Source organism: Ilumatobacter sp. (genome assembly GCF_030065885.1).
Taxonomy (GTDB): domain Bacteria; phylum Actinomycetota; class Acidimicrobiia; order Acidimicrobiales; family Ilumatobacteraceae; genus Ilumatobacter.
The window spans coordinates 1-53,074 of the sequence record NZ_JASJCS010000015.1 but is presented as its reverse complement, the minus strand read 5'-3'; the positions used below and the strand labels follow the sequence as shown (position 1 = coordinate 53,074).

General features: G+C 70.8%; 47 protein-coding genes and 1 pseudogene. 30 read left to right on the top strand and 18 right to left on the bottom strand.

Translation table 11 applies throughout. From position 1 onward, the window contains the following. The 3 genes and pseudogenes from QNJ12_RS05750 to QNJ12_RS05740 form a co-directional block, all read left to right on the top strand. Positions 1–825, top strand: a pseudogene (locus QNJ12_RS05750) (hypothetical protein); the annotation flags it as partial. Positions 826–850: 25 nt separating this feature from the next. Next, on the top strand, positions 851–1,360 hold the full coding sequence (locus QNJ12_RS05745; RefSeq protein ID WP_300620077.1) for a DUF2231 domain-containing protein: 510 nt from the start codon (positions 851–853) through the stop codon (positions 1,358–1,360). A gap of 297 nt (positions 1,361–1,657) precedes the next feature. Continuing rightward, a complete protein-coding gene (locus QNJ12_RS05740; protein WP_300620074.1) occupies positions 1,658–3,655 on the top strand; it encodes a hypothetical protein in 1,998 nt (665 codons plus the stop codon). Between the two features lie 81 nt (positions 3,656–3,736). Here QNJ12_RS05740 and QNJ12_RS05735 read toward each other — a convergent pair whose 3' ends face one another. Beyond that, a complete protein-coding gene (locus tag QNJ12_RS05735; protein WP_300620071.1) occupies positions 3,737–4,150 on the bottom strand; it encodes an HPP family protein in 414 nt (137 codons plus the stop codon). A gap of 62 nt (positions 4,151–4,212) precedes the next feature. Here QNJ12_RS05735 and QNJ12_RS05730 point away from each other — a divergent pair, with 62 nt between their 5' ends. From QNJ12_RS05730 to mutM, 3 genes are read left to right on the top strand one after another with little or no spacing between them, the layout of a single operon-like run. Continuing rightward, complete coding sequence (locus QNJ12_RS05730; protein ID WP_300620067.1) at positions 4,213–4,506, top strand: phosphopantetheine-binding protein; 294 nt, start codon at positions 4,213–4,215, stop codon at positions 4,504–4,506. Positions 4,507–4,509: 3 nt separating this feature from the next. Then, positions 4,510–5,184 carry a ribonuclease III gene (rnc, locus tag QNJ12_RS05725; protein WP_300620064.1) on the top strand — a complete coding sequence of 225 codons (675 nt, stop codon included), beginning with the start codon at positions 4,510–4,512 and terminating at the stop codon, positions 5,182–5,184. A gap of 3 nt (positions 5,185–5,187) precedes the next feature. Next, the gene (gene mutM / locus QNJ12_RS05720; RefSeq protein ID WP_300620061.1) at positions 5,188–6,039 is read left to right on the top strand and encodes a bifunctional DNA-formamidopyrimidine glycosylase/DNA-(apurinic or apyrimidinic site) lyase; all 852 of its coding nucleotides are present in this window, start codon (positions 5,188–5,190) and stop codon (positions 6,037–6,039) included. A gap of 69 nt (positions 6,040–6,108) precedes the next feature. Here mutM and QNJ12_RS05715 read toward each other — a convergent pair whose 3' ends face one another. Then, the gene (locus QNJ12_RS05715; RefSeq protein WP_300620058.1) at positions 6,109–7,788 is read right to left on the bottom strand and encodes a hypothetical protein; all 1,680 of its coding nucleotides are present in this window, start codon (positions 7,786–7,788) and stop codon (positions 6,109–6,111) included. Between the two features lie 245 nt (positions 7,789–8,033). Here QNJ12_RS05715 and smc point away from each other — a divergent pair, with 245 nt between their 5' ends. From smc to QNJ12_RS05655, 12 genes are all read left to right on the top strand, one after another. Continuing rightward, entirely contained in the window at positions 8,034–11,513 is a 3,480-nt protein-coding gene (gene smc / locus QNJ12_RS05710; RefSeq protein ID WP_300620055.1) for a chromosome segregation protein SMC, read from the top strand. An 81-nt stretch (positions 11,514–11,594) separates the two neighbouring features. Further along, a complete protein-coding gene (gene ftsY / locus QNJ12_RS05705) occupies positions 11,595–12,764 on the top strand; it encodes a signal recognition particle-docking protein FtsY (RefSeq protein WP_300620053.1) in 1,170 nt (389 codons plus the stop codon). Between the two features lie 51 nt (positions 12,765–12,815). After that, entirely contained in the window at positions 12,816–14,543 is a 1,728-nt protein-coding gene (locus QNJ12_RS05700) for a hypothetical protein (RefSeq protein WP_300620051.1), read from the top strand. Continuing rightward, positions 14,543–14,956: a hypothetical protein gene (locus QNJ12_RS05695; RefSeq protein WP_300620048.1), complete on the top strand. Its 414-nt coding sequence runs from the start codon at positions 14,543–14,545 to the stop codon at positions 14,954–14,956. The genes QNJ12_RS05700 and QNJ12_RS05695 overlap by 1 nt, the downstream gene beginning before the upstream one ends. Positions 14,957–15,016: 60 nt before the next feature. After that, positions 15,017–16,441 carry a signal recognition particle protein gene (gene ffh, locus QNJ12_RS05690; protein WP_300620045.1) on the top strand — a complete coding sequence of 475 codons (1,425 nt, stop codon included), beginning with the start codon at positions 15,017–15,019 and terminating at the stop codon, positions 16,439–16,441. A 55-nt stretch (positions 16,442–16,496) separates the two neighbouring features. Next, positions 16,497–16,760 (top strand): 30S ribosomal protein S16, encoded by a 264-nt coding sequence (gene rpsP, locus QNJ12_RS05685; RefSeq protein WP_300620042.1) that lies wholly within the window; start codon positions 16,497–16,499, stop codon positions 16,758–16,760. Continuing rightward, entirely contained in the window at positions 16,757–17,011 is a 255-nt protein-coding gene (locus QNJ12_RS05680) for a KH domain-containing protein (protein WP_300620040.1), read from the top strand. Before rpsP ends, QNJ12_RS05680 begins: the two co-directional genes overlap by 4 nt. Before the next feature lie 158 nt (positions 17,012–17,169). Next, positions 17,170–17,679 carry a ribosome maturation factor RimM gene (gene rimM, locus QNJ12_RS05675; RefSeq protein ID WP_300620038.1) on the top strand — a complete coding sequence of 170 codons (510 nt, stop codon included), beginning with the start codon at positions 17,170–17,172 and terminating at the stop codon, positions 17,677–17,679. An 11-nt stretch (positions 17,680–17,690) separates the two neighbouring features. After that, a complete protein-coding gene (gene trmD, locus QNJ12_RS05670) occupies positions 17,691–18,425 on the top strand; it encodes a tRNA (guanosine(37)-N1)-methyltransferase TrmD (protein WP_367281756.1) in 735 nt (244 codons plus the stop codon). A 46-nt stretch (positions 18,426–18,471) separates the two neighbouring features. Then, positions 18,472–18,819, top strand: a complete 348-nt coding sequence (gene rplS / locus QNJ12_RS05665; protein ID WP_300620034.1) for a 50S ribosomal protein L19 — start codon at positions 18,472–18,474, stop codon at positions 18,817–18,819. 67 nt (positions 18,820–18,886) lie between these two features. Further along, complete coding sequence (locus tag QNJ12_RS05660) at positions 18,887–19,246, top strand: YraN family protein (RefSeq protein WP_300620032.1); 360 nt, start codon at positions 18,887–18,889, stop codon at positions 19,244–19,246. 188 nt (positions 19,247–19,434) lie between these two features. Further along, on the top strand, positions 19,435–20,085 hold the full coding sequence (locus QNJ12_RS05655; RefSeq protein ID WP_300620030.1) for a hypothetical protein: 651 nt from the start codon (positions 19,435–19,437) through the stop codon (positions 20,083–20,085). A gap of 4 nt (positions 20,086–20,089) precedes the next feature. Here the strand turns inward: QNJ12_RS05655 and QNJ12_RS05650 are convergent, their stop codons facing one another. Genes QNJ12_RS05650 through QNJ12_RS05635 form a run of 4 tightly spaced genes read right to left on the bottom strand, consistent with a single transcriptional unit; the run spans position 20,090 to position 27,468 of the window. Continuing rightward, positions 20,090–23,452, bottom strand: coding sequence for an exodeoxyribonuclease V subunit beta (locus QNJ12_RS05650; protein ID WP_300620028.1), 3,363 nt, complete (start codon positions 23,450–23,452; stop codon positions 20,090–20,092). After that, the gene (locus QNJ12_RS05645; RefSeq protein ID WP_300620026.1) at positions 23,449–26,517 is read right to left on the bottom strand and encodes a PD-(D/E)XK nuclease family protein; all 3,069 of its coding nucleotides are present in this window, start codon (positions 26,515–26,517) and stop codon (positions 23,449–23,451) included. Before QNJ12_RS05645 ends, QNJ12_RS05650 begins: the two co-directional genes overlap by 4 nt. Positions 26,518–26,548: 31 nt before the next feature. Further along, positions 26,549–27,232: a ribulose-phosphate 3-epimerase gene (gene rpe, locus QNJ12_RS05640; RefSeq protein ID WP_300620024.1), complete on the bottom strand. Its 684-nt coding sequence runs from the start codon at positions 27,230–27,232 to the stop codon at positions 26,549–26,551. Positions 27,233–27,243: 11 nt separating this feature from the next. Continuing rightward, positions 27,244–27,468, bottom strand: a complete 225-nt coding sequence (locus QNJ12_RS05635) for a hypothetical protein (protein WP_300620022.1) — start codon at positions 27,466–27,468, stop codon at positions 27,244–27,246. A 35-nt stretch (positions 27,469–27,503) separates the two neighbouring features. Between QNJ12_RS05635 and QNJ12_RS05630 the strand changes: the two genes are divergently transcribed. Together QNJ12_RS05630 and QNJ12_RS05625 are read left to right on the top strand one after the other, a co-directional pair. Further along, entirely contained in the window at positions 27,504–28,679 is a 1,176-nt protein-coding gene (locus tag QNJ12_RS05630; RefSeq protein WP_300620020.1) for a hypothetical protein, read from the top strand. 158 nt (positions 28,680–28,837) lie between these two features. Next, a complete protein-coding gene (locus QNJ12_RS05625) occupies positions 28,838–29,734 on the top strand; it encodes a pseudouridine-5'-phosphate glycosidase (RefSeq protein WP_300620018.1) in 897 nt (298 codons plus the stop codon). A gap of 173 nt (positions 29,735–29,907) precedes the next feature. On the opposite strand, the gene QNJ12_RS05620 is transcribed toward QNJ12_RS05625, so the two are convergent. After that, positions 29,908–30,492: an NAD(P)H-dependent oxidoreductase gene (locus tag QNJ12_RS05620; protein WP_300620016.1), complete on the bottom strand. Its 585-nt coding sequence runs from the start codon at positions 30,490–30,492 to the stop codon at positions 29,908–29,910. After that, a complete protein-coding gene (locus tag QNJ12_RS05615) occupies positions 30,492–31,079 on the bottom strand; it encodes an NAD(P)H-dependent oxidoreductase (RefSeq protein ID WP_300620014.1) in 588 nt (195 codons plus the stop codon). Before QNJ12_RS05615 ends, QNJ12_RS05620 begins: the two co-directional genes overlap by 1 nt. Before the next feature lie 96 nt (positions 31,080–31,175). On the opposite strand from QNJ12_RS05615, the gene QNJ12_RS05610 reads away from it, so the two are divergent. Then, complete coding sequence (locus tag QNJ12_RS05610; RefSeq protein WP_300620012.1) at positions 31,176–32,405, top strand: choice-of-anchor A family protein; 1,230 nt, start codon at positions 31,176–31,178, stop codon at positions 32,403–32,405. On the opposite strand, the gene QNJ12_RS05605 is transcribed toward QNJ12_RS05610, so the two are convergent. Beyond that, complete coding sequence (locus tag QNJ12_RS05605) at positions 32,365–32,985, bottom strand: GNAT family protein (protein ID WP_300620010.1); 621 nt, start codon at positions 32,983–32,985, stop codon at positions 32,365–32,367. The genes QNJ12_RS05610 and QNJ12_RS05605 overlap by 41 nt on opposite strands. Positions 32,986–33,019: 34 nt before the next feature. On the opposite strand from QNJ12_RS05605, the gene QNJ12_RS05600 reads away from it, so the two are divergent. The 4 genes from QNJ12_RS05600 (at position 33,020) to QNJ12_RS05585 (ending at position 37,040) form a co-directional block, all read left to right on the top strand. Beyond that, positions 33,020–34,012: an NADPH:quinone oxidoreductase family protein gene (locus tag QNJ12_RS05600; RefSeq protein ID WP_300620008.1), complete on the top strand. Its 993-nt coding sequence runs from the start codon at positions 33,020–33,022 to the stop codon at positions 34,010–34,012. Continuing rightward, a complete protein-coding gene (locus tag QNJ12_RS05595) occupies positions 34,009–35,181 on the top strand; it encodes an aminotransferase class I/II-fold pyridoxal phosphate-dependent enzyme (protein ID WP_300620006.1) in 1,173 nt (390 codons plus the stop codon). Before QNJ12_RS05600 ends, QNJ12_RS05595 begins: the two co-directional genes overlap by 4 nt. A 21-nt stretch (positions 35,182–35,202) precedes the next feature. Continuing rightward, entirely contained in the window at positions 35,203–36,450 is a 1,248-nt protein-coding gene (locus tag QNJ12_RS05590) for an MFS transporter (protein WP_300620003.1), read from the top strand. Positions 36,451–36,512: 62 nt separating this feature from the next. After that, entirely contained in the window at positions 36,513–37,040 is a 528-nt protein-coding gene (locus QNJ12_RS05585; protein ID WP_300620000.1) for a hypothetical protein, read from the top strand. 42 nt (positions 37,041–37,082) lie between these two features. On the opposite strand, the gene QNJ12_RS05580 is transcribed toward QNJ12_RS05585, so the two are convergent. Together QNJ12_RS05580 and QNJ12_RS05575 are read right to left on the bottom strand one after the other, a co-directional pair. Further along, on the bottom strand, positions 37,083–37,277 hold the full coding sequence (locus tag QNJ12_RS05580) for a hypothetical protein (protein WP_300619998.1): 195 nt from the start codon (positions 37,275–37,277) through the stop codon (positions 37,083–37,085). A 101-nt stretch (positions 37,278–37,378) separates the two neighbouring features. Further along, positions 37,379–38,677: a DUF3179 domain-containing protein gene (locus QNJ12_RS05575; RefSeq protein ID WP_300619996.1), complete on the bottom strand. Its 1,299-nt coding sequence runs from the start codon at positions 38,675–38,677 to the stop codon at positions 37,379–37,381. A gap of 113 nt (positions 38,678–38,790) precedes the next feature. Between QNJ12_RS05575 and QNJ12_RS05570 the strand changes: the two genes are divergently transcribed. Next, entirely contained in the window at positions 38,791–39,696 is a 906-nt protein-coding gene (locus QNJ12_RS05570; RefSeq protein WP_300619994.1) for a cytochrome c biogenesis CcdA family protein, read from the top strand. A 34-nt stretch (positions 39,697–39,730) separates the two neighbouring features. Here QNJ12_RS05570 and QNJ12_RS05565 read toward each other — a convergent pair whose 3' ends face one another. From QNJ12_RS05565 to QNJ12_RS05535, 7 genes are all read right to left on the bottom strand, one after another. After that, the gene (locus QNJ12_RS05565; RefSeq protein ID WP_300619991.1) at positions 39,731–40,465 is read right to left on the bottom strand and encodes a hypothetical protein; all 735 of its coding nucleotides are present in this window, start codon (positions 40,463–40,465) and stop codon (positions 39,731–39,733) included. Next, a complete protein-coding gene (locus QNJ12_RS05560) occupies positions 40,462–41,427 on the bottom strand; it encodes an ABC transporter ATP-binding protein (RefSeq protein WP_300619988.1) in 966 nt (321 codons plus the stop codon). Before QNJ12_RS05560 ends, QNJ12_RS05565 begins: the two co-directional genes overlap by 4 nt. Further along, positions 41,427–42,290 carry an ABC transporter permease gene (locus QNJ12_RS05555; RefSeq protein WP_300619985.1) on the bottom strand — a complete coding sequence of 288 codons (864 nt, stop codon included), beginning with the start codon at positions 42,288–42,290 and terminating at the stop codon, positions 41,427–41,429. The genes QNJ12_RS05560 and QNJ12_RS05555 overlap by 1 nt, the downstream gene beginning before the upstream one ends. Beyond that, complete coding sequence (locus tag QNJ12_RS05550) at positions 42,287–43,219, bottom strand: ABC transporter ATP-binding protein (RefSeq protein WP_300619982.1); 933 nt, start codon at positions 43,217–43,219, stop codon at positions 42,287–42,289. The genes QNJ12_RS05555 and QNJ12_RS05550 overlap by 4 nt, the downstream gene beginning before the upstream one ends. A gap of 90 nt (positions 43,220–43,309) precedes the next feature. Then, positions 43,310–43,954, bottom strand: coding sequence for a sensor domain-containing protein (locus QNJ12_RS05545; protein WP_300619979.1), 645 nt, complete (start codon positions 43,952–43,954; stop codon positions 43,310–43,312). Between the two features lie 27 nt (positions 43,955–43,981). Continuing rightward, a complete protein-coding gene (locus QNJ12_RS05540) occupies positions 43,982–46,525 on the bottom strand; it encodes an ABC transporter permease (RefSeq protein ID WP_300619976.1) in 2,544 nt (847 codons plus the stop codon). A 10-nt stretch (positions 46,526–46,535) separates the two neighbouring features. Next, the gene (locus tag QNJ12_RS05535) at positions 46,536–47,309 is read right to left on the bottom strand and encodes an ABC transporter ATP-binding protein (RefSeq protein ID WP_300619973.1); all 774 of its coding nucleotides are present in this window, start codon (positions 47,307–47,309) and stop codon (positions 46,536–46,538) included. Positions 47,310–47,464: 155 nt separating this feature from the next. Between QNJ12_RS05535 and QNJ12_RS05530 the strand changes: the two genes are divergently transcribed. From QNJ12_RS05530 to QNJ12_RS05515, 4 genes are all read left to right on the top strand, one after another. Then, complete coding sequence (locus QNJ12_RS05530; protein ID WP_300619971.1) at positions 47,465–47,980, top strand: phosphatase PAP2 family protein; 516 nt, start codon at positions 47,465–47,467, stop codon at positions 47,978–47,980. A 31-nt stretch (positions 47,981–48,011) separates the two neighbouring features. Continuing rightward, positions 48,012–49,130: a DNA alkylation repair protein gene (locus QNJ12_RS05525; protein WP_300619969.1), complete on the top strand. Its 1,119-nt coding sequence runs from the start codon at positions 48,012–48,014 to the stop codon at positions 49,128–49,130. Positions 49,131–49,165: 35 nt separating this feature from the next. Then, positions 49,166–49,816: a class I SAM-dependent methyltransferase gene (locus QNJ12_RS05520; protein ID WP_300619966.1), complete on the top strand. Its 651-nt coding sequence runs from the start codon at positions 49,166–49,168 to the stop codon at positions 49,814–49,816. Positions 49,817–49,941: 125 nt separating this feature from the next. Further along, a complete protein-coding gene (locus QNJ12_RS05515) occupies positions 49,942–53,013 on the top strand; it encodes a hypothetical protein (protein WP_300619963.1) in 3,072 nt (1,023 codons plus the stop codon). Positions 53,014–53,074 lie beyond the last annotated feature (61 nt).

The following is a 53,074-nucleotide window of genomic DNA, read 5'->3' as shown; positions in this document are numbered from 1 at the left end:
GCGGAGTTCGCCGACCGGCGGCCGGCGTTCGGCAAGACCGGCACCCAGCAGAACAACTGGACGGCGTTCTTCGTGGGCGCCACCCCCGAGCTCTCGACGGCCGTGATGGTGCGCGACCCCGACCGGTACACGCCGATGCGCAACGTGCCCGAGTTCGAGGCGGCGGGGGTGTCCCGCGTGCAGGGTGGCACGTTCCCGGCCCGCATCTGGGGTGCCTACATGGAGCAGATCGGTCTCGAGCAGTTCGAGTTCACCGACTGGGACCGGCCCGGCCCACAGCCCCGCGAGGCGGCGCGGCTGTACCTCCCGGGCAACGAGTGCCTGTTCGACATCGTCGGCTACGAGCCGGCCGCGACGGTGCCGCCGGATCCGGCTGCGCCGCCTGCGGCACCGACGCCCTTCCGCTCGCCGCACGCGCCGCCGGCCACCGATCCGCCCGCCACCGACCCGCCGGCCACCGACCCGGCCGCCGGGACGGTCGTCCCGGTCTCGCTCATCGAATGGGAGATCGTCGCGCCCAACGAGTTCACCGGCGGGACCGTCACGTTCGAAGCGTCGAACGACGGCGAGTTCCCCCACGAACTGGTGCTCGTCCGCGGCGAGAGCTACGAGACGCTCCCGCTGCTCGCCAACGGCGCCGTCGACGAGGACGCGATCGCGCCCGACGACTTCATCGGACGCATCGAACGGTTCGAGCCCGGCCAGACGATGTCGGCGACGTGGGAGGTGCCGCCGGGCAACTACGTCCTGCTCTGCAACATCGCCGTCGGCCCGAACAGCCACGCCGCTGCCGGGCAGGTCCTGAGCGTGACCGTGACAGCCTGATCCCGACCCACGCGACACTGGACCGATGGAGTCGATCTTCGACCTGCCGACACACGTGCTCCTCGTGCACGCACCGATCGTGCTCGAGCCCCTCCTCGCGCTCGTCACCGTGGTCGTCGTCGCCCGATCACGTTGGCGGGCTCGCTTCGGCTGGTGGTTGGTCGGCGCGCAGGTGGTCGTCTTCGTCTCGGTGCTGCTCGCGATGCAGTCGGGTCAGGCGTTCGACGACCTGCTCGCCGGCCTCGTCGACGTCGGCAAGCATGAAGCGCTGGCCGAGACGACCCGCAACCTCATGCTGCTCTGGCTCGTCGCGCTCGTCGCCCTGCTCGTCGTCGAGCGGCGGTGGTCGCCCGGCGAACTCGCCGTCGAGCCCGTGACGGCGGACCGCGGCGCGATTGCGCTGCGTCTGATCGTGCCGGGCCTCGCCGTCGCCGTGGCGATCCTGGCCGTGCTCGCCACGATCTGGATGGTGCGGACCGGCCACGAGGGCGCCCGCGTCACATGGTCCGGCGTGATCGAACAACAGCGTGGCTGAACCCACCGGGCCCTGCTGCGCTGGCGACAGTCGGCCCTGGTAGCCGTGCTCGGAGGACGGGGAGGCAAGGGCGTCCGGTCCTGATCGCCCGAGGGGCCACGACGGGGCGGGGCCTGGCATGCCGGGCCACCGAACCAGGAAGCGTTCGCCGAGCAGCGCTTCGAGGCTCGGGCATCGAGCGTTGGCCTGGGTCGTCGGACCCTGGCGCCCCGTCGGAACCGCTCCGTACGATCGTCGCGAGGAGGTGTGATGAGCAGCCGCGGCCATCCGAGGGCTCGTCACTCCGCGTTGGTTGCCGTGACCGCGCTGCTGATGCCGCTCGCCGCGTGTGCGGCCGACGCCGACGACGTGGGCATCGAGTCGCCACCGTCGTCGCCGTCCACCGAGCGGACCGGCGGCGTCCCGACGTCATCGACCTCACCGACGACGCCAGAACGAACGACAGAACGGCCACCGCCGACCGGTCCGGTCGAGCCTCTCCCGTCGACGGAGGCAGCGGAGTCGATCATGGAGTGCGCCGATGCAGCGTCTCTGGCGCCGATCCTGGCGGTGCTCGGTTCCGGTCACACCGCCCGCGACGACCACCCTGCGGTCCGGCTCGGTGACCTGATCGCTCGGAACAGGGCGGTGATCACGGGTTCGCTGTCGTCGGTGAGCCGGCGCGTCGTGGACGGCTCGACCGTCACCGTCTACGAGCTCGACGACGTGAGCACCCTCGTCGGTGACGTCCATGGCATGACCAGCTTCAAGATCCCGTCCACGTGGCCGGACGAGCAGGGTGACCCACTCGCATCCGCCGTCGATGTTGCCGGCGTCGACGTGGTCGCGTTCCTCGACCCGGAGGACGACGAGCCATGGACGGTCGACGTCCACGGCTTCCACGTCGGGTGCGGTGGGACCGACGTGACCGCTGTGCTCGGTCCGCTACCAGACGACGCCGAGCGCGAATCGATCGAGGCCCTCGCCGAGCAGATCCGGACGCTCGATCCGATCGTGCCGGTGGGGTGGACACCGGAGTGCGTCGAGCTGTCGGCCGACCCGACGACCTCGAACGTGGACGCACCGGTGTACGGGCAGTTCGGCCCGCTCGGATCGGTGCCGGCGCTCGACATCACCGTTCCGCGCGGCCGCTCCGAGCGTGCGAGGCTGGCATCTGAGCCGGCGGTCGGTGTGCAGCGGGTCGACGGTGGCACCCTGATCTCGGTCCGGCCGAGCTCGTCCGATTGGTTCGCAGCGTGGATGCTCGCGCTGGTCGGTGACGACGGCGAGGTGCGCTGGCGGCGCTGCTTCGATGGGGCCTCACTCGGGTTCGTGGTCGTGGGGCCGACACAGACCGCGCTCGTGCTCGAGCACCCTCGGACCGACGACCACTCATTGGTCGATGCCTGGCGTGCCCTCGACGTGCGGACCGGCAACGACCTCGCCGCCCCGGACATCCCGGAGGGTCTCGGGGTCGAGGCGATCAGCGACCGTCACGTGGTGTTCGGCCGCAAGGAGGGTCGCATCTCGGTCGACGACGACCGGCTGCACGTGCTGGACGTCGCCAGCGGGTCGACGACGACGATCCCGTACCTCGAGCGTGCCAACGGTCAGCAGGCGTGGCGGCTCGAGTTCCGCCTCGACCCGGACGTCGACGATGGCTCGTTCCGGCTCTTCCACATGGCCTCCGAGTGGCGCCAGGTCGCCGGCGTGTTCGAGGGCGGCGCGTGGCGGACCGACGACGCCTCGATCCTCGCTGCGACGGACGTCTGGGCGGATGCCTCGTTCGAGGACAGGGCATGGTCGGGTCGCAACGCGATCGGCGAGGTCCTCTGGACGCGGCCGGAGCTGCTCGACCCCTCACGCGAGGGCTTCCGGAGCATCGAGGTGGGCGACCTCACGCTGCTCGATGCCTGTGCGGGTCGGACGGACGAGCAGTTCTGCGTGGACGGGTCCCTCGTCGCGCTCGAGACCGCATCGGGTGAGATCCGCTGGCAGCTCCCGGGTCAGCGTGCGGTCCCGGTGGCGGCGGACGGGTTCGCGATCGTCAGCAGCGGTGAGGTGTACGGCCCGACCGATTCCCCGCATCGGGCCGACGGCTATCTGATGGTCGACGTCGAGACGGGCCGGCTGGTCGACGACACGCAGCGGTGGCCGGGCCTCGACACGTTCCGGCAGGGGTGCTGCGGCGAGGGTGAGTTCGTGTGGGTGGCGCGCTCCGGAGGCGTCGTCTTCGCGGTTGACGGCGACCACGTCCGGGTCTGGTTCCCGCAGGGCGTCAACGACGAGACGATCAGCGTCGCACTCTGGGAGTGACGCTCACGACCGCGTGTCACTTGGTGTCAGACACCGTGTCACTTGGTGTCTGACACCAAGTGACACGGCAACTGGCACGGTTCAGAGATCGCGGAGGAAGCGAACGAGGTCGGTCGAGGTGACGATGCCGGCCATCGCGCCCGTCGCGTCGACCACGACGACGGAGTGCAGCTTGCCGTCGGCGAGCACGACGGCGGCGTCGTGCACCGTCGCCGTGTCGGGCAACGTCACCAGGTCGGTGCTCATCGCATCGTCGATGTTGAACTGGTGGTCGAGCATGTTCGTCAGCATGCGGTCGCTGGCACCTTCGATGTCGTAGACGAGCTTGAGCACGTCGGTGCCCGAGATCATGCCGACGGGTCGATCACCGTCGAGCACCGGCATGTGGTGGAAGCCGGCGCCCTGGAGTGCGTGGTAGACGTCCGACAGCGGTTGGTCGCGGTCGATCGACACCACGTCGGTGGTCATGACGGCGGTGATGGGATCGTCGCGCATACTTCGATTGTGATGGAGAGACACCCCGTCGAGCAAACAACGCACCAGGTAGAATCGCCCCGATGCCTGCAGAGACTCATGTGAACCAGGGCCCGATCGAGCGCGACGAGATCTTCGAGATCGTCCGCGATCGGCTGGCCGACATCTTGGAGATCGACCCGTCCACCATCAGCGAGGGGCAGTCGTTCGTCGACGATCTCGAGGCCGACTCGCTCGCGTTGATCGAGCTGGTCGAATCCCTCGAGGAGGAGCTGTCCGACCGAACGGTCGGCTTCCGGATCGAAGACGAGGACCTCGAGGATCTCAAGACCGTCCGCGACGCGGTCGACTACGTCCACGAGCGCACCGGCAGCTGAGCCGTGAAGGCGCTGCAGACGCGCCTCGGTCACGAGTTCAGTGACGAGAAGCTGCTCCATCGGGCGATGTGCCATCGCTCGTGGGTGGCCGAATCCGACGACGACCACAGCAACGAACGACTCGAGTTCCTCGGCGACGCGGTCCTCGGCTGGGTGATCGCCGATCTGGTGTTCCACCGCTTCGGCGATCTGGCCGAGGGTGCGCTCACCGACCTGCGGAAGAGCGTCGTGAACGCTCGCGCTCTGGCCGAGGTCGCCGCCGAACTGCACGTCGGCGAGCACATCCTGCTCGGGCGCGGCGAAGACGCAGCCGGTGGGCGCGAGAAGGTGTCGATCCTGTCCGACGCCATGGAGGCGGTGCTCGGGGCGGTGTACCTCGACGGCGGCGCAGACCCCGCGTACGCGCTCATCGACCGCCTGTTCACGCCACGGCTCGCCGACGCCGTCGACTCACTCGACCGGCTCGACTACAAGTCGGCGCTCCAGGAGGCCTTGGCACATCAGGGGCGCCCGTCACCCGACTACAAGGTGCGGTCGAGCGGCCCCGATCACGACAAGACGTTCTACGCGAGAGTGCTCGTCGCCAAAGAGCTGCTGGGCGAGGGCGAGGGGCGCTCGAAGAAGGCCGCTGAGCAGGCCGCCGCCAGCATCGCGTTCAATGCCATCACCGCGGACTGACGCGTGCCCGAGCTGCCCGAGGTCGAGACGGTCCGCCGCGGCCTCGAACGACGTGTGGTCGGCCGTCACGTCGGCGCGGTGGAAGTCGGCCGCGAACGGACCGTTCGCCGGACCAGCCCCGAGGCGGTCGTCCACGGCCTGACCGACACGACGATCCTCGCTGCGAACCGCCGTGGCAAGTACCTGCTGCTGCCGCTCGACAGCGGCGACGAGCTGATGATCCACCTCCGCATGAGCGGTCAGGTGCTGGTCGCGCCCACCGGCAACGATCGGCCGCCGCACACACACGTCGTGCTCCATCTCGATGGCGACGCCGACCGTCCGGCTGAGGAGCTCTGGTTCGTCGACCCGCGCACGTTCGGTGAGGTCGTCGTGTTCGATCCGGACAACGTCGCGGTCGAGATCCCCGACCTGGCCGCGCTCGGCCCCGACCCGATCGCCGAGGGGCTGGCGTTGCCCCAGCTCAGGGCCATCCTCCGCTCGCACCGCCGCCAGCTGAAGCCCCTGCTGCTGGACCAGCACGTCATCGCGGGCATCGGCAACATCTACGCCGACGAGATCCTGCACGAGGCCCGACTGCGCCCCGACCGGATCAGCGACGAGCTGTCGACGATGTCGGAACGGCGCCTCCACGACGCGATCCACCGCGTGCTGTCCGAGGCGATCGCGTCGGGTGGGTCGACGCTCGGCGACGCTCAGTACGTCGACCTCTTCGGCGAGGGCGGTTCGTACCAGGACGAGCACCACGTCTACGGCCGGGAGGGCGAACGGTGCCGGACGTGCGGCGTCGGTTGGATCCGTCGCACCGTCTCGGTCCAGCGTTCGACGTTCTACTGCCCACGCTGCCAGCGCTGAGCGGCGCGCCCGGGCCACGCTCGGAATGACTGAGCGGGGGTCCGTGACGTCGCGAGCCCGCCCCGCCGGTCAGGGCACGTTGAGCACCGTCTCGCAGGCGCTGGCGACGTCACCCGTCGACGAGTTGCGTGTGCCGCCGTTGCAGTAGTCGCCGAGGTCGTGCGGGCCGCCGCGAAGGGTGTCGGCGCCGTTGTTGCCGTAGATCATGTCGTCGCCGGCCTTGCCGGCGAGCACGTCGGCGTGGTTGCCGCCGAGGATCACGTCCGGTCCCCGGTCACCGGTGATCTTGTCGTGGCCGCCACCGCCGTACATCGCGTCCTCGTCGACCGAGCCGGTGTCGGTGTCGGTGTTCGCCCAGACGGTGTCGGCGCCGTTCTGCCCACGGAGCTCGTCGTCGCCGGGTCCCCCGTGGATCTCGTCGTCGCCGGTGCCGCCGAGCACGGTGTCGTTGCCCTCGCCGGCGAGGATGATGTCGCTGCCGGCGCCGCCGTAGATGAGGTCGCCGCCGCTCCCGCCGACGATGCCGTCGATCTGGCCGCCGCCGTCGATCGTGTCGGCGTCGTCGCCGCCGTCGATCAGGTCGACGCCGTCGCCGCCGTCGATCGTGTCGAAGCCACCGAGGGCGCAGATCCGGTCGTCGCCACCGAGTGCGTCGATGACGTCGTTGCCGGGCGTGCCGAGGATCACGTCGGGTCCGGGTGTCGGCGTCTGCCCGAGTGCGAGGTCGACGTCGACGACCTGCCCGAAGCAGATCGTGGGCACGGCGAGGATGCAGACCTCGCTGCCGGCGGTGATGATGAACCGGCCGACAGCGTCCTCGAAGCCGCTGCCGTTCAGTGGCTGGCTGAACCCGCACGGGTCGGGGAACACGCGCAGCTGCTGTGTCGTGATCGGGTCGTAGCGTCGGAGGTCGCCGGCGGTGTCGAAGCTCGTGTCGTAGACCCAGAACGCGCCGTCGCTCACCGAGAACTCGCCGAGGCCAGCGCCGAACGCACCGGTCTGGACGAAGTTCGTGGTGTCGAGGCGTTGGCCGGCGCCGGTGACGATGACGCTGCCGTCGGGTGCGACGACGGATCGTTGGGTACCGCTGACGGCGCCGTGGTCGTCTTCGAGGACGATCGGGATGCCGGGTTGGGTGAGGTCGAGCTTGTAGAGCGAGTTGGGGGAGAAGCCCTCGCCGACGTACACGAAGTCGCCGTGGCCCGTGAAGGTCGGGGCGGCCCGGATGATCTCGTTGCTGGCGACGCGGCTGGTGCTGTTGTCGGTGAGGTCGACGGCTGCGATGTACGCGAGCCCCGAGCTGCTGGGGCTGGCCGAGACGAGCAGGAGGTCGGGTTGCGGGTTGATCACGTCGTACGTCCGCGGGTCGTCGAGCTCGGGCACCGTGATGATCTGGGTCGTGTCGGCGACGAGGTCCCACACCGCGACGCCGGTCGAGTCGCGCAGGGCGACGAACAACGTGCTGCCGTCCGCGGACAGCTCGAGTCCCCACGGGTTGGCGAAGAAGTCGCTGTCGACCTCGAGCCCGGTTGTGAGGTCGATCGTGACGACCTCGTCCTGAGCGGGCACCGACACGTAGGCCAGCCCGGCCGTCTCGTCGATGGCGACGTCGTGGACGTCGGCGCCGAGGTCGATCACCGTCGACGTGGTGGCGGCGATCGCCTCGTCCACGCCGCCGCCGATGCTCGGCGCGATCACCGAGGTGGTCGTGACCGCGAGGGCCGCCAGGATCGCGTGTGGTCGCCGCATCTACATTCCTTCCGCCGGGTGCCGACGCCGAATGTAGTGGCCGTGTCGAGCCGTGGCCGCTTCCCACCGTCAAGGGATGTTCAGGGCTGCCGCCGGATGTCACTGAGTGCGAGGCGGCCGGCACATCGTCCGGTGCACGTCTGACCCCGGTGCAGGTGGTGAATCGGGGCCGTCTGGACGACGGCTGAACAAACTGCGCGAGTTCGCGAGTTCCGCAACACGCGACGAGTAGGTTTCGGCGAAGCGTGTTCCTGAAGAGTCTCACCCTCAAGGGCTTCAAGTCCTTCGCCGACTCGACCCTCATGGCCCTCGAACCCGGGGTGACCGTGGTGGTCGGGCCCAACGGTTCCGGCAAGTCCAACGTCGTCGATGCGATCGCCTGGGTCCTCGGCGCGCAGGCACCCAAGTCGGTGCGGTCGCAGAAGATGGACGACGTGATCTTCGCCGGTACCGAGTCGCGGCCCGCCCTCGGTCGCGCCGAGGTCAGCCTCACGCTCGACAACACGTCGGGGCTGCTCTCGGTCGAGTTCAACGAGGTGACGCTCACCCGCATCCTGTTCCGCACGGGCGAGAGCGAGTACGCCATCAACGGCGTGCCCTGCCGCCTGCTCGACATCCAGGAGCTGCTCTCCGATGCCGGCGTCGGCCGGCAACAACACGTGATCGTCAGCCAGGGTCAGATCGACGCGGTGCTGAACGCCCGGCCCGAGGATCGCCGGGGCATCATCGAGGAAGCGGCCGGAGTCCTCAAGTACCGCAAGCGCAAGGAGAAGGCCGAGCGGCGCCTCGACGCCACCGAGGCGAACCTGCTGCGGTTGCAGGACCTCCTGCGCGAAGTGCGGCGGCAGCTCCGCCCGCTCGAGCGGCAAGCCGAGGCGGCGCGGCGCCACGAGACGCTCGTCGGCGAGCTGCACACCCTGCGCGTGTTCGTCGCGGGGCGCGAGATCAGCGGCCTGCGCGCCAAGCTCGAGTCGATCGCAGCCGACCGGATCGAGGCGGTCCGCCTCGAGAACGACCTCAAGAACGAGCTCGCCGGCCTCGACACGCAGATCATGTCGATCGAGGCCCAGCTCACCGCCCGTGGCGAGAACGACGTGAGCGATCGCCTGATGCAGGTCGAGCAGCTGCGCGAGCGCTCGCGTGGTCTCACTGCGGTGCTCGCCGAACGCAAACGTTCGCTGGAGCGCGACCACGGTCAGCTGCTCGACGCCGGCGTCGTCGCCAACCTCGAAGCCGACGCGGCGCGCTTCCGGGCCGAGCTCGACGAGGTCGCTGCTGCGCTCCTCGGGGTGGCGCCCGACACCGAAGCGCTCGAGTCCGACGAGGTCGCGTTCCAGAGCGAGCGCGAGCGGGTCACCGAGGCGCTCGGCGCCGCCGACGGCGGGGCGAAGGCGGCAAGCGCAGCCGCCGAGGTGCGCGGCGAGCTGCGGTCGATCCGCGGCGGGGTCGAACGCACCGAGAGCGAACTGCGGCGTTCGACCACTCGCAGCGACGAGCTCAGGACCAAGCTGGCCGAGCTCGACGACGAGACCGACCGTCTCCGCGCCGACTGCGCCCGTGCGGAAGACGTCGAGTCACCGCTGGTGAGCCAGATCGAGCAGGCCGAGCAGACCCGCACCCAGGCCGCGGCCGACTTCGACGAGCGCACGGCCGAGCGGCACACCGCCTCCGACGAGGCCTCGCGTGCCCAGGCCCGCGTCGAGGCGCTCCAGCTCGCCCTCGACGCGGCCCACGCCCGCGCCGGTGCCGAGCGGCTCGCCGACGTCGACGGCGTCCTCGGCACCCTGCTCGACCTGGTCGAGATCGACGACGGGTGGCACAGCGCCGTCGAGGCAGCGCTCGGCGAGGCCCTGAACGCTGTCGTCGTCGATGGTCACACATCGGCGCAGCGCGCCCTCGCAGCGCTGCGCGAGTCCGACACCAGCGGGGCTGTGCTCGCGGCCGGCGTCTCGGCGGGCGACACGATGCGGCCGGCCGTCGGCGAGCCGGTGCTCCCGCACGTTCGCTCCGACCGGGCAGGGCTCGCAGGGCTGCTGGCGGCACTCGTCGGCGGCGCAGTGCGTGTCGATGGGCTCGACGCAGCCATCGACGCGGCGCTCCAGCACCCGGCCGCCGTCATCGTCACGGCGGACGGCGACCGATTCGCTCCGAACGGCTGGCGGATCGGCGCTGCGGCGGGCGGCGCCACTGCCGCCGCGCTCAACGACGCGACCGAGCGGGCGGCGCAGGCCGCCGATGCGCTCGCAGCCGCCGTCCAGGCGCAGGCCGACGCCCGACACGCCTTGGAGCAGGCGCGCGCCCACGAGCACCAACTCACGCGGCAGCTCGATCAGAACGACGCGCGCTTCACCGCGGCCTCCGAGGGTCTCAGCCGGGCACTCGGTCAGCGCCGCGAGGCCGCTTCCGAGCTCGAGACCCTCGGCGCGACCGTCGTCGATCTCGGCGGCCACATCGAGCGCGAGCGGGCCCGCATCGCCGAGCTCGAGACGGTGCTGCCGTCGTTGGATGCCGACGAGCAGGCCGAGGCCGAGGCAGCCAGGGCGCGTGGCGAGGCCCGCGCCGAGCTCGAGGCACGCGCCGCCGTCCTGGCGTCGCGCCGCCGCGAGTTGGAGGTTCGCAACGCGGGGCTGCACGAGCGGCAGCAGTTCCTCGAGGCCCGGATCGCCGAGACCGAGCGGCGTCTCGAGGCCGACAAGGAGGCACGGCTGGTCGCCGCCGACCGGCGCGAGCAGATCGAGCGAGCGATCCTGGCGATCGAGCGCCTGACCGGGCTCGTCGAGCGGCACCGGACGGTGATCGAGGCCGAGCACGACGACCTGGTCGAGCGTCGCCGCCGACAGAGCGACGAGGTGCGCGCGCTGGCGACCGAGCTCGACACGGCGCGCTCGGGTCGGACCGATGCCGAGCGGCGCCTCGAGGAGGTGCGCCACACCTCGCACCGCTCCGAGATCGAGGAGGCAGAGGCGAAGCTCAGGCTCGAGACGTCGATCGAGACGCTGCGCCGCGACCTCGACGTCGAACCAGCGACCGCCGAGGCCGCCGAGCAGCCGGAGCTGCCCGAGGGTGCCACTGCGGCCGGCCGGGTCCGCGAGCTCGACCGCGAGCTCCGCCTGCTCGGGCCGATCAACCCGCTCGCGCTCGAGGAGTTCAACGAGCTGCAGCAGCGCCACACCTTCCTCGAAGAGCAGCTCGACGACGTCCGCACGACGCGACGGGACCTGTCCCGGGTCATCAAGGCCGTCGACCAGGAGATCCAGAACGTGTTCGCCGGCGCCTTCGCCGACGTCAGCGCCAACTTCGCGCAGCTGTTCGGCACCCTGTTCCCAGGCGGTGAGGGCAAGCTCAAGCTCACGGCTCCGGACGACCTGCTCAACACCGGCATCGAGGTCGAGGCCAAGCCGAGCGGGAAGAACATCAAGAAGCTGTCCCTGCTGTCCGGCGGCGAGCGCAGCCTGACGGCGCTCGCGTTCCTGTTCGCGGTGTTCCGGAGCCGGCCGTCGCCGTTCTACGTCATGGACGAGGTCGAGGCGGCGCTCGACGACGTCAACCTGCACCGGTTCCTCGGGCTCGTGGCCGAGTTCCGCAAGGACGCCCAGCTGCTGATCGTGTCGCACCAGAAGCGCACGATGGAGGCGGGCGACTGCCTGCTCGGCGTGTCGATGCAGCCCGGCGGATCGTCGAAGGTCGTCACCGAGCGGGCCAGCACCGCGACGGCGCGGACCTGACCGGCCGGGTCAAACCGTTCCCTGGGTCGACGGGGCGTCCTAGCCGGTCGTTCCCCCGCGGGCCGATAGCGTCTCTCAGCGATGGAGTGGTACTGGATCTTCCTGATCCTCGCCGTCGCCGTGATGGTGTTCGGCTTCGGGGTCGTCATCCTCAACCGGCGTTCGGCCGCACGTCTCGAGGCGCCGCCGCGTCCGGTGGCGCCTCCCGAGGCGCCGCCGCCCAAGGCACTCGAGGCCGACGATGCCACGGCCGTCGAGGCGCCCGTCGTCGAGCCCGAGCTGGTCGTCGAGCCCGAACCGGCCGTCGAGGCGAAGCCGCCGTCGCTGCGCCAGCGACTCGCCAAGGCCCGCTCCGCCTTCAGCGGGGCGTTTGCATCGGTGCTCGGCCGGGGCGCCATCGACGACGACACGTGGGACGAGCTCGAAGAGGCGTTGCTGCGGGCCGACGTCGGCCTCGGCGTGACCGATGCGCTGCTCGACGACCTCAAGACCCGCGTGAAGGACAAGGAGATCACCGAGCCACAGCAACTGCTCGACGCGCTCAAGGGCGACATGGTCGAGCAGCTCGCCGGTGCCGATCGCACGGTGCACTTCGACGAGTCATTCGACCCCGGCAGCCCCAACGTCTGGATGTTCGTCGGCGTCAACGGCGTCGGCAAGACCACCACCATCGGCAAGGTCGCTCGCCACCAGGTCGAGGCCGGCCGGTCGGTGCTGCTCGCCGCCGGCGACACCTTCCGTGCGGCGGCCGCCGAACAGCTCGGCACGTGGGCCGAACGCTCGGGCACCGACTTCGTGCGGGGCGCAGAAGGCGGCGACCCGTCGTCGGTGATCTTCGACGGCGTCGAGCGGGCCGCATCGCAGGGGATCGACCTGGTGCTCGCCGACACCGCCGGCCGCCTGCACACGAAGACCAACCTGATGGAGGAGCTGAAGAAGGTGCGCCGCGTCGCCGAGAAGGGCGCCGGCACGGTCACCGAGACGCTCCTGGTGATCGACGCCACCACCGGCCAGAACGGCATGGCGCAAGCCCGCCAGTTCGGCGAGGCCACCGACGTGACCGGCGTCGTGCTCACGAAGCTCGACGGCTCCGCGAAGGGCGGCATCGTCTTCGCGATCGAGACCGAGCTCGGGATCCCAGTCAAGCTGGTCGGCATCGGCGAGCAGGTCGACGACCTGATCCCGTTCGACCCCGAGGAGTTCGTCGCCGCCTTGTTCGACGAGACCTCCGGCGCTCCCTCGGCAGGCTGAATTCCCGATGGCCGGGAACCACGCCGACCGGCCGGGCGTCCAATGGTCATGATGCGAATCCCCCCACGCCTCGTCCCGGCAGCCGCTGCTGCCGTCCTGATCCTCGCTGCCTGCGGGTCCGACGATCCCGCATCCACCGACGACGCCGGTTCCGTCTCGACCATCGACGGCGTCGACGGCACGGGCATGCGGGCACCGGTGCCGATCGAGATCACCGGCGGCAGCGCCGCCGGCGGAGGCGGGCTCGCCGCCGACCAGTCCACGGCTGCGTCGGCCGAGGGTGCCGCCACGAGCGACATGATGATCGCGCCCTGGATCGCCGAGTACGTCGTCGGCGACGGCATGCCGCCGCTGCCGACCGACGACGTCGGCTACGTCTTCGCCGCAGGCGCCACCGCGACCGCCGAGCAGGTCCAGGAGTTGGCGGGCACGTTGGGCGTGACCGCTGAGGCGGTTCGCATCGACGAGGGCTTCGGCGTCAGCTGGCGGGTGGGGCCCGACGATGGCTCCGCTCCCAGCGTCTGGCTGTTCGAGGACGCGCAGCTGTCGTGGAACTACAGCAGCGCATGGGACGAGGGCGGCGTCGTCACCAGCTGCGCCGTCGCCGTCGACAGTGACGGCAACGAGATCGGCGAGTGCCCCGAGCCCGAGCCGCCGTCCGGCGTCCCGTCCGGCGCCGACGCCGAGCAGCGTGCCCGTGAACTGCTCGCTGCGCTGGGTGAGGATCCCTCGACGATGCGGTTCGACACCTTCGCCGACGACTGGTTCGCCAGCGTCAGCATCACCGACACCACCGACGGCCGTGCGCCCGGTCGCACCTGGAACTTCGGCTTCGGGGCCGAGGGCGTGATGCAGTTCGCCGGCGGCACGCTCGCCGTCCCCGAGCCGGTCGGGCCGTACGGCTTGATCGACCTCGAGGCGGCGATCGCCCGCCTGACCGACCAGAGCGGCTTCTTCGGTGGATTCGGCGGAGGTCTGGGTGGTGTCGACCTCCCGCTCGGCGCGCCCGGCGTCGCCGAGACCGGCGTCGCCGTCGAGGCCGGCGTCGCCGCCGAGCCCGCGATCGCCGAGTCCGCGATCGCCGAGGACCCGGCGTCGGTCGACGTGCTGCCGGCCGACGACGAGACGGTCGAGGTGCTGCCCGACGAGTCCGGTGAGACGGTGCCCGGCGAGCCGCCGGTCGAGCCCGAGCCGATGCCGGTCGACCCCATGCCGGTCGAGCCGTTGCCACCGCTGCCCGAGCCCGAGCCGATCACCGTGACGCTCGTCGACGTCGAGGCCGACTTCTGGTGGGCCTGGGACACCGACGGCGCCGTGTGGTTGCTGCCCGCCTACCGGTTCATCGACAGCGACGGCGGCTGGCACGTCGTGCCCGCCGTCACCGACGACTTCTTGATCCGAGTCGAACCCGATGACCTCCCGATGCCCGAGCCGCTGCCGGCGCCCGAGCCGATGCCGGTCGACGATGCACCCGTGATCGGCGAGGGCGACGTCGTCGACGCCGACGAGCCGGTCGAGTCACCGATCGACGAGGCCCCGTCGCCCGAGCCCGACGTGCCGTCGCCGGCTCCCGAACCCGCGGTCGACCCGCTCGTGCTCGACGAGCTGGTCGGCATCTCGCTCGCCGAGTTCGAACGACAGGCCGAGGAGCTCGGCTTCGTGACTCGCGTCGCAGTGCTCGACGGCGAAGCGCTCGCCCTGACCGAGGACTTCGTCACCAACCGCGCCAACGTCGCCGTCGAGGCCGACGTCGTCGTGGCCGTCGAGTTCATCGGCTGATGAGCGTCGTGCGCACGCTCGCGATGGCGGCGTGCTCGATCGCCACGATCATCGCCTGCGGCTCCTCCGAATCCGATGAGCCACGGGCAGCCGTGGCGATCGTGGAGGTCGTCGAGGACGTGGAGTACTACATCGGCTGTGCCAACGAGCCCGTCGAGGTCGACGGCACGCTCTGGTACCCACTGGCGGACTTCGGCTTCGGATTCGCAGACGAGATCGCCGAGATCCTCGACACGCCTCGCGAGCCGCTGCCGACTGCTCCGGTCGGCCTCGCCCGAGTCGCCGAACCGGGACCGGGTGACGACGTCGGCACGCTGGTCGTCTACGCCGACGGCGTCGCCCACTACACCTCCGACAGCGGGCAGACGATCTGGCTCACGGTCGAGGAGCAGACCTACGAGTGGGTCTGCTGAACACACGCACGCCGGCCGGGCCCCGGCAGGCGTCGGGCTGCCGGTAGCCTGACCCACCTGATGTTCGACAACCTCTCCAACCGGCTCGACGGCATCGTCAAGCGACTCCGCGGCAAGGGCCGCCTCACCGAGGCCGACGTCGACGAGGTGATGAAGGAGATCCGCTCGGCGCTGCTCGAGGCCGACGTCAACGTGATGGTCGTGCGGTCGGTGTGCAACCGCATCCGCGAGCACGCCATCGGCGCGACGCGCTCGCAGGCGCTCGACCCGGGCCAGCAGGTGGTCAAGGCGGTCAACGACGAGCTGATCCGCATCCTGGGCGGCGAGACGCTGACCCTGCAGTACGCATCCAAGCCGCCGACCGTCGTGCTGATGGCCGGCCTCCAGGGCTCGGGCAAGACCACCGCCACCGGCAAGCTCGCCCGGTGGTTCAAGTCGCACGGCCGTCAACCGCTGCTGGTCGGCGCCGACCTGCAGCGTCCCGCCGCCGTCGAGCAGCTCCGCACGCTCGGCGCGCAGGTCGACGTGCCGGTGTTCTCCGACCCCGAGGACCCGGTCATCACCGCGTTCGAGGGGGTCGAGGAGGCCAAGCGGCTCGGCCGCGACGTCGTCATCGTCGACACCGCCGGCCGCCTGTCGATCGACGCCGAGATGATGGAGCAGGTGCGACTGATCTCGGGTGCCGTGTCGCCCGACTACACGTTCCTCGTCATCGACGCGATGACCGGTCAAGACGCGGTGCAGACCGCCGAGGCGTTCCACCACACGCTCGAGATCGACGGTGTCATCCTCTCCAAGCTCGACGGTGACGCCCGCGGCGGAGCGGCGCTGTCGGTCAAGGAGGTCATCGGACGCCCGATCGCGTTCGCCTCGACCGGCGAGAAGCTCGACGCGTTCGAGCAGTTCCACCCCGACCGCATGGCGGGCCGGATCCTCGGCATGGGCGACATGCTCACCTTGATCGAGCAGGCCGAGAAGGCGTTCGAGGCCGAACAGGCCGAGCAGGCCGCGGCGAAGATGCTCGAGGGACAGTTCACCCTCGACGACTTCCTCGAGCAGATGCAGGCGATCAAGAAGATGGGCCCGCTCAGCGGCGTGCTCGGCATGATGCCCGGCATGCCCAAAGAGCTCAAGAACGCCCAGATCGACGACGACGCCCTCAAGCCGATCGAGGCGATGATCCACTCGATGACGGCCGAAGAGCGCGCCCGCCCGCAGATCATCAACGGCAGCCGGCGCGCCCGCATCGCCCGGGGCTCCGGATCCGAGCCGGGCGAGGTGAGCCGCCTCGTCAAGCAGTTCAGCGAGATGCAGAAGATGATGAAGAAGATGGGCATGGGGGGCGGCAAGAAGGGCAAGCGCGGCGGCTTCCCGGGCTTGGGCGGCCTCACCGGCGCGGGCATGCCCGACATGTCCGAGCTCGAGGGCCTGATGGGCGGCCAGACCGGCGGTCTCCCGGGTGGTCCGGGCAGGCTTCCCCGCTAACCTTTCACGGCCGCATTCGTCGCGGCATCGCTCGCATCCAGGAGAAACGTTTCACATGGCAGTCAAGCTGCGCCTCACACGAGTCGGCAAGAAGAAGCAGCCGCAGTACCGCATCGTCGCGGCCGACGCCCGCTCGCCGCGCGACGGCCGGTTCATCGAGATCCTCGGTCACTACGACCCCCGTCAGGATCCCTCGGCGCTCACCGTCGACAACGACAAGGCCGTCAAGTGGCTGAGTCAGGGGGCGCAGCCCACGGAGCGGGTGGCCAAGCTGCTCGAGGTCTCCGGGGCCATGGAGCAGTTCAGGGGCAGCAAGTGAACGAGCAGTCCGCGCCCACCGCGGTCGCCGTGCTCACGCACATCGTCAAGTCGATCGTCGACCAGCCCGACGAGGTCACCGTCGACGAGGTGACCGACGACGGCAAGCACCGCCTCGACGTGCGCGTCGGCGACGGCGACCTGGGTCGCGTCATCGGCCGGCGCGGTCGCACGGCAGCGAGCATCCGCACGGTCACGCGAGCCGCGGCGTCCAAGGACGGCGTCGAGCTCGACATCGAATTCCTCGACTGAGGCCAGCTCTCCCCCTGCCGGCGTTGCATCTCGCTGCTCGTTGCCCGAGGGCAACTCGGGGCTCATTGCGCCTTGGCAGACCGAGACCTGATCCTCAGTCGAGTTACCTGTTCGCGACCCACGTTGAACACCTCTGAGGGGCGGGTACGTTGGCGGGCGTGAGTGCGGAGGAGGCTTCGGGGGTTCCCGAGGGGTTGCTCGAGGTGGGGCGCGTGGGGCGGGCGCATGGGGTGCGGGGGGATCTCTTCGTCGACCTCACGACCGATCGCTCCGAACGCGCCGCGGTCGGGAGCCGGCTCTGGGTGCGCGGCCGCTGGATGACCATCTCGGCGTCCAGCCGCTCCAACGAACGATGGCGGGTGCACTTCGACGGCGTCGACACGCGTGAGGTGGCGCAGGCGCTGACCGGTGGGCTGCTGTACGCACCTCCGATCGACGACGCGGACGCGCTCTGGGTGCATCAGGTGATCGGCGCCCACGTGATCGAGGTCAACGGCATCGAGCGCGGGCGCTGCACGGCCGTGATCGAGAACCCGGCCTCGGACCTGCTCGAGCTCGACACCGGGTCACTGGTCCCAGCCGTGTTCGTCACCGCCGTCGACGTCGGTGAACACGGCACGCTGGTGACGATCGATCCGCCCGACGGCCTCTTCGACCTGGGAGAGTGACCCGAGCCGCGATGCGCATCGACGTCTTCACGCTGTTCCCCGACGTGGTGGACCACTTCTGCTCGGAGAGCCTGCTCGGCAAGGCGCGGGCCGTCGGCCGCGTCGACGTTCGTCTGCACGACCCCCGGACCCACACGAGCGATGTCCACCGCACGGTCGACGACGCGCCGTTCGGAGGCGGTGCCGGCATGTTGATGATGGCGCAGCCGCTGTTCGACGCGGTCGAGGCCGCCGACCCGCCGAGGCCGTTGTACCTGCTCGGGCCGGGCGGCCGTCGCTTCGATCAGCCGATGGCGTGCGAGCTCGCCGAGGGCGCCGGCTTCAGCCTGCTGTGCGGGCGCTACGAGGGCGTCGACCACCGGGTCCGTGAACACCTCGTCGACGGCGAGCTGAGCGTCGGCGACGTCGTGTTGAGCGGTGGGGAGGTCGCAGCATGCCTGGTGATCGAGGCGGTCACCCGACTGCTGCCGGGCGTGATGGGCAACATCGACAGCCCGGTCACCGAGAGCTTCGGATCGGGTGGCCTGCTCGAGGAACCGCACTACACCCGGCCGGCGACGTTCCGTGGATGGGAGGTGCCCGACGTGCTGCGGAGCGGCGACCACGCTCGTGTCGCCCGGTGGCGCCACGCCCAGGCGCTGCACCGCACGATCGCCGCACGCCCGGACTTGATCGAGGCCCGCGGCGGGGTCACAGATGATGAGCGCGCGCTGTTGGAAGAGTTCCCGCCGGTCCCGTATCCTTGAGCGGCCCGTTGCAGTGGCCCGGGCCCGACGATCTGAGAGACACGCCATGAAGACGACCGACCTCATCGACAACGATTCGCTTCGCGACGACATCCCCGAGTTCTTCCCCGGGGACGAGCTGAAGGTGCACGTGCGCGTCGTCGAGGGCGGCAAAGAGCGTGTGCAGGTCTTCCAGGGCAACGTGATCCGTCGCCAGGGCAGCGGTCTGCAAGAGACGTACACGGTGCGCAAGCTGAGCTACGGCGTCGGCGTCGAGCGCACGTTCCCGGTGCACGCCCCGACCGTGCAGAAGATCGAGGTCGTCAAGCGCGGCGACGTCCGCCGCGCCAAGCTGTACTACCTGCGCGATCGCGTCGGCAAGGCCGCCAAGGTCCGCGAGAAGCGCGAGTTCTGATTCGCGGCGCCTGAGCGCCGCCCCTCGGGTCAGCACCCCGACACCACCCAGGTCGAGGAGCGCGCCCATGAACGATCGATCCAGGCAGGCCCGGGGACGATGGGGTGAGGACCGAGCCGTTCGCATGCTCGAGCGAGCCGGCCATCGCGTGCTCGACCGCAACTGGCGCTCGCCCGAGCGCGAGGTCGGCGGCGAGCTCGACATCGTCTCGGTCGACGGCGCTGTCGTCGTGTTCTGCGAGGTGAAGGCTCGACGGCGCGCCGGCCACGGCGGCGCACTCGCCGCCGTCGACGACGGCAAGCAGGATCGCATCCGACGCCTCGCCGAATCGTGGCTCCGCCTCCACCGCCGGCACGACGTCGACGTCCGCTTCGACGTCGTCACGGTCGTCGGGGTCACCCTCGAGCACCACCGCTCGGTGTTCTGACGCCCGTGATCGCCGTGCCGGCTCGTCGGGCTCGTCAGCCGAGCAGTGCCCAGGCGACCATCGCCAGCGCGGCCACGAAGACCACGGCGATCGTGACGTAGTCGGCCGGCTTGGCCTTGAACTTGCGATACGGGCTGTATCCCACGGTGCCCAGTATCGCCCGCAGTGCCCCGGTTAGCCTCACATCCGTGCGGCGCATGCTCGTCTCGGTCCTCGTCGCGCTCGTCGCCGGTGCAGCCGTGGCGGGCGCCGGCGACGTCGCCGCGCAGGACGGTCCGGTCGACGACGGGCCGCTGCCGCTGATCCCCGTCCCGGTCGGCTGCGAGGCGCCACGGTCGCCGCACGTCGTCTTCGTCGGCGAGGTGGTCGACCGCGACTTCCGCACGATCCGCTTCGAGATCGAACGGGTGCGCTCGGGCCGGACCGACCCGTTCGCTGCCGGCGACCGGATCGACGTCCGATATGGCCTCGACGCCCAGTACCTGGGCGACGGTGACCGGTACCTCGTGTCGGCCGTGGTCGACCCCGATCTCGGCATCCTCGTGTCGCGGGTGACCGAACCGATCGAGAACTTCGGTGGCGACGACGTGATCGGCGTCTCGGAGAGCGACGTCGACTGTCCCGACTACGAGGACCCGATGCGCACCCTCCACCTCGACGGCACCCCCGTCGACGGCGGTGTGCTCGACCCGTTCTTCGGCGCGAGGCTGCAGATCGTCGGCGCGTTCCTGATCCCGCTCGCACTGGCGCTCGGTGTGATCTTCCTGCTGGCGACGTTTCGTCTGAGCCTCGCCGGCGTGTACCACAGCATCGTCGACCGGGGTTCACGCCGCACGTGAACCGTCAGCCCGCCGCTGCGAGCCGACGGGCTGCCTCGACCGCCTCGGACCACCCGTCGATGACGATCTCCTCGGCGGGCCCGTCGGGGCGGCACCGAACGAGCATGCCGCCGGCCACGGGCGTGCCGAGCACACGCTCGAGCGCGACGCCGTAGGCAGCGAGCTGCCGCCGGTACCGGGCGATGCGGTCGGTGCGCTCGTCGTCGTCGGGCCATTGGTCGGTCTTGTAGTCGACGATGAGGCCGCCGTCGGGCGTCTCGACGAACAGGTCGATGTAGCCCTCGAGCACCCGTCCGCCGACCTCGGCGGCGACGAACAACTCGCGATGGTGCGGGAGTCCGACGGCTCGTCGGACGACGGGCGCCGCCAGGGCCGAACGGGCCAGCGCGGCGACCGTGTCGTCCATGCCGAGGACGCCCTCGGCCGCGCACTGTGCCGCAGCGTGCTCGGCGATGTCGGCACCGGTGCCGAGGTCGGCGAACTGCAGCACGGCGTGGACCGCCCGGCCGACCGCGGTGCCGTACCGACCCCGTTGCCACGGCGGGAGATCGAGATCGACGGGCTCTTTCTGGATGCCGGGGTCCTCGCTGCCGGGGTCGCCGGCGCCGAGGTCGCTGTCCCAGGTGGCGGACGCGAACTCGGTGGCGCTGATGGAGTGCGTGAGTGACGCCTGGCGGATCGCTCGGTCGCGTTCGGCGCCGTACTCGTCGGCGTCGGCCCACGGCAGCTCGTGGCGAGGTGTGGCGGGTGGCATCCACACCGCGAGCTGCTGGGTCGACAGCTCGAGATGCGGCGCAGCGAGGGCGCGACCGTCGGTCAGCAGTTCGGCGCTGGTCATCCTGCTCCGGTCGGTCACGTTGCGGGCGAGCCGGTGGACCGACACGACGAGGTGGTCGACGGCCCGGGTGCAGGCGACGTAGAGCAGCCGCCGTCGCTCGGCGTCGCTCATCTGCTCGTCGACGGGCTGGTAGTCGTCGAAGACCTCGTCGTGCTGCTGGGCGATGCCCCAGTCGTCGCCGGGCCACACGACGCCGTGTCCACCCGTGCGCCGCGGGCGGGTGGTCGTCCCCGACACGATGGTGACCGGGAACTCGAGGCCCTTGGCGGCATGGACGGTCATGATGCGCACCGCGTCGTGATCGTGCTCGGGGAGGATCGTGTCGGCGGCCCGGGCCTCGGTGGCCTGCAACTGCACCCAGGCCAGGTAGCGACGCAGACCGTGGCCACCCGCGTCGCTCCACGCGCGTGCCTGCTCGACGACGTACCGGACTCGCCGCCAGACGTCGCGAGCGTCGGCGTCGTCGAGCGCGGCGTCGAGCAGCCGGCGCTCGTCGGCGACGGCGGCGACCAGGTCGGCGGGCGGGCTGGTGACCGCCCGCTCGGCGAGCTCGCGAAGATGGCGCGTCGCCGCCGCGACGGGATGATCGTCGAGTCCGTCGGGACATGGCCGCCAGATCGACCAGCGCCCGCCGGCCTGCCTCCACTCGTAGAGCTCGACGTCGCTGCACCCGTACAGCGGGGTTCGCAACGCGGCCACGAGGGCCAGTTCGTCGGATGGGTCGTCGGCGGCCCGCAGTGCCAGCATGATGTGGCGGATCTCGGTGGTGACGTACACCACCGAGCTGTTCTCGGCCCGGTACGGCAGCTCGAGCCGGCGCAGCGCACCCTCGAGCGCCGGGAGTGACGTGCGCGCCGGGAGCAGGATCGCGATGTCGCCTGGCCGGCACGGTCGCACGGTGCGGTTGCCGTGCTCGTCGACGTCGCCCACCGGCCACCCGTCGGCGAGCGCCGCGGCAACGGTGACGGCGACCTCGTCGGCCTCGCGCTCGCGCAGTTCGTCGGCCGAGCCCCGGCCGTCGAGGTCGTCGTGCGGTTCGACCCCGAGCACGTGCACCGAACCGTGGTCGTGCGGCGTGGGTCGGCACATCGCGAGCGGCTGATAGGCGGGTTGGGCGTCGGGCACGAGCTCGATCAGGTCGCCGAACACGGTGTTGACCCACTCGATGACCGCCGCCGCCGAGCGGAAGTTGGCGCTGAGCTGGGTCTCCACGGCGCCGATCTGGCCGGGGGCGCGCATGTACTGCGCGATGTCGGCGCGCCGGAACCGGTAGATCGACTGCTTGGGATCGCCGACGATGAACAGCCGGCCCGGCAGGGGCGCCAGCTCGGTCCAGTCGCCATGCTGGGCGGGATGGTCGGGATCGGCCGTGAGCCGGACCGCGATCGCGAGCTGGATCGGGTCGGTGTCCTGGAACTCGTCGAGCAGGACGCGGGTGTAGCGCTCGTGCAACGCGCGGCGGGCGGCCTCGCTGGTGGTCAGCAGCCGGCGGGCCAGCACGAGCAGGTCGTGGAACTCGACGGCCCCGTCGGCGGCGCGGGCGCGGGCGGAGTCGAGCACCCAGCGCCCGACGACGGCGCCGAGCACCCGCTTGCGGTACGCGGCTGCTTCGGCGAGGACCCCGTCGGCCAGCTCGCTCACACGGGTGTGGCGGGCGCGGAGCGACTCGAGATCGTCGACGCTGCTGTGACGCTTCCAGTTCGTCTTGTTGCCGCTCTTCGCGGCCTTCCGGCACGTGGAGGTCAACTCGTCGAGCGCGCTCAGGGTGCCGAGCAGTGTCCGCTGGGCGGTCAGAAGGTCGACGCCGTCGCGCACGGCGGCGAGCCGGTCGGCCTGCTTGTCGCCGTCCGGCACGTCGGCGGCACACACCTCTGCTGCCGCAGCGACGACCTCGGTGACGTCGGGCTCCCAGGGAGCCGGCGGCGACAGGTCGACGCGCTCTTCGACGAGGTCCCAGTTGTCGTGGAACTCGACGGCGACGCGCCGCAGGCCCTTGTGGAGCCCGAAGCCTCGGTAGTTGCACAGCTGGACGAACGTGGCGCCCCCGGCGGTCGGGCCCTCGGGCGGTTCGGCGTCGGCCAACAGCGACTCGAGCAGGTCGTCCCACCTCTCTTCGAACGCCAGGCTGCTCTCGAGCTCGTCGAGCACCTCGAAGCCCGGCGGCAGCCCGGCGGCGATGGGGAAGTCGTTCAGGATGCGACGGGCGAAGGCGTGCAGCGTGCCGATCGGTGCGTGGTCGAGCCGGTCGAGCGCGGCCGTGAACGGTTCGTACAACAGGTCGGTGGACTCGCCGGCGCGTTCGGTGAGGCGTTCGCGAACCCGTCGCCGCAGCTCGGCAGCGGCCTTCTCGGTGAACGTGATGGCGGCGATCGACTCGATCGGGACGCCGGACTCGACGAGCCCGAGGATGCGGCCGACGAGGCTGGTCGTCTTGCCGGCGCCGGCGCCCGCCTCGACGAACAGGTTGGTCGCGAGGTCCCGCTCGATGCGTTCTCGGGCGGCCTCGTCGGGTGGCGGCACGCCGGTCATGCCGAGCCTCCCGCGCTGCCGACCCGTCCGCGGTCGCCGCCGCCGTCATCTGCACCGTCGTCGTGTTCGTCGTCGTCGGCGAACCATCGTGCACCGCGCGGATCGTGTCGCTTGCGCTCCCACTCGGGCCAGCGTTCGGACGTGCCCAGCGCATCGGGCTGGCAGTAGTGGCACGAGACGAACAGCTGGAAGCCCGGCACGTCGGGCCGGTTGGGGAACAGCCCGCTCTCGATGCCGGCCACCGCCTCGCCGAGGTCGTGGGCGACCGACGCCCACACCTCGTCGTCGAGGGCGTACCCGATCCGCTTGTACTTCTCGCGCGCGAAGAACGAGTACTCGGCGCGAACGGGGAGCTCGGCGCCGGCGATCGCGCGGGCGCCGGCGGCGTAGACGGGAAGCTGGAAACGGGTACCGCCCGCGGTGGGATCGTCGTCGGCGATGCCGGCGTAGGTGCGGGCGCTCCCGGTCTTGTGATCGACCACCACGAGCTCGCCGCGCTCGGTTCGGTCCACGCGGTCGATGTCGCCGCGCACGGCGAGCCGGCCGCCACCGGCCAGCGGCAGCGTGACCGTGCCGTCGTCGCCGAAGCGCTGCTCGGAGCTGATCACTCGTGCGGGGCGAGCGGCGAGGAGTGCCGTGTCGCGGCGGAACCACTCGACGAGCTCGGCCCACAGGCCGAGGCGTTCGACGTGCCAGGAGGCGGCCCGCCCGGTGCGGCCCGCGGCCTCGAACTCGGCTGCCACCTGCTCGAACAACAGGGCGAGGCGTTCGAGGTGGGCAGGGGTCCAACCGGGCGACGGCTGCGGCAGCGCTCCGTCGATCACGTCCCGGTGGAAGAGATCGAGCGTGCGGTGCACCAGGTTGCCGCGCTCGTTGGCGGTGATCTGCGTCTCGTCGGCGGGTTCGTCGATGGGGCGAACGCCCAGGAGGTACCGGGCGAAGTACCCGTGCGGGCACGCGACCCACTGCTCGATCTGGGTCGGCGCCACGGGATGGTCGAAATGGGCGATGTCGAGCGCGCTGAGATCGCCGTCGTAGACCGTGATCGCGTCGGAGCGACGAGCCGCACGCATGGCCAGCGCCCGGCGCAGCACGTGGTCGGAGTCGGCGCCTGGGGTGCGCTCGTCGATCGGCCCGCCGAAGGTGGCGGCCGCCAGCCGGCCGCGCAGGCGGTGCTCGTGCCGACTGGCCGGGAACCCGCACGCCAGCAGGGCGGCATGGTGGCTGCTCTGGTGGTGGAGCTCGGCATCGCCAAGGGTCGACGCAATCCACCGCGACGGGTGGCGTTCGGTGGTGGCCCGGAGATCGCCGCGCGGGTACAGGACGATGGCGTTCGGCACGCCATCGAGCACAGCTCGGAACTGCCGGTGGATGCGGGAGCCTGCGGCGGTCGCCGGTGCGAGCCCGGCCGCGGCGCGGTCGGCCTCGCCGATCAGCGGACCGGACGACGGGGCGGGCGGCATCAGGCCGTCGGCGGCGCCGAGCACGATCGCCAGGTCGACGTCGAGGCCCGCCGCACCCGACAGCGAGCCGATGGTGACCCCGGTGCCGATCCGGCCGAGGCGGCCCGGAGCGACATCGAACTCGGCGGCGAAGGCTGCACGGAACTCGCTGCGGCGCACCGGGCCGCTGATCGCGTCGAGGCTGCGCAGCCGGTCGAGGACGCGGTTCGTGTGATCCCAGGCCTGCCGTTCGGCGATGTCGCGGCGCACGTGCCGCTCGTCGGCGAACGACTTGCCGAGCCGGTACGCGATCTGGCGTTCGGCCCAGTCGACCCAGTCGGCCCACGGTCGGGTCGCGTTGCGGGGGCCGAGCGTGCGTCGGAGGTCGTCGACGAAGGCGAGCAACGCCTCGGCGTCGTCGGCACGGTCGGCCGCAGCGTCGGGCGCGCGGTCGCGCTCTCGGCCTGCGTAGCGGCGCAGGCGGGGCCCCCAGTCGTCGTCGCGGGCGACGCCGGCGCGACGACTGATGCGCTCCCATCGCGCGGTCGGCACGTGGTGCCCCGCGCGGTCGCGGACCGGGAGGTCGGCGAGCAGGTCGAACAGCTCGCGCCGCCCGAGGCCGCGGCGATCGACGTCGCACAGGTCGAGCAGGAAACGTGGGACGACTCGCTCGGCGACACCGGTACCGGGCCGCCCGTTCCACGGCACCCCGGCCGCGTCGAGGTGGTGCTCGGCCAACCGTGCGTACGGCCGATCGGCGGGCCAGAGCACGGCGATGCGGTCGAGCGGCGTGCCCCGCCGCGCGGCATCGACGATGGCGCGGACTGCGTGGCGCACCTCTTCGTCGGCGTCGGTTGCGGACACGACCTCGGCGCCGCGGGTGTCGATCGGCTCGACCCCACGGGGCCGATAGGAGGGGTCGAGCGCGAGACCGAGCGCGATGACCTCGTCGTCGGCGGCTGCGTCGCCGGTGTGTGCGAGCAGCGCCTCGACGTGGCCGGCATCGCCGAGCGCTTGCAGGAGGGCGGTCTCGAGCCCTCGCAGGGGATGGGGCAGGAACACGACGATGCGCTCGAGCTGGGGTGGCCCTGGGGCCGCCTCGGTGCGCTCGATCGAGCGCCGGAGGAGGTCTCCCTCGTCGTACCACTCGCCGGTGAGCAGATCGGTCACGCGGGTCGAGACCTCGGCGGCCTCGCGCCCGCGGCCCGACGCGATGGCGAGCCGGTCGGGTGCGTCGGGGAGCGCGACCCGCAGCTCGCGGTGCAGGTCGCGGAGCGCGACGACGGTGGAGGGGTGGTCGGCGACCGCGGCGAACGCGCCGGGAGTGGCGCGCAACACCGAACGGACGGCGATGTCGATGACGGGCGTCGAGACGGGACGGCGTTCCTCGGCGGCCAACGACGGTCCGGCCAGCAGCTCGGCGAGCCGGTGGAGCGTCAGCATGTCGACGGCGGCCACACCCCCGTGGCGGCCGAGCCAGCGCCTCGCCGTGACGCCGGTGGCGTTGGTCGGTACGACCACCGACACCGGCGCCAGCGGATCGCCGGCCTTGGCGTCGCGGACGGCGCGAGCGAGCTCGGCGAGTGCGGCGGCCGGTCGCACCGGCGTCGCGCGGATGGTCACGATGGCGATCGTAGAGAAGGGGTGTGGCGCGTCACGCCACGGCTGACTCGGCCAGCGTGCGCAGCTGGGCCACGGCGTGTTCGAGCCCGTCCGGGTCGCGGTACAGCGCGCTGCCGGCGACGAGCACGTTGGCCCCGGCTGCGGCGGCACCACCGATGGTGGAGGGCCCGATCCCGCCGTCGACCTCGAGATCGACGGCGTCGGCGAGGCCCGCCGTCTCGATCATCGATCGCAGCTCGGCGATCTTCGGTTCCATCGAGGCGATGTACGCCTGACCGCCGAACCCGGGGTTGACGGTCATCACCAGCACCAGGTCGACCAGGTCGAGCACGTGCGCGACCGCCGACGCCGGGGTCGCCGGGTTGAGGGCGACGGCCGCCGTCGCCCCCATCGAGGCGATGTTGGCGAGCGTCCGGTGCAGGTGCGTGCAGGCCTCGACGTGCACGATCAGGCGCGAGCAGCCGGCGTCGACGTACTGCTGCGCCATCACGTCGGGCGTCAGCACCATCAGGTGGGCTTCGAACGGCACGCTGCAGTGCTCGCGCGCGGCGGCGATCACGTCGGGCCCGAACGTCAGATTCGGCACGAACTGGCCGTCCATCACGTCCCACTGGATCAGGTCGACGCCGGCGGCTTCGAGTGCGGCGACCTCGTCGCCGAGTCGGGCGAAGTCGGCGGGGAGGACGGACGGGGCGATCTGGATCGGTCGTGGCACGGCGCTCGAACCTACTGCGCCGGGTCGGTCCGGGCGTCGTCGCGATCGGTGTCCCAGGCGTTCCACTCGGCGTCGTCCTCGTCCCACGACTCGTTGCGCTCGTCGACCGTCTGCTTCCAGTTCTCGGCCGCGACCCTGGTGGGGTACGGCCCGAGCATGTGCTCGCCCGGCCCACGCTCCTCGGCCGGAACCGCCCGCCCGTGACGGAGATCCCAGTACCACTCGCTCGCGTTCATGGAGTCAGGTTCGCGCATCCCGTAGGGTGCCTGCGATGTCCCGCCTGCGTCCTGAGCGTTTCGTGGCCGGTGGTGAAGCGCTGGCACATGACGCCGAGGGCCGGGTGGTGTTCGTGCGGGGAGGCGTTCCCGGCGACGAGGTCAGCGTCGAGCTGGTCGACGACAAGGGTGACTGGGCCCGCGGCGTCGTGACCGAGGTCCATCAGCGCGGGGCTGGCCGGGTCGATCCTCCGTGCCCTCGGCGCGTCGAGGGATGTGGCGGCTGTGACTGGCAGCACGTTGCCGTCGACGCGCAACTCCCGGCGAAGGTCGAGGTCCTGCGCGAAGCGCTGCGTCGCACGGGCAAGCTGCCCGACGCCGAGCTCCGCATCGGATCGAGCGTCCCCACCGCCGGCTACCGGACGACGATCCGCGTCGTCGGCGATGCGGCCAATCGAGCGGCGTACCGCGTCGATCGCTCGCACGACACGGTCGCCGCGAGCGGGTGCCTGATCGCCCACCCGGCGCTCCTGCCCGTCCTCGACGCGATCCGGATCACACCCGAGCTCGAGGTGACGCTCCGCGTGTCGGCCGCGACCGGCGAACTGACCGCACGCTGGGACCGCAGACGGGGCGACGTGGTGGGGCTGCCCGACGGTGCCTCGGTCGGGGCATCGGCGACCCTCGCCGAGGTCGTCGCAGGCCACCGATTCCAGGTCTCGGCGGCTTCGTTCTTCCAGAGCGGCCCGGCCGCGGCCGAGCTCCTCGTCGACGCGGTCCGGCGCGCGGCACCCGAACTCGCGGGGGCGGCGACCGTCCTCGACGCCTACGCGGGTGTCGGCCTGTTCGCCGCCGCGGTGACGTCGGCTCCGACGAGGGTGATCACGGTCGAGACCTCGAGGTCGGCCGTCGCCGACTGCCGTATCAACCTCGCCCACCGCGACGCTCGCATCGAGCAGCAAGAAGCCGGGTCGTGGCGGCCCGAGGACGGGCTCGTGATCGATGTGGCGATCGCCGACCCGGCGCGGTCGGGTCTCGGCCGGCCCGGCGTCGCCGCCATGGTCGCCACCGACGCGCCCGTGCTCGTGCTCGTGAGCTGCGACCCGGTGGCTCTGGCGCGCGACGCCTCGCTGCTCGCCAGGCAGGGGTACCGCCACGACGGCAGCGAGGTGCTCGACCTGTTCCCGCACACCCACCACGTCGAAGCAGTGAGCCGCTTCGTCCGAACGTGACGACGTCGCGCCGAGACGCTGGCACGCCGAGACGCAGTCACGCCGAGACAGTCACGCAGAGACAGTCAGGCCGAGACGACGTCACGCCGTGGCTGTCACGCCCGGCCGATGTCACGACCGGGACGAGCGTCACGCCGAGACGCTGGCAGACTGACGCCGTGCTCGAACCGTTGATCTCCGACGAGGTCCGCGCGGCGCTCGGCGGCGGGCGACCCGTCGTGGCGCTCGAATCGACGATCTTCTCGCACCTCGGGCTGCCCTCGCCCGCGAACGCCGAGGCGCTCGAGCGGAGCCTCGGCGCGATCCGGCGGGAGGGCGCCGTCCCGGCGGTCACCGCCGTTCTCGACGGTGTGGCACGGGTCGGACTCCGCGCCGACGAGCACGAACGGATCCTCGGCGCCGCCCGCAAGGTCGCCGAGCGCGACATCCCGGTGGCGATCGCCCAGCGCTGGCCGTTCGGCGCCACCACGGTCTCGGCGTCGCTGGCGCTCGCCGCTGCGGCCGGCGTGCAGGTCTTCGCCACGGGCGGCATCGGGGGCGTGCACCGCGGTGCCGAGCTGACGGGCGACGTGAGCGCCGACCTCGACGCCATCGCCCGGCGTCCGCTGGTCACCGTGTGTGCCGGGGCGAAGGCCTTTCTCGATCTCGGGCGGACGCTCGAGTACCTCGAGACCACCGGCGTGCCGGTGCTCGGCTGGCGGTCCGACGACTTCCCGGCCTTCTACACGCGATCGTCGGGGTTGCCCGTGCCGCATCGGGTCGAATCGGCCGAGGAGGTCGCCGAGGTCTTCGCCCACCGGAGCCGCCCCGGCCTGTTGCTGGCGGTGCCGATCCCCGAGCGCGATGCGCTCGATCGCAGCGAGCTCGATGCCGTCGTCGGCACCGCGCTGGCCGACTGCGAGGCCTCGGGCATCACGGGCGCCGCGATCACCCCGTTCGTCCTCGGACGCATCGCCGACGCGACCGCGGGCCGAAGCGTGCCGGCCAACCTCGCGCTCGCCGAGCACAACGCATCCGTGGCCGCGGCGGTCGCCGTTGCGATCGCCGAACGCTAGTGGGTGGCCCTTCGTCTCGGTCGCGCCTGCGCGTCGCCGTTGCGATCGCCGAACGCTAGTGGGTGGCCCTTCGTCTCGGTCGCGCCTGCGCGTGGCCTTTGCGCTCGCCGAACGCTAGTGGGTGGCCCTTCGTCTCGGTCGCGCCTGCGCGTGGCCTTTGCGCTCGCCGAACGCTAAAGCTTGGCGAGCGTCCGCTCGACTCGGTCGAGGAAGCCCGTGCGCTTCGCCTCGTCGCTCTGGTCGACGCCGTAGAGCGCGCACCAGGTCGTCCGGGCCCGACGACTGCACATCGGGCGGATCGACCTCGTGACGGTCCGCTTGCCGGCTTCGCCCTCGAGCGAGTTCAGGAGCTTGGTCGAACCGTGCGTCGTCACGACCACGATGCGGCGGATGTTGGTCAGCAGCGGCCGCGGTCGGCCGTTCCGACCGTTGCCGGTCCACGCGACACCGGCGATCCAGACGCGGTCGATCCACCCTTTGAGCATCGCCGGTTGACCGCTCCACCACGTGGGGTAGACGAGCACGAGAGCCTCGGCCCAGTGCAGACGGTCGGCGAACGGCTGCAGCCCGGCGTCGACGCCCGGCTCCTTGTGGCCGCGCCGCTCGTCGGCCGACATCTCGGGCCGGAATCCCGATGCGTACAGGTCGTCGACGCGCACCTCGTGGCCGCCGCGGGCCAGTGCCCGCAGCGTTCGGTCGAGCGCTGCCGCGATCAGGCTCTCGGGGTTCGGGTGGCAGTACACGACGAGCACTCGCATCACAGTGCCGCCATCCGGCGCTCGACCGAGGACAGGAACGCGTGCCGTCGCGCGTCGGTGGCGCGGTCCATCGAGTAGAGCGCCATCCAGCTCACCCTCGTCCGGAGACCGCACGACATGCGCAGGGCGCGGCAGATCACGCGGCGGCCGTTGTCGTTGACCAGCTTGACCGTCGCGCGGTGCGACCCGTAGCAGCTGATGCCGACGATCCGCCGAACGTGTGCCAGGCCGGGCCTGACCTTGCCCCGATGATCGAACCGGAAGCCGACACCAGGCACCATCACCCGCTCGAGCCAGCCCTTCAGGATCGCCGGCAGGCCGCTCCACCACGTCGGGTAGACGAACACCAGGATCTGCGCCTCTCTGAGCCGGTCGGCGTGCTCGCGGACCTGGGGGTCGAGGATCGGCTCGTCCGTGTCGTAGGCCGCCCGCTCCTCGCGGCTCATCGCGGCGCGAAAGCCCTGCTCGTAGAGGTCGACGACGGTGACCGAGTGGCCGGCGTCCTGCAGACCCCGCACCGCGGCGGCCGCCGCGGCGTGGGAGAAGCTGTCGTGGCACGGGTGGGCGACCACGACCAGGCAATTCACCGGCTTGACAGTACCCAGAATCTGAGTGGTGGCGCTTCAGGATCGGGGAATCCGTGCCGATCGAAAAGTATGGACAATCGCCGACGTCGCGCTCTCATGCGGCTCGTCGGCGCGGCGATCGTGGTCCTGGGTGTCTTCGTCACCGCCACCGCGGTGCGGCGGGCCGATCAGGTCGTCGCATCGGGACGCGACGTGCTGCTCGGCGGCGAGCTCGTCGACCTCTTCACGGCCGGCGACCTCTCGGTCAGTGGGCATGCCCAGCTGGCCGGAACGGCGGTCGCGCTCGGCGATCTCGACGTCTCGGTCGGTTCGCTGCGCGTCGAGCGGGATGCCGCCCGGGTGTTCGCCGTCGGCGGTGGTGTCACCGTCGGCGAGAACGCCGCCGTCGTCTTCCCCGAGACCGCCACGCTGCGCTACGGCACCATCCGCACCGGTGCCGTCGGCGGCAGCGACACGGTCGTGCGCGACGTCGACGCGGTCGCCCGCTATGCGGCGATGGTGCCGGCGCTGCGCGCCAGCTCGGAGTGCTTCGGGCGTGCGCCGAGCACCGGCCTCGTGCGGGCCGACCGCAACGGGATCACCCTCATCGGGGATGGCACGAGCGGCCTGCAGGTGTTCAACATCGACGGGTCGTTCGTCGGACCGGTCCTCCTCAATCGCATCCCGCGCAGCGCCACGGTGCTCATCAACCTCTACGGCGCGTCGATCGAGATCGCCCCGACCGGTGCCGGCTGGGACGAGATCGCCGAGGCGACGCTCGTCAACGTGCCCGACGCAGGCACGGTCGAGATCGCGACCGGCCTCGACCTCCGCCTGAACTCGCTCGTCGGCTCGGACGACGGTCAGGTCGTCGTCGACGGCAACATGCTCGAGGGCACGCTGCTGTCGCTGTCGGACATCGATGTCGGCGACACCCGCATCGCGCACGGCCCGGTGCTCGCTCCGATGCTGCCCGAGTGCGGCATGCCGACCGCCGAACCGGCCGAGGCGCCCGCATCGACCGTCGCCCCAGACATCGTCGAGCTGGTCGAGACCACGCTCGATTCCTCGCCGACCACGTCGACCACATCGACCACGACGACCACGACCACGACGGTCGCCACCGGCGACGAGCCGCTCGCAGCATCACCCGTGCCGGGCGCTGCGTTCGCGCTGGGCGGGGCCGCGACCGCCTCACACTGGTGGGTCGGCCTGCCGCTGGTGCTCCTCGGGTCGGTGATCCTGGGCTGGGGCTGGCTCGAGCGGCACCTGCGCTGGCACGAGGTGCGCCGGCGTCGCGCCGAGGTCAGGGTGATGCGGCGACTCGCCGCTCGAGGGCCGTCCTGACCGCCGGCCATTCGTCGGCGATGATCGAGTAGACCGCGGTGTCGCGCGGGGCCGGACCGCCGGTGTCGGCGCGGAGGCGGTGGTTGCGGAGCACGCCCTCGAGGGTCGCGCCGATCCGTTCGATCGCGGTCCTGCTGCGAGCGTTGCGGGCGTCGGTGCAGATCGCGACCCGCCACACGTCGAGGCGCTCGAACGCGTGGCCGAGGAGCTGCAGCTTGGCGTCGCTGTTGACGCCCGTGCGCTGAGCGCCCGACGCCAACCAGGTGCCGCCGATCTCGATCTCGTCGGGCTCGTCCCTGCCGCGCCACCAGTGCGGGTCGAGGTAGCGCGTGCAGCCGACGAGGCGGCCGGTCTCGAGCGAGCGCTGCGCGAAGGGCAGCACCCGGGCACGCCGGTGATCGTCGAGCAGCTCCTCGACGTAGTCGTGCATCGCATCGCGGTCGGCCGGGACCCAGGTGAGGTCGTAGGTGTCGCGGTCCTGCGTGGCCGCCTCCGTGAGGCCGTCGACGTGGTCGAGCGACAACGGTTCGAGACGGACGTGACGCCCGACGAGGGTGACCGGGGACAGCGGTGCGGGCACGCCGTCACCGTACCGTGGGTGCCACAATCGCCGGATGCGTGCCATCCGATGTCTGGACTACGGACCGATCGACGACCTCGTCCTCGACGAGATTGCGTCGCCCGAGGTCCGGCCCGGCACGGTCAAGGTCCGCGTGCGGGCGGCCGGCGTGAACTACGTCGACACGTTGATCGTGCAGGGCGGCTACCAGGTCAGGACGCCGACGCCGTTCACTCCCGGTTGGGAATGCGTCGGCGACATCCTCGAGGTGGCCGACGACGTCGCCCGTGATGCGCCGCAGCTCGCGCCCGGCACCCGCGTCCTCGTCGCCTCGGGCGAGGGGGCGTACGCCGACGAGACCATCGCGCCGGCGCACGCCGTCACGCCGGTGCCCGACGGCATCTCCGACGGTGTCGCCGCGACGTTCGTGCAGAGCTACATGACCGCCGTCTTCGCGTTGCGCCACCGGGCTCGCGCCGAACGGGGTCAGTCGATGCTGGTGATCGGTGCCGGTGGCGGCGTCGGGCTGGCAGCGGTCGACGTCGGCGTGATGATGGGGTTGCGCGTGTTCGCGGCGGCATCCTCGGAGGAGAAGCGGCAGCTGGCCCTCGACCGCGGGGCCGAGGCGGCCTTCGACGTCCGCGACGACGACATCAAGGCTGCCGTCCGCGAGCTCATGGCTCAGGAGGGCAAGACCGGCGTCGATCTGGTCTACGACCCCGTCGGCGGCGAGCAGGCCGAGACGTGGCTGCGGTCACTCGGCGACAACGGCCAGTTCCTCGTGATCGGCTTCGTCGGCGGCATCCCGTCGCTGCCGCTCAACCACGTGCTGCTCCGCAACCGGCAGGTCACCGGCGTCGAGTGGGGCTCGTGGGTCGGCAAGCACCGCGCCGAGAACGACGCGCTGCTGGTCGAGGTGATGCAGCTGATCGCCGCCGGCACGCTCCGTCCCGTCGAGCCGACGGAATACCCGCTGGAGCGAACCGTCGACGCACTTCGCGACCTCGCCGAACGCCGTGCCGCCGGCAAGCTCGTGGTCGTGCCGTGACGGACGCGGCGCTGTCCTCCGCCGGCGACCCGTTCGGCCTGCGATCGCTCGACATCGACGAGCTGCGGGCCAAGCGGGGGGCGAAGTGGCAGTTTCGCCCGGCCGCGTACTCGGCGTGGGTCGCCGACATGGACTTCCCGGTCGCACCGGCCATCACCGACGCCCTGCGCGAGGTGGTCGACCGCAACGAGTTCGGGTACCCGGCCTGGGGCGCACCCGGCGACGTCTCGCCCGCCGCGACGCTCTTCGCACCCCGGATGGCCGAGCGGTTCGGCTGGGACCCCGACCCGACCCGCGTCCACGACCTGGTCGACGTCATCCAGGGCGTGCGGGCGACCGTGCACCATCTCAGCGAACCCGGCGACGGCGTCGTGCTGCACCTGCCGAGCTACCACCCCTTCCTGCACACGATCGACGAGATGGACCGTCGGCTGGTGCCGGTCGAGTGGCGCGACGGCGCCTTCGACTACGACACGCTCGACGCCGAGCTCGCCGCGTCGGGCGCCGCGGTGTGGATCGTGTGCCATCCGCACAACCCGCTCGGCCACGTGATGCGACGCCCCGAGCTCGAGCGGATCGCCGAGATCGCCGAACGCCACGACGTCGTGTTGATCTCCGACGAGATCCACGCCGATCTCACGATGCCGGGTCACGACCACGTTCCGCTCGCCCTGCTCGGCGAAGATGTCGCCGCGCGGACGGTGACGGTGACGTCGGCGTCGAAGGCGTTCAACCTCGCCGGGCTGCGCTGGGCGGTGATGCACGCCGGGTCCGACCGCATGCACGAGGCGATGACGTCGCTGCCCGGCCACTACCTGGGCGCGCCGAACCTGATGGCGGTCGTCGCCACGGTGGCAGCGTGGACCGAGGGTGGTGCCTGGCTCGATGCCGTGCTGGGCGTGCTCGACGAGAACCGCCTCGCGCTGCCCGGCATGCTCGCGGAGCACGTGCCCGGCGCCGTCTGCAAGGTGCCGGACGCGACATATCTCGCATGGGTCGACTGCCGGGCGCTCGATCTCGGCGGGAACCCGGCGAAGGTGTTCCGCGAGCGCGGTGTCGAGCTGAGTCCAGGCTCGCAGTTCGGTCCACCGGGCGAGGGTCACGTCCGCATCAACATCGCCACCAGCCCGGCGGTGCTGGCAGCCACCGTCGCCGCCATGGCCGGCTGAATCCGGCCGTAGCCTGAGCGGGTGACCGTCACCGCCCGGCCGGGCGACCCCCCGAAGCGCCGGGTGCTGATGCCGGGCACCCGCCCGTTCATCGGCGTCCTGGCGCTCTGCATGGCGGTCACCGCGCTCGGCATCGACACGGTGTTGCCGGCGTTCCCCGAGATCCGCACGTCGCTCGACCTCGACCCTGATGCGACCGAGGTCACGGGGCTGATCACGTTCTTCTTCATCGGGTCGTCGCTCGGTCTGCTGCCGGCCGGCCTGCTGGCCGATCGCTTCGGGCGGCGCCCGGTGATGTGGGGCGGCCTCGCGCTCTACGTCCTCGGTGCGATCGGGTCGGTCGCTGCGCCGACGATCGAGATGATGTTCGTCACCCGCTTCGTGTGGGGGCTCGGCTCGGCCGGCCCGCGGGTCGCCGCGATGGCGATGGTCCGCGACGCCTACGAGGGTGCGCAGATGGCACGCCAGATGTCGCTCGTCATGGCGGTGTTCATCCTCGTGCCGACGTTCGCGCCGGCGCTGGCGGTGGGCATCCTGGCGATCGGCCCGTGGCAGGCGATCTTCTGGGCGTGTGCCGCGGTCGCCGTCGCCGTGTCCGGGGGTGTCTCGTTGCTGCCCGAGACCCTGTCGACCGACCTTCGCCGGGGCCTCTCGGCCGGCGACGTGTGGCGCAGCTGCGCGATCGTGCTCCGCACGCCCGGCACGCCTGCCTACCTGCTCTCGCTGACCGCCCTGTTCGGCGTGTTCCTGTCGTACCTCGCGAGCTCGGAGATCATCCTCGACCAGGTCTTCGACCTGGAGGAGTGGTTCCCGGTCTTCTTCGGCGGCATCGCGCTCGCCATGGGCGCTGCGATGTACCTCAACGGTCGAGTGGTCGAACGAGTCGGCCTGGCGCGGATCATCCGGTTCGGCTTCGCAGCGAACTGGCTGGCCGCCGGCCTCCTGTTCGTGGTCGCACTCGTCACGGCCGGGGAGCCACCCTTCTGGCTGTTCGTGGTCCTGCTCGGCGCGGTGCTCTTCTTCCAGCAGATGTTGATCCCCAACCTCAACGCGGCGGCGATGCAGCCGCTGGCGCAGGTCGCCGGCACCGGTGCGGCGCTGCTCGGGATGATCGCAGGCGCCGTCGGCGCCGTGATCGGCGGTGGGATCGACCGCCAGTTCGACGGCACGATCACGCCGCTGTCGATCGGCTTCATCGTCTCCTCGACGGTCGCTGCGCTGGCCTGGCGCCGGGCAGACCGGGCTGCGCTGACCACCGACGCTGCGTGACCGTCCGCGCCGGGGAACCGCTGGCGGATCCCGAGCCGCGGCGGCGCGGAGGGAGCGATGCGATGCGACGCACGCTGGTCCTGCTGGTGGCGGCCTCGTTGCTTGCCGTGTCGTGCGGCGACGACACACCCGACGAGGCCGAGTTCAGAATTCAGACCGACCCGGTGATGCCTGGCGGCGACGAGACCACGTCCTTCTCGGCGACGGGCGAAGCCGTCGACGAGGGCATGCTCTGCCCGGACGGCGCCTCGACGTGGGTACAGACGCTGCACGCCGACACCGGACTGCCCGAATCGCCCGCCGATCCACCTCGCGACGGCGAGGTGGTGTGGGTCGAGCACCGGCTCACCTGTGCCGACGGCAGCGGCGACTTCGTGCTCCGAGCCGACGCGCTGGTCGACTTCGCAGAGCTCGATTCGGCGATCGCGACCGGTGATCCGCTGAGTGAGCATCCGCTGTCGGTGATCGAGGGCAGCGGCGACTACGTCGAGCTCGACGTCGACGGCACCCGGGAGTGGAGCGTCGTGACGCCCGGTGGCGTCGACGACGGCTTCTACGAGGTGTTCACCGGGACCTTGAGCCTCGGCTGACGTCCGACCGAGCGGCAGCCCCGCACGATGGTGAGCGAACGCTCAGTGGAGCGTGCGCAGGCCCATGATGCCGAGCAGGACCGAGCCGACGCCGAGCACGAGCAACACGAGGGCGCGCTCCTTGCGGACCAGGAACGTCGTGATCAGCGTGGCAGCGAGCACCACGATCGCCTGGATGAGCGCCGTGCGGTCCGAGCTCGGGAGCAGGACGTCGCGGATCGGGGTGTCGCTGCTCATGCGGGCATGATGCCCGATCGCCGGCCGGACGATCGCCTCACTCGGTGCCTGCGTCACTCGGTGCCGGCGTCACTCGGTGCCGGCGTCACTCCGTGCCGGCGTCACTCCGTGACGACCACGGTGTCCGGCCGGAACGTCGACCACGCGAACCAGAAGGTGTCGACGTGCGACAGCGCCTCCAGCTCGCTGCCGGTGAGCGGCCCGTCGACCGCGTCGCCGAGCACGTTCCACGTCGAGCCGGTCTGATCGTCGACGAACCCGTCGCCGTTCGGCGTGAACGTGAGCTCGGTCCCGTCGACGACCGGCACGAACACGCCGGTGGCACCGACGTCCTGGCCCTGTGAGATCGCGGACGTGTCGAGCGCCGAGGCGACGCCGTCGGTCCACCACGCGACCAGCGGTGAACCGTCGAACTCGGCGGCCACCACCTGCTGGGCCTGCAGGTCGATGAGCGGGATGCCCAGCGCCTCCCCGTCGCGCTCGACGCCGACGATGCGCGTCAGCGCCGTGTAGCGGCCGTCGACCTCGCCCTCGAACAGGAACGGGACGCCGTCGACGTTGTCGTATCCGGGGTACGGGTTGGCGCCGTACTGGCGGCTGAAGCCGGTCTCGCGGCTCAGCACGAGGCCGTCGGGGTTGGCGTCTCGCCACGTGCTCCACGCCACGGTGGCGAGCGGGAAGTCGTCGAGCGCCTGGCCGGTGAGCTCACCGATGATGCCCTCGCCCGTGAAGTGGCTCCAGAGCGTCTCGGTCTGCCGGTCGTACATCACCAGCGCGGAGTTCCACAGCAGGCCGGAGGTGCCGAAGTCGAGGATCTGGTCGCCGAGCCGGCGGTCGTAGGCGACCGCCGAGTTGCAGAGCGGGCAGTAGGTGACCGACACGGGGACGCCGCCGACCGTGTCGTTGACGATCTCGTGCCACGTCAGGATCTGCACCGGGTAGGCGCGGGCGTCGCCGTCGATCTCCAGCGCCAGCACCGGCTCGTTCTCGGCGAGGAAGTCGACGTCTGCCGGCTGCAGGAACCGTGGCTCGTCGACGGGCGGGATGCCGTCCGGCGGGGGGCCGCCGCTGCGGATCTCGGCGAAGTCGACGAGTGGCGCCGGGACCGATTCGGGGACGGCTCGGGCGTTCCACGCGTCGAGGCCGCTGGCGGTCACGTTGCGCGGCGAGGACTCGATCTGGTCGACGGCGAACGGCACGCCCGACGACGCGTCGCCGCTCTCGGCCGCTGCGTCGTCGGCAGCATCGCCGTCAGTGTCGGCAGCATCGCCGTCAGTGTCGGTGTCGGTGTCGGAGGCTGCGTCGGTCGCTGCAGTGGCGTCGTCGCCGTCGTCGGTCGAGCCGCAGGCCGCCAGCAGGAGGACGCCGACGGTCGTGAACGAGAGGATTCCACGGTGCATGCGAGCGAAACCCCGGTCGGGACCGCGCTTGTTCCGGGCCGCCGTTGTTCCGCAGTTGTTTCGTGCGATCGACGCACCGGAATGGCATTTCGGCTCTACCGTGTTCACCAGTCGTGCTGAACGGACCCTTCGCCCTCGCCCTCACCGCCGGCATGGCGGCGACCGTGAACCCGTGTGGGTTCGCGCTGCTCCCTGCCTACCTGTCGGCGTTCGTCGGGCTCGACGACAGCAACAGCAGGTCGACTGCGGTGGGCCGGGGGCTCAAGGTCTCGCTCGTGCTCACCGCCGGGTTCGTCCTGGTGTTCGGCGTGATGGGCCTGATCATCACGCAGTTCATCTCCAGCGTGCAGGAGTACCTGCCCTGGGCCACGATCGTGATCGGCATCGGCCTGGTCGGGCTCGGCGTCTACCTCCTCACGGGCCGTCAGCTGGTGCTCAGCATCCCGAAGCTGCAGAAGGGCGGCGCCGACGGCACCATCTTCTCGATGTTCCTGTTCGGCGTCTCCTACGCGGTGGCCTCGCTCTCGTGCACGATCGGCCCGTTCCTGGCGGTCACGTCGACCACGTTCCGCAACGAGAACTACCTCTCGGGCGTCATGGTGTTCGTGCTCTACGGCCTCGGCATGGGCGTCGTGGTCAGCGTGCTCACGCTGGCGGTGGCGCTGGCCAAGGACGGGCTGGTCAACAAGTTCCGGGCGCTGCTGCCGAAGATGAACAAGATCGCCGGCGTGTTCCTCGTCGTGGCCGGCGCCTATGTCGCCTACTACGGCTACTTCGAGGTCCGGCTCTTCTTCTTCGACGGCCCGGTCGACGACCCGATCGTCGGGTTCGCCGAGGAGATCCAGACCTGGCTCGTCAACCGCATGCCGACCACCGAGAACTACGGCTGGTACCTGCTCGGTGCCGGCGCCGCGATCGCGGCGGCGGTGGGCTGGCAGATCACCCGCCGCAGCGGCGGAACCTCGGACGGGCCGGCACCGTCCCTCGGCGACATCGGCGACATCGCGCCCGAGTCCTGAGCGGGCCCGCCACCGCCTCCGACCGGCAGGTCGGTCAGGCGACCTCCATCGACTGCAACCGGGCGGCGCCGAGTGCGATGGCCACCACGGTCACGGCGAGCGGAACGACGATCGCGACGGTCATCGAGAAGTCGGCGAGCTCGAGGTCGACGCCGGTTCGGCTCGTGATGATCGACCGGGTGTAGCCGCGGATCGCCAGCCTGGAGAGGGATCCGAAGAACTGGGCGGCGAGGCCCTCCCAGATCAGGATGTAGCCGAGGCCCCAGACGATCGGGTTCTTGAGCAGCAGACCGACCAGCACGAACAGCGCGGAGTACGACAGGACACCGGTCGTGCCCGCCAACACGGTCGCGACGGTGAGCTGACTCCCACCGTCGACCGCCACCGACGAGATCACGAGCGGGACGAGCGTGATCGGCAGGCTGACCGTGATCGCGGCGAGCCACGATCCGACCACGACGGGCCAGCGATCCATCGGTCGCAGCCACAGGTAGACGAGCGTCCCGTCCTCGCGCATGTCGCCGAGGGCCGCGGACGCGAACACGAGCGACACGACGGGCACGACCATCGTGAACCCGAGGTTCGAGATCAGCTGCACGCCACGCTCGAGCTCGTCGACGTCGGACTCCGACCGGCCGACCAGGATGGCGACGAGCACGACGACGCCGCCGACGAACGTGAGCGCGGCGACGCGTCCACGCGTCACCAGTTGCTTCAGCACGAGACCGTACGTCAGCGCGACGGCACGCCCGGGTTGCACGACGCTCATCGCCGCTCCACCAGATAGCGGAAGACCGATTCCAGGTCGTCGTCGAGCGGCTCGACCTCGCGCAGCCGGATGTCGAGCTGCTGCGCCGTCGCCGCGATCGCCCGCCCGAACCGATCGACGTCGTTGGTGTCGACGACGAGCTCGTCGGCTCGCACCGACACGCCGTCGACCAGCGACCGGTCGACGAGGGCGGCCGCGAGCGTGCGCGCTCCGTCGGCCGCGACGCGGATGCGGTGTGGCCGGTCGTCCATCAGGTTGCGCAGCGCCCGGTAGTCACCCGTGGCAGCCAGCCGCCCCTGCGCGATCACCAGGACGCGCGAACCGAGTCGTGCCACCTCGTCGAGCACGTGGCTCGACACCAGGAGGCACTTCCCGGCGTCGCCGAGCTCGTGGAAGAAGGAGATCATGCGGTTCCGCTGCACGGGATCGAGGCCTGTGAGGGGCTCGTCGAGGATCAGCACGTCGGGGTCGTGCACCAGCGCGGCGGCGAGCTTGACCCGCTGGCGCATTCCCTTCGAGAACGATCCGACCGGCTTGTCGTCGTCGGCGTCGAGAGCGACCTGGTCGAGGGCGGCGCGTGCGGCCGCCTCGTGATCGGCGACCCCGAACGTCTGGGCGGCCACCTCGACGAACCGCAGTGCGGACACGCGGTCGAACAGCCCGTCCTGCTGGGGTGCGAGGCCGATGCGGCCCCGCACTTCGCGATCGCGTCGGGCGTCGACGCCGAGCACGCGGATCTCACCCTGCGACGGCGCCGTGAGACCGCACATCACGCGGAACAACGTCGACTTGCCGGCGCCGTTGGGGCCGAGCAAGGCGGTCACACCGGGGCCGACCCCGAACGTCACGTCGGACACGGCGACGACGTCGCCGAACGACTTCGTCACGCCGATCACCTGGACCATGCCCTCGGGAGCCTGCGGCACGGGCGGCGGCGCGACGGGAGGCGCCCAGTCCGCCATCAGACCGCCGCCAGCTTGCGATAGCGGCCGAGGAGGAGCGCCGACCCGAGCGCTGCCCAACCACCGCTCCCGAGGAGCACGACCCAGGTGCTCACGTCCTGGAACTCCTCCCCGCGGTCGCCGAACATCCGCGGCGCGAGCTCGAGCGCCGAGCCGACCGGGTCGAGGACCCGCCAGTTGTCGCTCATGCCGGCCTCCTCGACCAGCAGACCCGAGACGAGCGCCGTGCCGACCATCACCAGCACGACGGCGATGCTGGCGAACGCCCGACGGTCGGTGAGACTGGCGACGCCGAGGCTCAAGGTGGTGTACACCGCGCAGATCGCCAGCCCGACGACCAGGAGACGCCACATCACGCCGAGCCACGCCACCGGACCGTCGGGGCCGAGGCTCTGGAGCGTGAAGCCGATCAGGGCGAGCAGGGCCGGGCCGAGCACGATCAGCGTCATCGTGAGGAGCACGGCGCCGACCTTGGCCAGCAGGTAGGTCGTCCGCGACAAGGGGGTCGACAGGTAGAGCGAGAACATGCGATCGCGCCGGTCGCGGACGATCGCCTCGGGCGCGACGAGTGCCGTGAACGCGACGGTTGCGAGGAACGAGAAGCCGAACATCTCCCAGTACTCGGGTCGCAGCTCGCCCTCGAGGAGATCGCCGATGAACGCGGTCAGCGCGAGGAACACCAGCGCCGGGATGAACGCGATCACGATGACGATGACGGGGAAGACCTTGTGGCGGGCCGGACGGCCGAGGCCGAGGATGCTCCGCGTCGTGTGCCAGGCCACCGACCGCATCGAACCGCGCACGCCGGAGCGCTCACCCTCGAAGCGCCGGTAGCCCCGGTCGAGGATCTGGGCGTCGCTCATCGCTCGGCCCCGTGGAACAGGTCCTCGAGCCGCCGGCGGCGACGCACGATGCGCCCGACCCGGGCGTCAGCGCTGACGACGGCGTCGCGGACCGCGTCGGCGATCGCGTCGGGGTCGCTACCGATCACCTCGATCCGCGTGCCGGCGACGCCGTCATGGCGCACCTCGAAGTCGTGTCGGCCGAGGAAGTCGGCGACCGCGGCAGGGGCGCCCGGGCGGTCGGGCACGTCGACGAGGTCGACGATGACACCGCCGTCGGCGCCGACGAGCGCGGCGAGCGGGCCCTGGGCGACGAGCCGACCCGCGTCGAGCGCAACGACGTTGTCACAGATCCGCTCGACCTCCTCGAGCAGGTGCGACGACAGGAGCACGTCGATCTGGTACTCCGCGCTGATCTGGCGGATCAGGGCGAGCATCTCGTCGCGCTGGACCGGGTCGAGCCCGTCGGTCGGCTCGTCGAGCAGGATGAGCCGCGGATCGGCGGCGATCGCCTGGGCGAGCTTGACCCGCTGGCGCTGGCCGGTGGACATCGTTCCCAACGCCCGGAACCGCTCCTCGCCGAGGCCGACCAGCCAGAGCGCATCGCTGGCGCGGCCGCGCGCCTCGGCTCGCGGCATGCCCCGCACCTCGGCCATGTGCTTGACGAAGTCAGACGCCGGCATCTCGTCGGGCATGACGTGGTGCTCGGGCCCGTAGCCGAGCAGGGCCCGCAGCCGGGCGCCGTCGTGCTGCGGGTCGAGACCGAGGACCTCGACACGGCCGGCGGTGGGCGGCCGCAGCCCGAGCACGATGCTCATGAACGTCGTCTTGCCGGCGCCGTTCGCACCGACGAGGCCCGTGATGCCGTGCGGGACGTCGACCTCGAGCGCATCGAGCGCACGCATCGAGCCGAACTGCATCGTCAGCCCGTATGCGTCGATCACTCCCACGGCGACCAGGATGCCAGCTCGCGACCCCGCTTGCGTCCGCCGACTGATGGATCCCTGGTCATCCCCACGTACGAGATGTGCCGATCCCCCTCAGTCGTCGCGCTCGCGGCTGAAGGTCCACTGGGTCCAGCGGCCGCAGGCTCGTGCCAGCGCGTTCATCAGGTGGAGCGAGACGAACGTCAGCACGATGCCGATCGGCACGAGCGCGAACGACCACGGGAACGGGTCGACGTCCCAGCCGAACCACTCGATGTCGTTGCTGGTCCACATGTACGTCGGCGCGAACGTCATGCCGAGCGACGTCGAGACGAGTGTCACGGCCAGTGAGAAGGTGAACACGCCGACCGGGAATCGGAGCAGCAGGTAGAGCATCCCTCGCCAGCCGACCTTGTCGGCCATGACGGCCTTGAAGTGCCGCCACAGCCCGCCGGGCCACGCCGGTACCGGCGGCACCTTGTCGATGTCGAGCTGCAGGAGCCCGGCGGCGAGTCCGCGTTCGATGTGCATGAACGCCCGGTTGACGTACCACTGCCCGATGATGATCGGGATGCCGATCAACGCCAGCGGCATCAGGCCGATGCCGAGCGAGACGCCGGTCACGATCACGCTGAAGTAGAGCGTGCCGAGCGGCAGCCCGAGCAGGAGGTACAGGATGCTCCCGTAGCTGGCCGGCTCGGCGATCACGCCGAAGAAGCCGGTGCTCCGGTCACGGTGTTGGTTGTTGCGTTGCAGCATCTCTGTACCTCCTGTGCTGCCCCGGGTTCACTCGAAGGCGATCGCCTCCAACACGTTGAGACGGGCGGCGCGCCGCGCCGGCAGCGACGCGGCGAGCAGCCCCGCGATGGTGGCGATCACCACGTAGACGACGAGTAGGACCGCCGGGATCGACAGCTGGTTGATGATCGACTCGGGGATCGCGATCACCGCGACCCACCCGAACGCCAACCCGACGACGACACCGAGCAGTGCGCCGAACAGCGAGACCACTGCGGCCTCGAACCGGATCAGGCCGCGCGTCTGTCGGCGGGTCATGCCGATCGCTCGCATCAGGCCGATCTCCTGCGTCCGCTCGAGCACCGACAGCGCCATCGTGTTCGTGATGCCGAGCAGGGCGATCACGATCGCCAAGCCCAGGAACACGTTGATGATGATCAGCAGCGAGTCGAGCGTGCCCTCCAACCGGTCGCGGAACTCCTCCTGCGTCTCGAACAGGAGCTGGGGGAACTCGGTCGCGAACGGCTCGAGCGCCGCCGCTGCCGCGGTCAGCGAGACGCCGTCGGCGACCCGCGCGGAGATCACGCTGTCGTTCTGGCTGTCGAAGTACTGCTCCCACGCCGACAGGTCGATCATGTGGTGCGTGACGAGGAACGGGTTGTCGTAGATCGCTTGGACGGTCAGCACCTGCAGACCGGTGGCGGCGAATTCGACGTTGAGTCGATCGCCGACCACGACGCCGTAGTCGTCGGCCGCTTCCTGGCTCAGGATGATCGAGTTCGGGTTCGCCGCCGCAGCCGGGTCGCCGGACTGCACGTCGACGGCCATCAGGTCGGTCAGGATCGTGAGGTCGGCACCCCGCATCTCCTTCGTGTCCCCGTCGACGCGGATGTTGCCGGACCGGACGGCCGACACCTCGTCGAACTCCGGGAGCGCGGCGACCTGGCCGGCCAGCTGGTTCGTGAAGTCGACGTCGCCGTCGGCGGTGATCACGTAGTCGGCGACCATGGTCGACCCGAGCTCGTCGCGGAACGAGCTCTTCAGCGACTCGGCGACGACGCTGGCCATCGCGATCAGCGCCAGCCCGATCATCAGTCCGGCCGCCGTCGACGCGGTCCGCTTGTTGTTGCGGGCCGCGTTCTGGCGCGCCATGTGACCGGTGATCTGGTTGCCCGGCACATGCTCCAACGGGGCACCGAGGAACGACGCGGACGGGCTGGAGAACAGCGGCGCGTACATCGAGACGGCGACGAAGACGAGCACCGCGCCGAGGCCCAGTGAACCGAGCAGCGCCCCGGTGTTGTCGGAGCCGCCGAAGAGGCCGTAGGCCATGAAGATCACGCCGAACACCGAGAGGACGATGGCGATGATCGTCCGGCGGGTGCCCTCGCCCGAGCCGAACCGGAAGCCGGCGCGCATCGCCGCGATCGGCGGCACGTTCGCGGCCCGGCGGGCCGGCGTCAACGATGCGAGCAGCGTGACGCCGACGCCGACGATCAACGCCGCGATGATCGTCCGCGGAGCGAGGATGATGTCCATGCTCGGCAGTTGCATCCCGAGGCTGTTCATCAACTCCCGCAACCCGAATGCCAGCAGCACGCCACCGCCGAGACCGAGCACCGATGCGATGACGCCGATCACGAGCGACTCGAAGATCGAGCTGAACCTGACCTGACCCGAGCTGGCCCCGAGCGCACGGAGCAGCGCGAGCTGGCGCACGCGCTGGCCGAGCAGGATGTTGAACGTGTTGCTGATGATGAACGTGCTGACGAAGACCGCGACCAGCGCGAACGCAAGGAGCACGTTGCCGAAGATGTCGACGATCGTGGAGAAGTCGTCCTGCGCCTCGTCGACGACGACCTCACCGGAGACCGCCTCGAGGCCGGCGGGCAGTACGTTCTCGATCCGGTCGATCAGCACCTCCGGCTCGACGCCGGGCGCGGCGGCGATGTCGATGTACTGGATCAACCCCTCGCTGTCGTCGAGCCGCTGGACCTCGTCGAGGGTGAACGACACGATGACGGCGCCGGCCAGGGCGTTCTCCTCGCCGAACTTGTTGATGCCGACGAGCTCGAACGGCTCGCGGCCGGCGGCACCGACGATGTCGTACGTCTGACCGAGCACGAATCCGTTGTCGTCGGCGGACGTCTCGTCGAGCGCGAACTCGCGGGGGCCGTCGGGCACCTCGCCCGCGACGAGCGTCAGGCCGTCGAGGGGTGAGTTCGACCAGCTGAATCCGAAGACCGGTGCCAGCGTGTCGATCGTCTCGCCGTCGGGTGTGAGCGGCTGGATCTTGAGGCTGGCTGCGATCGGGATCGCGTCCTGCACACCCTCGACGGCGACGACCGTGTCGTAGATGCTCTCGTCGAACGACTGCTCGCCGAACGTGACCTCGTCGAAGGTCGATGCCGCCCGGACCTCGACGTCGACCTCTTCGTTGGCGTCCTCGACGATGTTGTTGAACGTTCGCATCAGGCCGTCGGTGAGGACGAACGACGCCACGACGAAGCTGACGCCCATCAGGACAGCGAACGTGGTGAGCGAGAACCGGAGCTTGTTGTTCGTCAAGGTCCGGATGCTGAGCTTGATCATCTGTCCCATGTCAGACCTCGAGCTCGCGGATCTTGTCGAGCACCAGGTCGGCGGTCGGCGATGCCAGGCGATCGACGAACTTGCCGTCGCGGAGGAACACGACGAGGTCGGCGTACGACGCGGCGTGCGCGTCGTGGGTCACCATCACCACGGTCTGGTTCCAGTCGTCGACGGCGCGCCGCAGGAAGCCGAGCACCTCTTGCCCGCTGTTGGAGTCGAGGTTGCCGGTCGGTTCGTCGGCGAAGATGATCTCGGGGCGCGATACCAGGGCGCGCGCGACCGCCACGCGCTGCTGCTGCCCACCCGACAGCTCGTCGGGCCGGTGCTGCAGGCGCTCGCCGAGTTGCAGGCTCTCGGTCACCGTGCGCGCCCAGTCGGCGTCGGCCTCCCGGCCTCCGAGCAGCAACGGCAACATGATGTTCTCCTCGGCGGTCAGCGTGGGCACGAGGTTGAACGCCTGGAAGATGAAGCCGAGCCGCTGGCGACGCAGCAGCGTCAGCTGCTTGTCGGAGAGCTCGGAGATCAACGTGTCGCCGACGCGCGTCTCGCCGCCGCTGATGTTGTCGAGCCCGGCCATGCAGTGGAGGAGGGTCGACTTGCCCGAGCCCGACGGGCCCATGATCGCGGTGAGCTTGCCCGCCTCGAAACCGATGTCGACGCCGTCGAGCGCGACCACTCTCGTGTTGCCCTGCCCGTAGATCTTCGTCAGTCCGGTCGCCTGGGCCGCCATCGTGGGCTCGTCGGTTGGCGTCTGCGGGGCACGGGTCATCGTTGCGTCGGTCATGGTGGCGGCTCCTTCACTCGCATTTCCACGAAACCACCGTGTGTCTCGACCGAACAGAGCACTACGGCCCTGGTGCGGAGCGCGTTCGGAAGGTGTGTGTGACGTGTGTGAGATGTTCCCGACTGGCGATCGGTTTCGGCGCTGCGTCGGTACTCGTGATCTCTGCCGCCGCGGCCCGGCGCGGCCGTGTGCCGCCGACCGAGGAGCGCCTGTTCCGCGCCTCGAACCGCGCCCCGGACGGGCTGGAGCTCCCCGCCTGGCTGGTGATGCAGTCCGGTTCGCTGGCGTCGGTGCTGGTCGTGTCGGCGGCCACGCGGGTGCTCGGTGGTCGCCATCGCGCTGCGATCGCACTGTCAGCCGGATCCGCGGTGTGGGCCGGGGTCAAGGCGGTCAAGCCGCTCGCCCACCGCGGGCGGCCCGCCGACCTCCTCGACGGCGTCGTCGTCCGCGGGCAGCCGCAGGTCGGACTCGGGTATCCATCGGGCCACGCCGCGGTGTCGACCACGTTGGCGCTCACCGCGATGCCGCCCGGTCGCGGTCGGCGGGTCGCGCTGGCGATCGCCGGTTTCACGGGATTGAGCCGGATGTACGTGGGCGCCCATCTGCCGCTCGACGTGGTCGGCGGCCTGGCGATCGGGACGCTGGTCGGAACGGTCGTCGGTTCGCGCTGATCGCGCCCCCGGCCGCGGCAGACTTCCGCTCATGGCCGAGCCACTGAAGGACTCGTTCGGAACCGACGTCCCTGTCCGCATCGCCGACGCGTTGGCGACCGTCGTCGAGGACTTCGACCGCGAGGGCTTCCTCGCCGCCTGCCTCGACGGGTACGACGATCTCGAACTGACGCCGAGGGCGAAGCAGATCGCGTCGGCGATGGCGGCGTACCTACCCGCCGATCGCGAGCTGGCGATGCGGACGATCGTCCGCACACTCGGCGACGAGCTGTACGGCTCGGAGCTGACCGGCATGGAGCCGTTCGTGTACCTGCCGCACGTGTACTTCATCGCGGAGTACGGGTTGGATCACTTCGAGACGGCGATGACCGCGCAGTACGAGCTGACGAAACGGTTCACCGCGGAGTTCTCGATCCGTGCGTATCTCGAGCGGTACCCCGAGGCGACGCTCGCCCGGCTGGGGGAGTGGGCGAACGACGAGAGCGTGCACGTGAGGCGGCTGGTGTCGGAGGGCACCCGGCCGCGCCTGCCCTGGGCGCCCCGGCTGAGGGCGTTCATCGCCGATCCGTCGCCGGTGATCGAGCTGCTCGAACGGTTGAAGGACGACCCCGAGGAGTACGTGCGGCGGTCGGTCGCGAACAACCTCAACGACATCGCCAAGGACCACCCAGGCGTGGTCGTCGACGTGGCACGCCGCTGGTGGCGGGAACCCGGTGCCGGCGACGAGCGACGCAAGCTGGTGCGGCACGCGTTGAGGACGCTGATCAAGCAGGGCGACCCCGCCGCCCTCGACGTGCTCGGCTACGGCGAGTCGTCCCCGGTGGAGGTCGGCGCGGTGACGATCACCCCCGAGCGGCCGGCGATCGGCGGCAAGGTGGCGGTCGAGATCGAGCTGCGCAACCCGACCGACGAGTTCGCCGGCGCCCTCGTCGACCTCCGGGTCCACTTCGTGAAGGCGAACGGTTCGACGAGCCCGAAGGTCTTCAAGGGGGCCGAGGTCGAGATCGAGCCGGGCAGTGCATCGGCCGTCCGCAAGACGATCTCGGTCGCTCAGCAGTCGACGCGGACGCACCACCCGGGCACGCACGCGGTCGAAGCGATCGTCAACGGGCGGACGGTGCCGCTCGGCGAGTTCGACCTCGTCGGGTAGCCGGCGCGGGGCCCGGCTGTCTAGGGTCGACGGTGGTGTTCGAGGACGAACAGCAGTCCGGCTCCGACGGCGATTGGCTCGTGCGCGGCAGTGGCGACCCGGAGGAGGTCGCCGCGTACTACGACCGGTGGGCGACCGGGTACGACGACGACCTCGACAGCTGGTCGTACCGGGCGCCGAGCGTCGTGGCCGGCTTCGCGATGGAACACTCGGCACCCCAGCGGATCCTCGACGCCGGGTGCGGCACCGGGCTGGTCGGCGTCGCGCTCCGGGCCGCGGGGTTCGAGGGCGAGCTGCACGGGGCCGACGTGTCGGAGGAGTCGCTCCGGCTCGCAGGTGAGACCAACGCCTACACGATGCTCACGACCGCCAACCTCCAGGAGCCACTCGATTTCGACGACGACGCGTTCGGAGCGCTCACCTGCGTCGGCGTGATGACCTACGTGCCCGCCGTCGAGGACGCCTGGCGCGAGTTCTGCCGCGTCGTCGAACCCGGCGGCGTGGTCGTCGTGACCCAGCGCGAGGACTTCTGGGAGCCGCGTGAGTGTCCGATGGTGATCGACCGGCTCGTGGCCGACGGGACGTGGGAACCGATCCTCGTCAGCGACGCCGAGCCGTACCTGCCCGGCAACGACGACTACACCGACGAGATCGGCGTCCACTACGTCGTGGCCAGGGTGCGCTGAGCGCGCTGCGTCGGCCGCGCCCGCCCCGCGTTCCCGCCCCGCCGTCCGAATTCGGATCATCGGCGCCTCGCCATCTGGCAGGGTCTTGACGACGGGGAAGCTCCGTCGGGAAGCGAGGAGGGCTCATGGCACCGCGGTCGATCGAACTGCTGGCACCGACGGGGATCTGCGGCGCGGAGGGCCGCCGACCGCGCTTCGCATGGCGGACGGACGCCGCACCGCGGCGCGGGGCACCGATCAAGCAGATCGAGCCGCCCGACCGCGCCGAGTGGCACGTCGAGGTCTGGCCGATCGAGTCCGGGGAGGATCCCGGACGCGTCGTCCGGAGGAAGCCGCTGCTGTCGCAGGTGGAAGACGCTCGGCGAACGTCGGCCCCGTACCCGAAGAACCGTCCATCGCTCGATGTCGGGGTCGGTTACGTCTGGCGGGTCTCGCTGTTCACGAGGGCCACACGCAGCAGGAAGGCGGCACTGCTCGAACGAAGCGAGCTCGGCATCTTCTACATGCCCGATCCGTCGATCCCGGTGCCGATCGAACAGCTCCGGTGCTGCGACGACCGGCGCATCGGCGACCGGATCGACGACTGGGCCACGGCGTACGGCGACCCGCAGTTCAAGCCCAAGACGAAGGGCTGCCTCGGCGCCGTCGGCGCGGTCGAGCTCGCCGGCACGGCGACGTCGGGCGACGCGGTCACCCAGTTCCTCGACCCGAGCCTCAAGATCGAGGGCGGCAAGCACTACATGGTGAGCGTCTGCGTCCGGGCGCTCACGCGCGATCTCGACTACGTCCGGCTCCGCGTCGTCGCCCACAACGGGTCGTTGCCGACCTCGGGCGACCACCCGGACGTGTCGGCGAACGTCGCGCCGATCGGGACGACCGGTCGCATCACCTCCAAGGACTGGACGTGGGTGATCCTGCCCCCGTGGTGCGCGCCGCGCGACTTCGGTCGCATCTCGATCGCCGCGGTCGGCGACAGCGACGACGCGACGACCGGCGACGCGGTCGGCCAGTTCTCGAACGTGTGCGTCCGCGAGGTCGACGGATGCGACACGCCGTTCGGCCCGTTCGGCCCGGGCGGGAGCCTGGCGCTCCCGAAGGGGATGCTGCGGACGAACCCGGAACCGACGGCGCAGCTCGTCGCCACGGACCTCGGAGCGATGGTCGACCTGTACGGCGGCCCGTTCGACGACGACGGATCGAGCAACTGGTACGCCGAGGGGAACGACTGCTCGTCGTTCGGTGGGTGGATCCCGGACGACCTCGACGCCGAGGTCCCCTGGGAGGGCGAGGACCCGCCGTTGACGGCCGACGAGATCCACGAGCTCGTCCAGAAGGTGATCGACGACCTGAAGCACCCGGCGCTGACCGATCTCCTCGAGCCGATCGAGCTCAAGCCGGAGTCGTGCGACGACTGGGATCCGGCGCCGTTCCCGCACGAGCCGCGCCACAGCAACAAGGACGGACCGCCGGTGCCGTTCTCCGGTCGGGACATCGTGTACGTCCACGGGTTCGTGCCGAGCCATGTGCTCGCCCGGTTGATCGCCGAGGATCCGACGATCCGCGCCATCCACACGTCGCTCGGGCTCTCGCTGGCGAGCAACGCGCAGATCGACAACATCCGCGACGAGTGGCCGGACGTCCCGGCCGCGTACCTGGCCGGGTCGGACCCGGCTGACGACGGCTTCTTCCGCCAGGGCGGGAACAGCTACTGGTCCGAGCACATCGTCACCTACCTCACCGGACCGGGTCAGCCGAACCGGTACATGGTCGCCGGGTACAACTGCTCGCAGCGGCTGGTGTTCGCCGTGCACACCGTGCTCACGCAGATCGCCGACGCCATGAACACCGGCGCGGGCGTCCGGAATCCGGACGCCGAGGACCCGACCACCGACTGCTTCGGGACGGAGTTCGTCGTCGTCACCCACTCGACCGGCGCCCTCGTCACGAACGTCGCCATGGCCGTGGCCGAGCAGACCGCCGTCCCCGGTCCGTTGCAGGACGCCTTCGGCGACGTGTCCCTGATCGCCAAGCGCGCCACGGTCCACCTCTCGCTCCACGGCGCGATCAGCGGCAGCGACGCGGCGCAGCTGGCGGTCGCCGGCGCAGCGGTCGTCGGCGGCCTCGGTGTCGTGGCCGATGCCGTGACCGACAGCCTGATCGCCGGGGGTCGTCTCGTCGCGAGGGGGATGGCGCGCAGCGACGGCGAGGCCGCCCGGTTCGACGCGTTCTTCAACGCGCTGGCAGCGACCGACGCCGCGATCGCCGCGATGGTCGCCACCGTCCCCGAGGTCGTGTTCGCGAGCATCCTCGTCGACCTCTCGCCGATCGTCAGCAAGGTCGTGTGGGGCCCGTTCACGGCCGTGTCGCCGACACCGACCCTGACGGTCGCCGGTGGTCACCCGAGCTTCGGCGGGATGGAGGGGGCGCCGTACGTCCTCAAGCCCGTGCTGGCCGGCCTGGACGACGGTGTCGTCAACACCAACAGCCAGGGCGGGAGCTTCAACCCGTTCCACCCCGACCGGTACACGCCGATCCCGGGTCCGGAGCGGGTGTTCGACATGGGGCTCCCGCTGATCCGGTCCGTGCCGTACTTCGTCGAGCAGACCTTCTGGCCCCTCGGCGTCGCCTACGGCGTGTCGCCGTGGCTGTCGCCGAGCGGCATGGTCCAGCCGGTGTTGCTGGCGCTGCCCACGCTCCGGTTCCCGAACCAGTTCGCGTTCCTGCAGGCCGCGTCCGATCACGCCTACACGACCGACATCGATGACGAGCACTACGTGCCGACGTTCGGCGCCGACAACTACGAGGAGAGCTTCGTGATCGACGATCCGGCGGTGCTGACCAGCGGACTCGTCAACCCGGCGATCGTCGGACACGTCCGGCGCTTCGAGCGTCGGCTCGACCTCACGATGTGCATCCGGTTCCCCGTGCCAAACATCACGCTGTTCCCGCCGTCGTTCACCGTCACGATGGTCGAGGTGTGCGTCACGTTCACCGTGTGGCGGCGCCTGTACGACCTGCTCGCGGCCGGGGCCGGCCAGGGCACGAGCGTCACGGTGTCCACGCCGGTGGCGTCCGGCCCGCTGGGGATCACGGGCATCGCCAGCGCGACGAGCACCGATCCGATCTCGTCCGCGCTGACCAGCGACGACACGCTCAGCGAGACCTCCTACGCGTACCGGTTCGTGCTGCCGGCCTGATCCGCGACACTCAGCAGATGCGGGGGAGCTGCTCGCCGAGCGGGAGGTCGACGACGCGGCG

Excerpts from the sequence above, each read along its gene's own strand:
- QNJ12_RS05565 (WP_300619991.1), bottom strand. The coding sequence starts at position 40,465 with ATGAGCGTCGTGCAACCCGGGCGTGCCGTCGCGCTGACGTACGGTCTC.
- ftsY (WP_300620053.1), top strand. The coding sequence starts at position 11,595 with ATGGAGTGGTACTGGATCTTCCTGATCCTCGCCGTCGCCGTGATGGTG.
- QNJ12_RS05535 (WP_300619973.1), bottom strand. The coding sequence starts at position 47,309 with ATGACCGACGCAACGATGACCCGTGCCCCGCAGACGCCAACCGACGAG.
- QNJ12_RS05700 (WP_300620051.1), top strand. The coding sequence starts at position 12,816 with ATGCGAATCCCCCCACGCCTCGTCCCGGCAGCCGCTGCTGCCGTCCTG.
- QNJ12_RS05735 (WP_300620071.1), bottom strand. The coding sequence starts at position 4,150 with ATGCGCGACGATCCCATCACCGCCGTCATGACCACCGACGTGGTGTCG.
- QNJ12_RS05730 (WP_300620067.1), top strand. The coding sequence starts at position 4,213 with ATGCCTGCAGAGACTCATGTGAACCAGGGCCCGATCGAGCGCGACGAG.
- QNJ12_RS05660 (WP_300620032.1), top strand. The coding sequence starts at position 18,887 with ATGAACGATCGATCCAGGCAGGCCCGGGGACGATGGGGTGAGGACCGA.
- QNJ12_RS05635 (WP_300620022.1), bottom strand. The coding sequence starts at position 27,468 with ATGAACGCGAGCGAGTGGTACTGGGATCTCCGTCACGGGCGGGCGGTT.
- QNJ12_RS05745 (WP_300620077.1), top strand. The coding sequence starts at position 851 with ATGGAGTCGATCTTCGACCTGCCGACACACGTGCTCCTCGTGCACGCA.
- trmD (WP_367281756.1), top strand. The coding sequence starts at position 17,691 with ATGCGCATCGACGTCTTCACGCTGTTCCCCGACGTGGTGGACCACTTC.
- QNJ12_RS05560 (WP_300619988.1), bottom strand. The coding sequence starts at position 41,427 with ATGGCGGACTGGGCGCCTCCCGTCGCGCCGCCGCCCGTGCCGCAGGCT.
- QNJ12_RS05555 (WP_300619985.1), bottom strand. The coding sequence starts at position 42,290 with ATGAGCGACGCCCAGATCCTCGACCGGGGCTACCGGCGCTTCGAGGGT.
- ffh (WP_300620045.1), top strand. The coding sequence starts at position 15,017 with ATGTTCGACAACCTCTCCAACCGGCTCGACGGCATCGTCAAGCGACTC.
- QNJ12_RS05600 (WP_300620008.1), top strand. The coding sequence starts at position 33,020 with ATGCGTGCCATCCGATGTCTGGACTACGGACCGATCGACGACCTCGTC.
- QNJ12_RS05575 (WP_300619996.1), bottom strand. The coding sequence starts at position 38,677 with ATGCACCGTGGAATCCTCTCGTTCACGACCGTCGGCGTCCTCCTGCTG.
- QNJ12_RS05525 (WP_300619969.1), top strand. The coding sequence starts at position 48,012 with ATGGCCGAGCCACTGAAGGACTCGTTCGGAACCGACGTCCCTGTCCGC.
- rplS (WP_300620034.1), top strand. The coding sequence starts at position 18,472 with ATGAAGACGACCGACCTCATCGACAACGATTCGCTTCGCGACGACATC.
- QNJ12_RS05715 (WP_300620058.1), bottom strand. The coding sequence starts at position 7,788 with ATGCGGCGACCACACGCGATCCTGGCGGCCCTCGCGGTCACGACCACC.
- rpsP (WP_300620042.1), top strand. The coding sequence starts at position 16,497 with ATGGCAGTCAAGCTGCGCCTCACACGAGTCGGCAAGAAGAAGCAGCCG.
- QNJ12_RS05585 (WP_300620000.1), top strand. The coding sequence starts at position 36,513 with ATGCGACGCACGCTGGTCCTGCTGGTGGCGGCCTCGTTGCTTGCCGTG.
- QNJ12_RS05650 (WP_300620028.1), bottom strand. The coding sequence starts at position 23,452 with ATGACCGGCGTGCCGCCACCCGACGAGGCCGCCCGAGAACGCATCGAG.
- QNJ12_RS05610 (WP_300620012.1), top strand. The coding sequence starts at position 31,176 with ATGCGGCTCGTCGGCGCGGCGATCGTGGTCCTGGGTGTCTTCGTCACC.
- QNJ12_RS05580 (WP_300619998.1), bottom strand. The coding sequence starts at position 37,277 with ATGAGCAGCGACACCCCGATCCGCGACGTCCTGCTCCCGAGCTCGGAC.
- QNJ12_RS05545 (WP_300619979.1), bottom strand. The coding sequence starts at position 43,954 with ATGCTGCAACGCAACAACCAACACCGTGACCGGAGCACCGGCTTCTTC.
- QNJ12_RS05630 (WP_300620020.1), top strand. The coding sequence starts at position 27,504 with ATGTCCCGCCTGCGTCCTGAGCGTTTCGTGGCCGGTGGTGAAGCGCTG.
- QNJ12_RS05540 (WP_300619976.1), bottom strand. The coding sequence starts at position 46,525 with ATGATCAAGCTCAGCATCCGGACCTTGACGAACAACAAGCTCCGGTTC.
- QNJ12_RS05620 (WP_300620016.1), bottom strand. The coding sequence starts at position 30,492 with ATGCGAGTGCTCGTCGTGTACTGCCACCCGAACCCCGAGAGCCTGATC.
- QNJ12_RS05695 (WP_300620048.1), top strand. The coding sequence starts at position 14,543 with ATGAGCGTCGTGCGCACGCTCGCGATGGCGGCGTGCTCGATCGCCACG.
- QNJ12_RS05515 (WP_300619963.1), top strand. The coding sequence starts at position 49,942 with ATGGCACCGCGGTCGATCGAACTGCTGGCACCGACGGGGATCTGCGGC.